Below are 57,473 nucleotides of genomic sequence, written 5' to 3' on the forward strand. Positions count from 1 at the left end.
CCAGGCGTCCGCATAGGCGTCATAGACCGCGACCTGATCGGCCGTGAGCCGGTGCTCGAGCGGCATATATTCAACGCCACGAAACGTTAGCGCCCGTGCGGTGTAGAGCCCGAGCGCCTTGAGATCCCGCGCCACAATTTCCATCGCCGCAATGCCACCATTGGCGATCGCGGCCATGAACGCGTCCCGGCTCTCGAATGCGCTGCCAGGCCCCCAAAGCCCCAGTCGCGTCGCATAGCAGAGATTGGCCGGATCGGTCGCGCCGGTCGCGGAAACATACAGTATACACGCGCGCGGCAATAGATTCTGTAGCCTGACGCCTGTCAGCCCCTGCTCGGACCCCTTCTGCGCACCGTGCCGGGTCTGAGTACCCGCAGCATTGGCAAGCTCATGCGCCTCGTCGAACGCGATCACGCCTTCAAAATCACACCCGAGCCAGTCGATGACCTGGTGAAGCCTGGACTGGGCGTCTTCGCGCTGCGAGCGCAACGTCGCATAGGTCGTAAACAGGATGCCGCTGCCCATCTTGATGGGAGTGCCGAACGCAAAGGCGTCGAGCGGCTGGATGTCGATCGGCAGGCCGCCGAGCGCCGCCCAGTCGCGGCGCGCATCCTCGATCAATGCACTGCTTTTGGAAACCCAGACTGCGCGGCGGTGCCCTCGGCACCAGCGGTCGAGGATGCACGCTGCGACCTGCTGCCCCTTGCCCACGCCCGTGCCGTCTCCCAACATGAACCCCATCCGGTAGCTGTGCCCAGTCGCGTTCGGCTCCAGCACGGTGCCGACGTCGTTCGGTAGGTGCTTTCCCGGGAGGTCGCGCTCAAACGCCTGACCGGCATAGATCACGGTCTCGAGCTGCGCATCGGACAGTGCGGCGACCGACCGGGGCGGCAGCATGGGACGGTATTGCGGTGCCGGCGGTACGATCGATGACATCGCCACCGACTCAACGAGCTGGTCCGGGTGCGGCGCTGCGTCGGGAATCCGCATACGGGCAAGGCGCCAGGGCACGTAAATGCCGATCTGCTCCGCCCCTGCGGGCGGAACGTCCAGAACCTCATAATCGAGCAGTCGCGGGACATTGTCGAGCGGTTGGACGGTGAGCGGGGCTGCGATCCGGTTGGGCTTGAGGGAATCGAAGAGGCCCGCACGCCAGTCAGCCAGGCGGCTTGGCAATGCCGCGCCGCCGCTGGGCGGAACACGGTCGTTACTCAGTCGCGGCGGAAGCGCGCGCACAAGGTCCAATGCCTGATCGAGCGAGGACACGGTGGCGCACTCTACCAGACCGGTCCAACCCTTGTCGAACACGCACAAGCGAACCGAGACCGATGTGCCATGTTTGACAAAGGGCTGGCCGGAGATCGTGATCTCGGCCCGCGGTGGCACGGCGCGTGAAACGCTTCGATAGCCGTTCGCGCCCGCTCCATCCGGCGCAAACGCCGAAGGCATGATGGCGACGCAGCGACCGCCCGGCGCAAGTCGCATCAGCGCCGATCGCAAATGTCTGGCTCCTGCATGGCGGTCGCGACCGCGCTGCGCGCTGCGCGAAAAAGGCGGATTGATCAGCACAACGCTTGGCCGGACAGCGGCGGGCAAAGCGTCGTCGATGAATTCGGCGTCGATGGAGAAAACCGTGCCGCCGAACCCGGCTTGCAAGATCGCGGCCCGGGATGGATCACGCTCGTTCAGGACAAGCGTGCAGCCTTGCCGCCGCCCGAATGCGGCCAACAGGCCAGTCCCGGCGGAGGGCTCAAGCACTACGTCGTCGGGACGCAACGCCGCGGCTTTGGCGGCGAGCCAGGCCAGCGGCAACGGCGTCGAAAATTGCTGGAGATCGAGCTGACGCTCGCTGCGATAGCTTTGCGTCGGCAGCGCGCGACCGACTGCCTCCAGTGCGCGCAGCACGCCATAATCGTTCGGTCCATCAACGACAGGCCATGCCGGGTCGAGTAGGGCCATGACCTGCGCCAGTTCGAGTGCGTCATACGCGTCGCGCATCGACCAGACGCCCGACGCATCGGAGCCGCCGAACATGTCAGTCATCAACGTACCAAGCGATCGACGCGAAATCGCAGCGCCACTCTTGATCCGGATCGCAAGCGTGCGTGCTACTGACGCGAGTTGGGCAGCCCGACCGGCCCGTCCATCCGCACCGGATTGGAAGGCAGCATCAAGGGAATGTGGATGGGACATTGCAGATCTCCGGAAGCAGCGACAAGGCCCGTTGGCCCACCACCTCGCCCCCCCTCCCTCCGTCGCCGCATGACGCAACGATTGCGCGAACGCGGAAGAGCTTGGCGCGACGGCATGCGAACGTGAAAGGGGCCGCGCATGCGCGGCCCCTCGCCGCAAAGGCGATGCTCAGGCCGCGTCTGCGATGGCTCCGCCGTGGAGCTCCGAACGAGGCGCTTCATTCCCGCTGGGTTCGCTGATCCGTTCGTCAGCAACCTGCATAGACGCCATGCAATCGCTGCGCTCCTGTTTCGGTTCAGGTCCAAAACGCATTGCAGCGGGAAGCCAGCTCAATGCGCGTTCCCTGATGTCGGCCTCGACGATGACCTCACCGCCAAATAGCTTTTCGGCGGCAGCGGCTAGATCGAACTTGCGGGAGGCCGCATAGCGGCTCCTGAGCTCTTGGCCGCCAATCGCTTCGAAGAGTTTCAGGATGGCAGGCTTGGTGATCCGGTCAAAGAAGCTGCGCGCCGTGGGACGCCACCAGGCTGCCACGTCGATCCCGAGCTTGACGCCGAGATGGTTCAGGAAGCCGCTACCGACACTGCCATCGGGAACCGCTTGCAGGGTACGCGCCACGGCCCAGCCGAGCCAAGCCGCGCGCTTCGGGTCATCCAGCGCGCAAAACGCGTCATAGCGCTGCTCGATTTCCGTGGGCTGTGTCCAGCTGCGGTCGAGGGTCTCGTCCAGCTTGGCCCATGCTTCGGCTGCAGGCATTCCGCTCTCAAACCCCGGCACCCGTGCACTGGGCGCATTGGCGCGAAGCTCGCTCGGCATGCTGTAATAGCCCGACAAACGCGTCGCATTGTCGACCATGATGAAGGTACCAAGGTCGAGGGCGAAGTGCGGATCGCTCGCGACATGTACCGCCAGCAATTCGGTCTTCATCGTCGCCAGCTCATCCAGCAGTCGCTGGCTATACCGGACCTCGGGCGCACTCTCCTCTGGATCGTCCTCGCCGACATCGGATTCCGCCCGTTCGCGGTCGGTTGGGTCTTCCTGCTGGATCGGCTCGGCGTAAAGTTGCTCATGGATCCGGGGCTGGCCATCCGAACCGATCACGACATAGGCGATCGCCGCGGCACGCTGCGCATCGCTGAGCGTCTCGCCCGCGTCCCCGATCGCATCAAGTTCCGCTTCCAGGGCCGCAATGCGCTCGGTTTGCTGCTCGCTATAGCCCTCGTCCGACCCGGCGACCTGTTCGAGCGCCGTCAGCTCGGTCTCGATCTCCTGCTTGCGAACCCGTGCTTCCGGCCGCAGCGGGATGGGTTCGCCACTTACCCGCACAAGTCCACTCGTCTCGATATAGGGGACATGCGGGCCGGGTACTGCGCGCACCTCTGCAAACCCTTCGCGGTCGCGCAGCGCTGCCGCTGCAGCAGCAAGTTTTTCCGCGGCAAGACGGTCGACGATCTCGCCATCGAGCCAGATCTCCGAAGCTGCATCGGAGAAAAGATCTCCATCCACGCGACCACCTGCGGCCTCATAGTCGTGACGGCCGACGAGCATCGCCTTTGGATCTGCGCCCTTATAGGCGCCCGCTGCAAGCCGGCGCCGGATCTCGCTGACATTGCTCGCGTAGTAGCTGTCATCCATCTGCTCGAACACGCTCGCCTGGCGCGCCGTGTCGGATGTGCTGGCATATGCAATCGCAACGTCGAGCGTGATCGCGCCTTCGCGCAGGGCCTCAAAGATCGGCTCGGCAAGGTTGGCAAGGCGCAGCCGACCGCGCACGAAGCGCTCGGTCAGACCGAATCGCTTGGCTACATCGGCAGGAGTCTTGTGCTCGATTTCAATGATGTCCTGGAAGGCGCGGCAGGCATCGGCAGGGTTCATCTCGAGATTGAAGAAATTTTCCGAGAAGCTGATCTCAAGGACATCCTTGGCATCCTTCAAGACCTTGATCGGAATCTCATAATCGGCAGGAAAGAGGCCGGCCGCGATATTCGCGAGGACGCAATCGAGGCGACGCCCGCCAGCGCAGATCCGGTAATGGCCTTTCTTTCGAGCGACCGGCAGCGCGACAAGATTTTGAATTATGCCATTGGCGGCGATATTCGCAGCGAGTTGCGCGTCGGCGACGGGATCGGAAGATTTACGAACGTTTGACGGCGACTTGGTGCAATTAGCTGCCTTGACGAATATGATGTCGGACATGGATGTTCACTCCAATGCGGACGGACTGACCTTCAGACCGCAAGCCGCAACCGACCAGCCTCCCCCTTCCCTTCCTCCCTCAGAACATCGTTCCAGTCCTTCAGGCCGGACCAAGGCCAGACCGTTTGGATCTCGATCGCCAACCCGGCATAGGCCGAGCGGGACAATCGCTCCGCAATGCGGCCACTGCGGTCGGCATCGGGGAGGAGAACGAGGCGGTGAACAAGCGCGGGAATCCTGATGTGAGGGAGGCGCTCGCCGCCCAGTGTTGCCCACACCGGAATTCCAAGGAGCTGCATCGCCGACAGCGCAGTTTCAACGCCCTCGGCCAACCCGAGGACGGAACCTGCCCGGGCAAGCTTTACCGCACCGGCACGCGGTCGCCCGAGCGCGAGCTTGGGCTTTGCAAGATCAGTTGCCAGCCCCCCTCCCGCCGGACCCAGAAACGTCCGCTGCACGGCAACCAGCTCGGCGCCATCATGAATGGCGGCAATCAATGCCGGACGAAAACGGGCCATGTTACCACGCCCCAGCGGCGTCGCGTGAAGATAGCGCAGCGCCCAGGGGCGCGCAGTGATTCCGCGGCCGGTCAGATAGTGTGCGCCGGGAGTATCGGCGAGCGGGCGGGCCAGATCCCAGAGCCGGCGCGCTTGCGCAGCGAATCCCGTTGAACGGCAGATCACTGTACCGCCGAACCGTTCTACCGGTATCGGCAAGTTTCGACGACGCAATGCCTTGATAACATCGACGGTTCTGCAGCCCGCGAAACATTTGAACAACAAGCTGGTCGTCCCGACGCGTACCGACAGGCTCGGCGTGCGGTCGTCATGCGCAGGACAGTGGCACATTGCGCCGCCAGGGCGCCAAAGGCCCCCAAGGGAACGCACAACTTCGGCGGCGGCATCGTGCAGTCGGTGGCTTGGATCGATGGTCGACATCGGCGTCTCCTCGCCTAACCACCCCCTCTCCACGTTTACCCGATCGATACGACCTGACTGGAATCATTGCCCGTCTGCCTTGACCGCAGACTATGCTAAGTTGGACCGACTGGACTGGAGAGGTGGCAGATAGCCGACAAGGCACGAGGCCGTTCCATGCACAGCAAATTCTACGACGAGATAAACCGGTTCCTTTCCATCAGGGACTGTGGGCAGTTGCAGGAGCGGCTTGAGGCCGCGACCTACGATCTCGGGTTCAAATGGTATGCGATGGGTCATCACGTCGATTTGCGCGGCCCGCCCGACGATGCGTTGCGCCTCAGCAACTACCCGTCTGGCTGGATCGACCAGTCGCTTTCCGAACGTTATTATGTCAACGATCCGATCCACCGTGCGAGCACTCGAACGGCGACCGGCTTTCGCTGGTCCGAGGTCGGTGCGCTTATCCGCCTCACCGAGCGTGATCATGACATACTGGAAGCTGCTCGGCGTTATGGACTGGGCGATGGCTTTACGGTACCCGTGCATGTGCCAGGCGAGTATCGCGGAACCTGCTCGTTCGGCACTCCGTCGCCTGACGATCTGGGCCGTGGCGCCCTGCCACTGGCAACCATGATCAGCAGCTACGCATTCGAAGCAGGGCGGCGCATCTTGCGGGCCGAGCAGCGTACGGCAGAGCCAGGCGTGAGCGTGCCGCTGCTCACGGATCGGCAGCGCGATGCTCTGGTGCTGGTAGCGCGCGGCAAGGCAGATCCCGAGATCGCGCAACTGCTCGGGATCTCGCCGGCAACTGCGCATGAGCATGTCGAAAATGTGCGCCGGGCCTATGGCAATGCACAACGTCCGTTCCTCATCGTGCGCGCGCTGTTCGACGGGCAGATCTCGTACAGTGAGGTGCTGCGCCGCTGAGCAACCCTCTGATCAGGGGGTGTCCTGCGCTGGCGATCTGCAGGAACTGAGCTGCCGTCACAAGACGGGAGCACGACATGATCCAGACACTCCATGGTAGCTGCGCACCAGGCACCTGCGCGGTTCGCGACAACATGCATCGAGCTCGCAAGCGCGTATTCGTCGATCTGCTGAAATGGGACGTGCCGGTCGTTGCAGGCGCGTTCGAGCGGGACGAGTTCGACACCGATGACGCGATTTATCTCGTCAGCGCCGCAGATGATTCAACCCATCTCGGCTCGTTTCGCTTCCTGCCAACCGATCGCCCCCATTTGCTCGGCAAACTCTTCCGCGATCTGTGCGATGGCCCCGTGCCGAGCGGACCGCACATCCTTGAAATTACGCGGGGATGCCTGTCGCCCGATCTGCGCGCCGCCGCGCGCCTGCGACTACGCAATGAACTGATCAGCGCAGCGGTCGATTATGCGCTTGAAAACGATGTATCGGCATTCACCTGCGTCGCCGATTCGAGCTGGCTGACCCAGATCCTCTCGCTGGGATGGGATTGCCAGTTGCTGGGGATGCCCAAGCTGGTCGGCGGCGTCGCGACCGGAGCATTGCGGATCCGCATCGAGCCCGGGACGATCGGACTTCTCCAACAAGCCGGTACCTACATCTCACCTGGGCTTCGCGGCTCGGCCACGCCGCCCCTGGCAGCATGAGGAGCCCTGACATGACGCTCCACCAACCTGCCCCATTGACGGATAATGTCGCTCAATGGACCGACACCCTGCTGCGTGACGGTTATTGTATCATCCCCGACGCAATCGAAACTGCTGCGGTCGATGCGCTTGCGGCGGATCTGGCTGCCGTATTCGACCTCACCCCGCCGGCGACCGGACCATTTTATGGCAATCGGACCAAGCGGTTCCACGGGCTGCTCGGTCGCTCAACCAAACTCGACGCCTTTGTGCGTGATCCGCTCATCCTGTCTATTGTCGAGACCATCCTCTCGCCCGGGTGCGAGGCCATTCAACTCAATCTGACACAAGCGATCGAGATTTTGCCAGGTGGTCGCGAGCAGCCGCCGCACCGCGATCAGGATATGTGGCCAGTACGCCAGCCCGGCCTCGAATACCTCGTCAATGTCATGTGGCCCTTTACCCATTACACGGCCGAGAATGGCGCGACGGTCGTCTGGCCGAAAAGCCATCGGCGTCAGGACGAGATCATCCTCGATCCGAGCGAGGCAATATTTGCAGAAATGCAACCCGGCGCAGCCTTGCTGTTCCTCGGCTCGACCCTGCATGCAGGTGGTGCCAATCGTACATCCCTATCCCGGCGTGGCATGATCATCAGCTATAGCCTCGGCTGGCTCAAACCTTATGAGCTGCCGTGGCTCGCCTATCCCCCCGAGATCGCGCGAACCTTTCCACGCGAACTGGCGCAGCTGGCTGTTTACCGCTCGCACCGTCCCAACCTTGGAACGTTCGAAGGGAGGTGTGCCTCCCATCTGCTCAGCTGGGACGGGGCACCGCAAGGGGCGATCGATGCGCTTCGACCCGAGCAGGAACTGCTGATCGAGCAATATTATGCGGGCGCATTTGATGGGGTACGAAATGGCAATCCCGCCTTCCGTCGTGCATGACCATGCACCGCTGCATGGCGAAGCGGCGCGCGACATTGCCCGTCTGACGATCAGAACCAGCGGCGCGCTTGGCGAGCTGCTCGGGCGCGAACTCTTTTCGGTGCCTGCACTCGACATGTTGCTTGATCTCTATGCGCGTGCCGATTGCCGGCCTATGTCCCTGACAGGTCTATGCGGCGCTACCTCCGCTCCGCCGCGTACGGCACTCAACATGATCAACCGGATGGTCGATCGCGGCATACTCGAACGCGCGCCCGATCCGGACGACGGCCGCCGCATTCTTGTGCGATTTTCACCTGAAGGCGTGCTCTTGGTACAAGATATTTGCCGGACAATCTTTGCCTTATGGCGACCGCCCAACACGGCAGTGTGACACTGCACTTGCGCCGCGCAGCGCACTCGGGCAGTCTTCCGCATCGAAGCGAGAAAGGCCGGCACCGCTTCGGACAATTATTGCCTGGCATCACGAGCGCTGAACCGCGAAGGTTCGCCGCAAGCATCGGTTCCCTTGTCGGCATCTTCGGGATGCTGTGCTCGTGTGCTTTTCGTCGATTGATACCGACTTGTCGGGTGTCGCGCCTGTACCCAGAGGCGCGTGAGGCAATGCGCGATCCGATCGGGCCCGACGCCGATGTCGCACAGAGCGACGACAATCGTCGCTGGCTTGCCGCCTTTTATCGCGAGCGAGCGCCGGCACTCAGTCGCTATCTGCGGTATCGGCTGCAGGGAGCCGATGGCGAAGACATCGTCCAGGACGCCTTCGCGCGGCTCGCGCGTCACCGTTCGCTGGCAGCAGTACAGAACCCAGACGCCTTTCTTCGGCGCATCGTTCGAAACCTGCTCATCGATCGCACGCGGCGCGCGGCAGTCAGGCCGCAACTGGTCGAACTCGATGCGCACGAACCCCAGGTTCGAGCCGATCAAGCGGATCATATAGAGCTAGTGCAGTTGCAGGCGGAATATCGCAGGATCGTGGAAAGTTTGCCGCCGCGCACGCGACAGGTATTCCTGCTCCATCGCGTCGAGGGCCGCAGCATGAAGGACATTGCAGCAAACCTCGACATCAGCTCAAGAACGGTCGAATGGCACGTCGCCCAAGCCATCCTCAAGATCGGCGAGGCCCTCGAGCGAACATGACCGGGCCAGCGGAGGACCAGATGCGCCCGTCGGGCCAGCTGATGGAGGAAGCAGCGACGTGGTTCGCGCGTATGCGCGGTCCGGAGGCAGAGGAGCATCGCGGAGCGTTCGAGGCCTGGCTCGCGCGTGGCGCACTTCATCGCAGCGCCTACAACCGGGCGGCGGAGATCTTTAGCCTGGGCAGATGCCTCGAGCGCGGAGCCGACGAAGACGCCGCCGGCCCGGGGCGCGCCTATTTTGGCTGGCGCGCAGGGCCGGTCTTCGCAGGCGCAGGCGCAACTGCCATTCTCTGCGTAGCGATCCTCGCCTGGCAGTCGGACCGTTTTGCGGTCCGGCCCGAGCAACAGCAGCGCGCCGGGTCGTCGCCCCAGTCGGATGGTTCCATGCCCCTCGCCCGCCTCGAGCTTGGCACGGGACCGGAGCAACGCCTGGAGAAGCTCATTGATGGATCTCGAGTGACGCTGGCACCGGATAGCCGGCTCAAAATCCGGTTCGACCGGAACCAGCGGCTATTGTGGCTCAGCCATGGCCGCGCTCGCTTCGACGTCGCCCATGAGCAAAGACCGTTCACAGTCGTCGCGAACGGCACGCGCATCACCGCTCTTGGAACCATGTTCGACGTGGCGATCACGCCTGAAGACCGAGTGACCGTGAAACTTGTGCGCGGTGCCGTGGATGTTGCTCCCCCAATGCGTGGAACTGCGAAGCCTGGGCCGACCCGGCTGCATCCCGGCCAGACGATGATCGTCACAAATGGAAGCCCAACCGCCATCCACTCAGAAAGCGGCCTGACCGCTCGCGGGTTTGCCGGTCCGCACGCAACGACGAACGCTCCTATCCGCGATTTTGATCGGGTTCGGCTTGCCGATGTGGCTGCCGAGAGCAATCGGATCGGACAGCTACCGATCCGGCTTGCCGACGCGCGCCTGGGGGACATCCGCGTCTCTGGACGGTTTCGCGTCGACGACAGCCAGCAGCTTGCAGATCGGCTCGCCGCCGTTCTCAATCTTCGGGTCGATCGCAGCGATCCATCGCACGTCACCCTGACGACGAAATAAATTTTCGTCTGCGCCCCGTAGTCCGACGATTTCCGCGTCTGGTCCTCTGCAGCGCTCACAATGGCGCGCATTTGAAAGGGGACGGGAATGGCAAATCGGAATGTGCGGCGTCTGTTGGCGAGCGCGGCTTACGCGCTCCTGCTCACTGGCACCGTGGCCGCCGCGCAGAGCGACCAGCGCCAAAGCTATACGATCGCATCGCAGAGTCTCGGCGATGCGCTCAAGGAACTCGCGCGACAGTCCGGAAAGGAAATCATCTTCGCAGCCGCAGCGGTCGAGGGTCGGCGCGCGCCTGCGCTACGAGGTCGCTTCAGCACCGCCGAAGCCTTCGAGCGCCTGCTTCGCGGCACGAACCTCGTTGCCCGCTTTGACGAAGACGGGATCCTGATCGAGGGGCGAGCGCAGGCGCCGGGCGAAATAGTCGAGCGCCCGGCAACCCCGGACGAAGTCGTCGTGACAGGCTCGCGCATCAAGGGGCCAACTCCGATTGCACCAACGATCGTGCTCAAGCAGCGCGACATCACAGATGCCGGATTCTCTAATCTCGGCGACCTGATCCGATCGATTCCGCAGAATTTTTCAGGCGGGCAGAACCCAACGGTCGCCGGCGGCGGCAACCAAGGCGGGACCAACCAGAATACGACCTCGTCCTCGACATTGAACCTGCGCGGCATCGGCCAGGATGCCACGCTGACGCTGCTGAACGGACATCGGCTGCCCTATGACGCGGTATCCCAAGGCGTCGATATCTCGGCGATCCCTCTTGCGGCGATTGACCGGATCGAGATCGTGACCGACGGCGCATCGGCAATCTATGGATCGGATGCCGTTGGCGGGGTTGCCAACATCATCCTCAAGCGGAGCTTCGATGGCGCTCAGACCTCCGCGCGCTACGGTCTGTCGACAGATGGCGGCAACGAACAGCGCCAATTCTCACTGGCCGCCGGTACCGACTGGCAGTCAGGCGGCTTCCTCGTCACCGGCGACTTCAGCCGGTCGACATCCATCCTGGCCGGGGATCGAGACTTCACGCGTACGCTCCACCCAACGGCGACGCTGGTGCCAAGCCTCGAGCAATATACAGCGATTCTGAGCGGCTATCAGGAACTTGGCAACGCCGTCCGCTTCGAGATTGACGCTACCTACATGCATCGTCAGTCCCGTCTGCAACTGGCTTCGTCCACAACCGCCAGCTATCTGACGAGCGGCGCCCTGGCGCGGCCGGAGGTCACCAGCTTCTCGGTTTCGCCGTCGCTGGCGTTCGATATCGCACGGGGGTGGGAAGGCTATGTCGAGGGCACCTATGGCGAAAGCCGCACCTCGGTGCAGACCGATGTTTATTCTGGCGGGGCGCTGCTTCAGACCGCGCTCGTCGATTACAACAATGTCCTGAAGGCCGGCGAGGCCGGGATCAATGGCACGCTTCTGTCGTTACCGGGCGGCGGGCTCAAGATTGCGTTGGGCGGAGGTTACCGATCCAACACCCTTGACTTGTTCACGCGCTCGGTCGCGTCCGGCACGCAGCGCGTGTCAGCCGATTTCACTCGCTCGCGTGACAGCCGCTATGGCTTTGCAGAACTGCGCGCACCGCTCATCGAACCCGGCAACGCGATCGGCCTGGTGCACCGGCTGACGTTCAGTGGCGCGATCCGATACGAGCATTATGACGGCTTTGGCGGGGTTGGAACGCCCAAGCTTGGCATTTTGTATTCGCCGGTGCCAACGCTCGACCTGAAAGCGAGCTGGGGCCGATCATTCAAGTCGCCGACGTTGTATCAGGAGTTCCAGTACAAGTTCGTCGCACTGCGCCTGGCCACGGCATATGGGACGTCAGCCTTCCCGGCTGGGTCAACCGTGCTGTACATTACGGGCGGCAATCCGGACGGGCTGCAGCCAGAACGCGCCGAGAATTTGAGCTTCACGCTTGCCTGGCGTCCAGCGTTCCTATCCGGCGCGCTGATCGAAGCGAGCTATTTCGACATCGATTACAAGGACAGGATCATTGCGCCGATCAGCTCGTCGCTCGGTCTGTTCGCCGATCCTAACTACGCGCATTTGATCACGCGGGCACCGACTGCCGATCAGATTACCGCCGCCTTGGCCGATGCCCCGGCGGGACTGTCAAACCAGGCTGGCGTGCCCTTCGACGCATCACGCGTTGTCGCGATTGTCGATGGCCGTCAGCGCAATTCATCGCGGCAAGCGATCAAGGGCGTCGATCTCAACCTGCGCTACGGTTTCGGCATCGGCTCGACTGGCACGCTGACCGTGCTCGGTAGCGCAAGCTATATCGAAAGCGAACAGGTGCTCGTGGCCGGCCAGCCGACGGTTCAACTGGCGGGCACGATCTTCCGAATTCCGCACTGGCGCGCGCGCGGCGGTTTTGGCTGGCAGGATGGAGGTCTCAATTTCACGTCCTATCTCAACCATGTCGGCGGCACCGAAGACCGGCGCATTACCCCATCTGTCGACGTCGGTTCATTCACGACGCTCGACGCTGCGATCACCTATCGTGTCAGCGCAGCAGGGTCGCCGTTTGACGGGCTCGAACTATCGCTTGCCGCGTCGAACCTACTCAACGCCGCCCCTGACCGCATCAGGCAGTCGCTCTCGATCGATCCAACCTATGACTCGACCAACTACTCGCCGGTGGGCCGTTTCTTCAGTCTGACGATCCGCAAGACATGGTGATGTGGTTGCAAAGGCGCCTTGTCGCCAGCGTCAGCCCGCTCCTGCTGGCGATTGCGCTCGCGGCAACGCCGGCTGCCGCGGCATGCGAGGATGTCGTGCCTGCGGAGCGGGCGGCCGTGCAGCTTCGAGACATCGCGCCGCTGGACCTCGTCCGTCTGCGCGACCTCGGCACTACGGCCGACATGATGATGAACGGCAGCCCGATCGGCGTCTCGCCCGACGGTAGCAAGCTCGCCATCCAGCTACGGCGTGCGGAGCCAGCGACCAACAGCTATTGCCATGCACTTGTGGTGATCGACCTCGTCAACCCCTCCACGCCCCGCATTATTGATCGTGGCGGAGATTATATCAGGTATCGCTTTCAGCGCGGGCCGATCGCCTATTATACCGCTGGCAACCCCCTGCTGATCGAGCCGATCTGGTCTCCGGACGGTCGTCATGTGGCTTTTCTCAAACGTATATCCGACCATGTCCAGGTCTGGGTTGCCGCGAGTGACGGATCGGGCAGCCGCCAATTGACAAGCGCGCCGGTTGATGTGGAGGCGTTCGATTGGGTCCCAAGCGGACAGGCGATCGCTTTCCAAACCCGACCCAAGCGCATCGAAGCCTTGCAGGCGCTTGATGCGGAAGGGTTGACCGGCTTCGTCTATGACCATCGCTGGTCGCCGCTTGCGCGCAACAAGCCCTCGCATCGCGAGCCGACCGAGGCGTTGATCGAAACCGTCAATATGGATGGCACGGTTCGGGCGGCGACCGCGGTCGAGCAGCGGTCTCTCACCCGCCTTCAGGAGCGCCCCGACGGCGCATTCTGGTTCTCGTCAAGTGCCGCTGGTCTTGCCTGGTCGTCCAAAGGCGAGCGCAGCCGCGCAAATGTCGATGGCACGCTCAAGGTGCGACTGCAGTCCGGCGACGTGATCCAGTGCGCCGCCGAAAGCTGCGATGGACGCTTCAGCGGCCTTGCGCTGAGTGACGATGGGAAGCGATTGCTGTTCCTGCGCCGGACGGGCTGGGGCAACAGCCAGGATGCGCTCTACATCTGGCAGCCAGGAAGAGGCGTGCCACGGCATCTACTAACCACGCGCGATCGCTTCCTCGGATGCCGCTGGGCAAAGCAGCGAATTGTCTGCGCACTCGAGCAACCCTCCCGCCCGCGCCGGATCGTGAGCATCGACCCGACCACCGGCTCGATCGGTGAGATCTTCGATCCCAACCCGGAGTTTCGGCACCTGCGGCTCGGACCGGTCGAACGCTTGGAATGGCGCAATGATCGAGGCGTGCCGGTCTATGCCGATCTGATACTGCCGCCCTCGCGCCAGCCTGGCGAGCGCTTGCCGCTGATCGTGGTCCAATATCGCACGCGCGAATTCCTTCGGGGTGGCACGGGAGACGAGTACCCAATCTTCGCCCTCGCTGCGCAAGGGTTCGCCGTGCTCAGCATCGAGCGACCGACACATCTGTCGCAGATGCAGCCGACCGAGTCTCAGGCCGAACGCGCGCAGCTCGATTATGGCGACTGGGCCGATCGCAAGAGCGTGATGTCCGCATTCGCGACCGGCATAGAATTGCTCGACCGTCGCGGCCTGATCGACCCCAAGCGCGTCGGCATCACCGGCCTGAGCGATGGTGCGGTTTCGGCCAAATACGCACTGCTCAACAGCGACCTGTTTGCAGTGGGTGCGCTCGGCGGTTGCTGCACCGAACCCAAGACCCATGCGCCCCTGCTCGGTCAGCAAGGCTGGGACCATCTGCGGACATATCTGTACCCGCGCTACATCGATGACGCCCCGGCCTTCTGGGGCTCATTCTCATTCGCCAGGAATGCAGCGCGCTTTCGCACGCCGCTGCTCGTCCAGGCCTCCGACGATGAATATCTCGCTGCGCTAGAGACCTTCACGTCGCTTCGCGAGGCGGGCGGCATCATTGACCTCATCGTCTTCCCCGATGAGCATCACATGAAATGGCAGCCCGCGCACCGTCTCGCCATGTACAACCGCAACATTGCGTGGTTCAGCTTTTGGTTGAAGGGTGATCCCGGTCCGTTTGCGCGGTGGGTCGACGTGGTAAGATGGACTGAGCTTCGGGACCGAGCGGCCAGAGCCCGGCCTAGTTGAGGCGGGCCCGGATCCAGGACTCCGCGTCGCTCAGCGTCAGAACGCGCACGTAGGAATCGCCCTGCGCGTCGATCGGGTTCTGGAAAAAGGCTTCGATCGCTGTGCGATCGATAAGCTTGCGACTGCTCAACTCACCCTCCAGCAACTGCTCCCTGATCGCCACCCGATAGCGGTCGACGATCTGTCGGTAGAAGGCACCGGGCCCTCCTTTCGTCCGCCGCCCGGTGATCGCTGCCGGGAGCAGATTCGCAAACGCATCTCGTGCAACCGCTCGGTCCCGCCCGCCCTCAATCCATTGCCAGGTCTGGATCGACAGGCAGAGCTCAAGGATTGGCTGCGCCAGCAGCGGTGTGACGAGCTCGATCGGGTCGGCGCGGGGGAAGCCCTCGCTGAAATTCTGCGGGCGCAAGAGTGCTGCAATGTGCGCAGCCCGACCGGGCAGAGCGCCAACGGGCGCGTCCAACCAGCTATGCTCTGCGGCCGCACTCCCTAGCGAGGCCGCGAGGTCGGGATGAATGAAACGCAGGTCGCTCGCCCAGCTGTAGGCGGCGGCACTTCTGGGCAGTTTGAGCAACGCGCGCGACATGGCCTGCCAGACGCTGCATCCGGTGAGTTCGCAGACATCCGCGACGGTCCGCCAGGCTTTCATCCGCTGCCCCCGGGATTTCAACCGGTCAGCAATCGACGTAGCGGACTGCGTAAAACAGAATATGTTGTCGCCACCATTCCCCGAGAAGACGGCATCGGCGGCGACTTCGCGGGCGAGTTGAAGGTTCACCGCGTCAAACGCCTGACGGCCCGGAGACCCTACCGGTCGCGGCAAATGAAGGGCGCTTGACCGACCGATTGTGACGTCGTCCAAGCTGTACGACCGCTCGACAAGTTTCAATCCGGTGTGATTGGCCACCATCGAAGCAAAGCCACGCTCGTCACCTTCAGGTCCCGAAGAAATGAGATTGAGACAGGTCGTATTCGTGCCGGCCAGCGCCGCCGCGACAATCGAGGAGTCGAGCCCGCCAGAAAGACAAAGCTGGATCTGTGAAAACGGACTGGCGAGCGCCCGAACGGTGCCAACCACTGCGGCCTGAAGCGCCTCGCGAAGATCGCATCGGCGCAATCCGTTCGGGCGCACATAGTGCCAGGGCGACCACTGCTGCCGCAGCGCGGCGTATTGCGCGCCGCCGACGCCCAGCACCCAGCCTTGCGGGATTTCGTATATATCGCAAAGTACGGTTGTGGCGGACCGAAGCGCTGGTCGCAGCAGAGACGCAGCCATGGCGTGCCAGTCGATCGTCGGAACGACCAGCCCCGCCGCAACGGCGAGGTCAAAGTCCGAGAACAGGAAGATTGCGTCAGCGGTTTCGCGAACATAGCAGGGCAACGCGCCGCTCGGGTCTCGATATATCTGCGTCGATCCCAGAGCGCATCGCGATATGGCAACATATTGTCCCCAAAAGCGATCGGTGAGCAACGTCGGCAGGTCTTCATGCTGCTCGAAGGCGGGACCCAGCGCGACAACCCGCTGGGGTCGATCGGATCGCGTGAACAACCGCCCAAGCACAAGTGCCCGGCCCGATGCGGTCTTCATTACCTGAGCGGTTTCGCTGGTCCACAACGTCAATCGCCCGCTCATCGGCACAGGTTTCAGGCCGAGCGCCGCCAGCGGAGCGAGTGCGACCGCGGCATGACCGCCTTTGCCGCGTTCGATCATCGCAAGGAAGCGAAGCGCCATCAGATGGCCAGGATTGGCCGGTAGCGCGCCACCCGTTCCCGCCTGTCCCCGATCACCATGTCGCCGAGCTGGATCCAAGCATGCGCCGTGAACGGATAGTCGCGCACGCCCATGATGAAATCCGGGCGATGGCCGCTGCGCACCAGCAGGTCGAACAGGCCGACGGCTTTCATCAGGCAGCGCTGATGTGGAGAGATGATCAGGTCCGACGCACGATGGGCTGCGGCAACCTGCTCGATCGCGCGAAAGCGCGTCCCGGGCTGGATGTGCATGAGCCGGCCGATGACTGTCCCCAGCCCACGGCGACGCAGTTCATGTTGTGCGCGAAGCTGCAACACAATTGCCAGACATGTGAGGCCCAGCGGGGCAGCACCTTCGCCGATAAGGTCGCGCACTGCAGTGACGGCAAGAGTTTCGGCTAGCGGGCGGGCTGGATCCAGGGTGACGCACAGCAAGCCTTCGTTGAGCAGCGGCTGAAGCTTGGCCTCGTCAGATCCCAATATGGAAGTTCCGTCGATGGCCCGTATCAGCGCACGTGTTGTCTCCGGGGAGGCGCCAAAATAGCGGTCACGCGCTACATCGAGAAAGATGGAGCGCTCGCCCAGCAAGCAGAAATGAACACCATCTGGACTGGCGAGATGCATGGGCGGGCGCTCCAGACAAAGGGGCGCACGGCAAGAGCCGCGCGCGCTCATTCAGTCGTCGGAAAGACCGGCCTCGAGCTTCTGCAGGCCGAACTCGTCCGGCTCACCGCCAACCGGGATGCCCTTGGTCTCTTCGCTGGCGATGCCCAGCTCGATCACGTCCTTTTCCATGGTACTTCTCCTTGCATGGTCTGACGGAATGTCAGCCCTGCAAGTATAACTGTCATGGAAGCCGCCCCGACGAGATATTCTGCGCAAATCCTGCGGAATATATGCGGGCTCGATCAGGAAATGCTGCATTTGAACCCGTAGATCCGCAGGTTCACTTCCTGACAAGCGCTCCGGCTATTGCAACGACATGGTCGATCCGACGCCGGTGATAGGCGATAATTCGCCGGCGAAGGTTTGTCCGGACATCAATATTACCGTTTCGGAGAAATGTGCGGAGCTCGCGATCCGGGTCATCGAACAGGCGGGCTTCTGCGAGTCGGGGGTAATGCAACCGCTGACTCATTCGATCGATCTGCACTGCGAATTCCGAGTTGCCGGTGGCCTCGCCGATTGCTCGGAACAGGATCGCCGCAAACGCGACATGGTCGCCAGCCGTCATACCGGGCCTTCGGTCGCGAAGGAGCCTCAGCGAACCCCGCAGAAGTGACGCGTCGGTGAGCCGCAATGTGCCAAGGAGATGCTGCGCATTCCAGACATAGAGGCCGGCCAGCACATCGATGTCGGGGCATACGACACGCATGCCGCCATCTGGATGTGCTTCGAAGAGCTGCTCGCCGACCATGCGCTGGATCGCCTCTCGCACCGGCGTCGTACTCGCGCGGTGCCGATCGGCGACGGCATGGAGATCGAGACGCATGCCGGCATGGAATACCCCATCGAGATATTCCTCCTTGAGCGCGCGATAGACGCGTTCCTGGGTACTGGCGTCTGGCAGCATGGCTAGCCCGCCGCTGCGCGCGGGAGACGCCATCTGGGGGTCAATGCCGCAGTCAACTGATCGAGCTGGTGCTGGGCGATCGTCTCGACGCAGAGACGCTCGAACTCGCGAAGATCACCCGCGAGCTGGCGCGGGAATGCCATCTTCTGGCTCGCGAACATCAGCGGGATCAGAATGTGACCCGTCGAAATGTCGAGCTGATAGGCGCAGCGTAGATGATCATCCAGCCGCACCTTGGGATTGCCCGACTCGACCTCGCGGAGCCAGCGCACGCCCATACCCAATGCCTGAGCCAGCTCCCGCTGTGTCATGCCCTCGCGCTTACGGGCTTCTTCGATCCGCCGCCCCGACCGCTCCTTCACAAAGGATAGCGGACCGTCGGCGTCGGGCGCGTCAGTGGTGAGCGACATCTACGCGTCTCCCTATCGGAGAGTCCGCCTGCCAAGGCCTGATATGTGGGTGGTAAGGTGTGTTACACACCTGGGTCAAATTGAACTTCGGCAATTATTTCGCGAATTTCAGCTGCATCTGTGTCGACGCCAATTGATCCATTTTGGACCAATGCCGTAATACTCTCACGCTGCTCATTGCTGCCGCGCATGCCCCTCTCGCAAATAGTCCGGGCAACCAATGCCGACCGTCGGTGGGGGCAACCAACGTGAATTTACCCGGCATTCGCCACGATCGGCAAAATGCGGGGTAAATGTTGAAATTCTGCCATTTACCCTGCATATCGATCAAAGCGCGATTTTGCAGGGTAATCATGTCGATTCAGCCATTTTCGGACGAGCAAGCCCGAATCATCGTCAATCTCGAGCAAGCCTATGAGGTGTGGATGGAGACACTCCGGACCCTCAACGACATGCCATATAATATGCGCATCAAGGAGGTGTCGGGACGCGAATATCTTTATGAAGTGACCGATCGCGTGGGAAGCATGAAAAGTAAAGGCGCGCTCGATCGCGAGAAGCGGGCCGAATTCGATGCATATAAGTCAGAAAAGGCCGCACTGAAGGATCGTCTGGCGCAAAGCAAGGACAAGCTCCGGGAGATAGGCAGCCTTTATCGCGCGCTACGCCTGCCGATGCTTCCCACTGATGCCGGCAAAATTCTGCGCGAGGCAGACCGTATGCGGTTCCTGGGGGAACAAGCGATGGTGGTCGGAACCAACGCCCTTATCGCTTACGCGCTGGAAGCCAACGCATTCATTCGAGACGCTCCGGACACGACGATGGATTTCGACATGGCGCTCACGGCGATCGACGCCGATGATGACCGGCCAACCTTGTGGAAGATCCTGAAGGAGGTCGATGCGACCTATACGGTCAACAGCGAGCGACCCTTTCAGGCACGCAATGCGAAGGCCTATGAAGTCGAAATCCTCGCGGCACCCAGCCGGTTGCAAGGTCAGACCGCGCGCGACAAGCCGCGGCCGGTGCCGCTGCCCGAACAGGAATGGTTATTGAACGGTCGACCGATCAGCCGGGTCGTCGGCGTGCAGGATGGTGAAGCAGCACGCCTCTTCGTTCCGGATCCGCGGTGGTTCGCCTTGCAAAAATTGTGGATGGCCGAAAAGCCCGAACGAAACCCGCAAAAGAGGCCAAAGGATGTAAAGCAGGGCATGGCCCTGCTCGACGCCGTCGCGCAGACAATGCCGCACTACCCTCTCGATCGGCGTTTCCAGACCGAGTTGCCTCCTGAGTTGAAGCCGCATTTCGAACGCTGGGCTGAACGTTCAGAGAGACGCTGATCAGCACTATCGGCTCGTCGTCAAGACCCCGACGCGCATCGCTCCGATTGATCGGCACGGCGCGCGGCACGCTCTGCGCGATCGACCGCATTCAACAGGTCGCCGGCTTCAGCCCGGAGTGATTGCTGAAGTGCGACAAGATAAATGCTCGCAATCGTCGGGACCTCGCCATCGACTAGAACGCGCTGGGCGATTGCAGCAGCGGTCTCATTCAGCCCCTTCGGCGCGCCGAGGTAATATTTGCTGCCGCCACTATACCCAAAGGATGGCAAGCCTCCCAACAACGCCTCGATTGCCTCTGGCGGAACCGTCTCAAGATGTGTCACGGCGAGCTGCAGCGTCGTGCCCCAGGCAAGGAGTTGGCGCGTAGAACGTATCAAGTGGCAATGCGCTTCGATCAGAAGATCCCGACCGGCAGGCGACAGCTGCAACTTGAACGTCCGTGACCGACGGCTCACCGACAGCACTCCATTCTGGCCGACAACGACACCCCAGCCCGCGCCCCTGGACCCACCGCCTTGAGGCAGAACGGCACATTAATGCCCTTCAAACTCATCCGCATCTCAAATGAAGGAAGTAAAGTCCTTCTGCGACGTTGCCATGACTTTCGCGCATGGCGCTGCCGGTGCGGTTGTTCAGTGCCCTGACGATTGTCGATCACCCTCGAACCCCGCATTCCACTTCTCATCTTCAGAAACGCGAGCACGAAGCTCGCAAGTCGGAAGATCCAATCAAACAACGCGCATTGACCTGCGCGACCAGGAGAAGTCGTCATGCCAATGCGGTCATGGTGCATAGTCACCCTTGTCCTTTTGCCCAGTGTTGGAGGCCTGACGCCAGCGCACGCGCAGCACTATCGCCCCGATGCCGAAGGTTTTCCCTGCGCCCGGCGCGACCCCCTCACCATTGTCGCGAACGAACAGGGCTTCGCCATCGAGACCATCCCGAGCACGCGGCCGGTTTCCACGCTCAAGCGCCCCATCGCCATCCGCATCGGATCCAGCCTGAAGATCGACCGCGCGGTCATCGAGCGCGCCGCAACGTTCAAGTCGGAGGCCCGCAATGCAGAGCGCCGGTAAGATCGCCCTCGCGGCGGCGCTGCTCGCTTCCACCTCGGCGTTTGCACAGGACATGGAAACGGACGGCGAACAGCCACTCGCCACGGCGGCGCGGGAAGCGCAGCAGGCTCTACGCCAGACCTTCACGAACCTGCGGTTCGAGGACTTCGGACCGGCGCCTGTGAAGGGGCCGCTATATCAGGCGAACGCTGGCGGGAGAATGCTCTATTTCGCCCCGGAGAGCGGACACCTGTTGTTCGCCGCAGTGTATGACCGCAACGGGGTCAACGTGACTGCGCTCGCGCAGGATGCAGGCGCTCGCAAGCGGCTTAAGTCGATCGACCCCGCATCCGCACTGGCGATCGGCCCTGTCGATGCCCCGCAGGTCATCGAGTTCACCGACCCCGAATGCCCCTATTGCCAAGCGCTGGACCGATATTGGTCGACCAAGGCCGCCGAAGGGAAACATGTCCGCCGCCTGATCTTCTTCGTGAGCGGAGTCCATGCGCAAGCCGCTGCAAAGGCCGAGCATATCCTGTGCGCCGAGGATCGCGCGGCTGCGTACGAGGCCATCTATTCCGGGAACACGCCAAGGACCCTGATCAAATGCGCCGATGGCGCGCGCGATGTCGCGGTCCATGGCGAAACGGTGCGAAGACTCGGGGTCTCCGGCACGCCGACCCTGTTCCTGGGCGAGAAGATGATCTCGGGCTTCCAGCAGGCCGAGATCGAGGCCTGGCTGGAAGAACAGAGCACGAAGATCAAGCCGTCGCCCTGACCCGGGCAAAGGCGAAATGGCTCGCTTCAATTCATTGTGGCGGGTCTCGCCCCGGGGGCTCAGCGCGTCGCGCTGGACGCGAGAACGGGATGCCGGCGGCGGCGCTCCCCCATGGAGCCGTCCAGCGTCGCAACCGGCCGGAAACGATCACCTTCGTGCCGGCAGGCATAGCTTTGGACCGCTCCCGACACATGGAGACCATCGATGTTCAAACTGAATTATACGCGCGCACTCAAGACTGCCGATACCGCCCTGCTCGTAGCGCTGGCGCTCGTTGCCGGGGCAGGCGCTGCCCATGCCTTTGCCGCGCCCCAGACCGGGGACCTGGGCTACGACATCTACAACATTGTCGTGAACCAAGGCGTCAAGGGGCCGCTCGGCTTTGTCGGCGGCGTGGCCGCCTTCCTGTTTGGCGTTTCGCGTCTGTTTTCGAACATCATGATCGGCATCCCGACGATCGTCGCCGCCGTCTGTCTGATCAAGGCGGACTCGATCCTGCAGACCTTCGGGATGGTGATCTGAGCGCAGGCCGCCGCGCTGGCGCGGCTGCCGCAACGAGCTGGGGGGCGAATGGTCGCCTCTCGGAAATCACGCTCGCGCGTGATGAAGCAAGGGAGAAGGGTGTGGACGAACGTCTTCCACAATTTCTGCACCGGCCGGTCCAGATCCTCTGGTTCGACGCGCAGGAATTCATCGTCGTGATGTCGACCATCTTCGTCGCCGTGATCGTCGGCGGACTGGTCGGGTGGACGCTCATCGGCGCTCTTCTCCTCTTCATTCCCTGGAAGCGCACCAAGCCGCGCGGGTTCATCCCGCATGCCGCCTGGCGCTGGGGTCTGCTGCGCTTTCGCCACTATCCGGGTCCGACCCAGACCCGCTTTTACGAGTAGCGGCACATGGCCCATCCCTTCAGGCACAAGCCCCGGTCGGACATGATCGGCGACACCCGGCCGAGCTGGCACCTCCACCGCTATCTGCTCGGCTCGGCAAATCTCTTCGACGAGAACCGGCTGCTCAAGTTCGCGATCGCAGGCTTGTTCGGCATCACGGCGGTGCTTGGAACGCTGCTTTATACCTCGAACCTCAACCAGCGGACAGTGATCGTCCCGTTCGGTGCGAGCGGTGATCTATATGTCACGGGCAACAAGCCTTCCGAAGCCTATCTGCGGGCGATTACGCGCAACATCGTCAGCCTGTCGGGTACCTACTCGTCCTATTCGGCCGACCAGCAGTTCCAGGAACTTCTGAGCCTGGCTCATCCCTCGGCGTATAACGGACTGCGCGACAGTTTGAGCGAACTTCTCGACGAACTCTCGCGCAACCCGACCTTGTCGATCGCGAGCTATGTTCGCAACGACCAGCCGGTCACCTTTACCGCCACCGAAATCGCGGTGCCGGTCGAAAAGGTGCGCGTGATCGGCGGTGTGATCCGCAAGTTCCCCGGCACGCTGCGCATCAAATATGTGATCGAAAATGGTCGGTTCTGGCTGACCGCACTCCAGGAGGAGAATTTCAATGCCGATCCTCGGTAGGCGCTCAAGCCTTGTCTTGAGCGGCGCGCTGCTGTGCGCCGCCGGCCCCGCCCTCGCCCAGTCGATCGCGGCCCTCCCCGATCAGACGAGCCGGATCCGCCTGTCCAACCGCGACGTCAATCACGTCATCTGCGTCGGCGGCGAGATCGAGGATGTCAAATTCTCGGCGGAGAAGGGGATCGCGGTCGAGCGGGGCGGCTCGGACGCGTGGATCAAGTTCCTCGTCACGGAACTCGACGAGGCAGGCATGAAGACCCGCAGCTTCGTCACGGCTCCTGCGGAATTCTATGTCGCGTGCAACAACGCGATCTACCCGCTCTATGCCGAACCCTCGGACATCCCGGCACAGACGGTAACCCTGGTCCCCGGAGGCGCGCAACGCGCGCGCAGCAACGAGGCGCTGCTGGGTCCGCTTGTCGAAGAAGAGCGTGCCGTGTCGATTGCGCTTGCACTGTTGCAGGACCGTGTGCCCGGCTCGTTCACCGAAGTGGCTCCGGGTCTTGCGCGGCTCGCCATTGCCGATCTGCCTGGCATCGAGGTGCGCGAACGCCGACGGCTAGCGATCGAGGGCGCTGGCCTCACCGCCAGCGAATACATCGTTACGAGCCCCGTTGCGGCGACCCTCGACGAACGCGCATTTCTCGACACCGCACTCGGCACCGAGATTTTTGCAGTCACGCTCGACCGGCTGACCCTCGCGCCAGGCGAGGCAGCTCGGCTGGTCGTGGTGCGTCGGAGCACAGGGCTGTGACGGACGATCGCGATCGCGCCAACCCTCGCTCAGGAGCGCGGCTGTCCCCCGCGACCAACGGGGGGCGCCCGCCCTCAGACGAGCGCCCGGCGTTGTTCGATATCGCGCTACAATGGGAACGCCTTACCTCCGATCAGAAGTTGCGGATGAAGCAGCTTGGCATCGCCGTAATGATCGGGATCGCCGGCATCGGGCTCTACACCGCCAGCACCGGCGAACCGGACGCGCCCCAAAAGGCAACCGAAGCAACCAAGCTCGACATGGGAGCGGGACTTCGCGGCGATAGCCTCGAGGTCAAGCTGCGCGGCGACCTCAAGAAGATCATCGATGGCCAGACCCTTCTTGGCGACCGGGTCACCGCGATCGAGGAAGGCAAGACCGGGACCGCGCCGGGACGCGGCACGATGACCGATGATCCTGAGCTGCCCCCGGCGCTGCCGGGTGAAGTCCCGACCTATCCGCCCTCCCCTCCTGACGCGTCTGCAGCCGACAGCCTTCCGCCGGTTCCGCCGATGCCGACCGTCCCAGAGGCGCCGCCGGCTCCACCGGTCGAGCGCCGGCTGGGCGCCATCGGTGCGGCGACCATTGCGGCGCCGGCAACGCCGGACGCCGAAGGCTCAAAAAAAAAGCTGCGCACGATCTATTTGCCGCCTGGTTTCATGAAAGCGCGTCTGCTCACCGGCATCGACGCGCTGGCGAGCAAGGATGCAACCAGCAATCCCGAGCCGATCATCGCGCGTGTACAGGCGCCCGCCGTGCTGCCGAATGAGGTCAAGGCGAACCTTTCGGGCTGTTTCGTGGTGGGCAACGCCACCGGCAGCCTCGCCAAGGAACGCGTCGAGGTCCAGCTCGTATCGATCTCGTGCATCGACTTTGAGGAACGCGCCGTTGTCGATCAGCCGATCAAGGGCTTCTTCGTCGACGCGGATGGCAAGAAAGGCCTGTCTGGCAAGGTCGTGACCCGTGCCGGGGCAACGCTCGCGCGCACCTTCATCGCCGGCACGATCGCGGGCATTGCGCAGACCGTCGAGACTAGCGTTGGCGACGTTTCGACTTCGGCGCTCGGTTCGGTGCGCTCGCTCGACCCGACAGACGCCGCCAAGGCGGGCGTCGCTGGCGGCTTCGCCAAGGCGTCCGACAAGCTCACCGAATTCTATCTCGATCTCGCCCGCCAGGCCGGCCCGGTGGTCGAGGTAGGCGCCGCCAAGGACGTCGTGGTGGTCATCCAGGAAGGGCTCGCGCTCGAAATCAAGCCGACCATCGGGAGCAAATTCTGATGCCTGCCGCCATCGCCTTCACCGGAGCAATGCTGATGCGTTCTTCCCGTCTTCGCCCGCGCTGCGTGCTCGCCTCGGCAGCGGGTGTCCTCCTGTCCGGCTGTGCCACACTGGGCTCGATGATGTCTCCCTATCCCGAGACGTTCAGCTGCAAGAATGACGACCATGGCCAGTGTATCCACCCCGAACGGGCGCATGCCGATGCGGTAGCGGGCGTTGTTTCCAAGTCCGAAGCGGAGGTGACGAACGACCGGAAGATCCTCAGGGATCAGGGCAACGCTTCGCGGGGCGGCAGACACCACAAGTCTGCGCCGGACGCGTTCGGCAGTTATCGCGCCAGCCTCTACCACGAGCTCAAGGGACTGCTCGAAGCGCCGGTCACGCCAATGCTCAAGCCAGCACGGACGGTGCGCACGCTCGTACTGCCATATGCCGATCGCCAGCGTCCCGATCGGCTCTATATGCCGCGTTATATCTACTCGATCCTAGACAAGCCCGTCTGGGTGGTCGGCGGCACCCTGGTCTCCGCACCGTCGCGCGCTGCACAGGCACCCGTGCTTGGCCAGATCCAGGAACCGTCCGCCGAAAGCGCCGAACTGCAGCCGAGCCCGCAACCGGAGCCGCACCCATGAGCGCGCGCGCCTCCAACCTGAGCTTTGCCCGGCTGCGCAGGAGCGTGCGTCGCGACAGCTTCTCGGATTTCCTGCCGCTGATCGCCTGGGACGCGGCGAGCGAAGCCTTTCTGTGCGTCGACGATTGCTGGGGCCATGGCTGGGAGATCGTTCCGAGCGCTTACCTGTTTGCCCATGTGCAGGGCGCTTTGCAGGGTCTGCTCAACGTGCACTTCCCCGACGGTACGGTGCTCCAGCTGCACACCTTCGCCGACCCGCTGATCGACGACACGCTCGACGCGTTCCTGGATCTCAAGACGCGCGACGACCCGCTGATCCAGGCTTCCGCGCGCCAGACCCGGGCCTATCTGAGTGCGGGCCGAGACGGTCTGAAAGCGCTCCACGACATCCCGGTGCGCAACTTCCGAACGTTCCTCTCGATCAAGACCCGCCGACCGCTCGACGCGGATCTGCGACGCCAGGTCGAGGAACAACTGGCCAAGCTTGGAATTCGACGGCTCGCGCCCGAGGAAATCGTTGCCTTCTATCGCCGGGTATTCAACGGAATCAGCAAAGCCGCGCCCGGCGTGTTTGCCGATGGCACCTCGCTCGACGCGCCGCCGATCGCCAAGCAGATCATCGATGCCGGGCCGGACCTTGCTTTCGAGGGCCCGGAAGTATTTCTCGGCGATCAGGTCGCGCGCTGCCTGACGCCCAAGGCACCGGCGCGACGGATTACGGCCGAACGCTCCAACCGGCTGCTCGGCGGGATGCGCGGGAGCGCCGAGGACAGCGACCAGATCGGCGGTCCGTTTCTCTATACGCTCAACATCCTGTTCGATCACTCGCAGTTCGAGATTCACAAGCGCGCGCAGATCCTCTCGGCGCAGAAGGCGGCCGGCTCGTTCGCCGTGGAGGTCGGCAAGCAGATCGAGGAGATTGGCTGGATCCTCGACGAGGCCGGCAACTCCAAATTCGTTCGGGTCATCCCGTGCCTCTGGGTGTTCGGCCGCGACCGGCATCACGCGCGCGAACTGGCCGCGCGTGCCAAGCGGTTATGGGAGAGCGAGCCCCTCCCCTTTTCGATGCAGGAGGAGAGCTATCTCAATCCGACGCTGCTGGTGATGAGCCTGCCCTTCGGCCTCTATGCCGACCGCACAACGCTGCGCATGCTCGAGCGCGATTTTCGCATGCCGGCCAAGGCAGCGGTGCTCATGTCGCCGATCCAGACCGATTTTCGCGGCGGCGGTCGACCGGCCCTGCTCTATGCGGGGCGCAAGGGCCAGCTGGTCACGCTCGACCTGTTCGATCCGCGCATCAACAACTATAATTTCATTGTCTCAGCCGAGAGCGGCGCGGGCAAGAGCTTCCTGCTCAACAATCTCTGCCAACAATATTATGCCTGCTCGGCGCTGATCCGCATTATCGATATCGGCGGGAGCTACCGCAAGCTCTGCACGCTCTGTTCGGGCCGCTATATCGATATCGGCGAGGAGCGGCTGGTCCTGAACCCCTTCGACATGGGTCTGGCGCTCGATGGCGACGACAAGCAGTCGGCGATCACCATGGCCGTCGCGATCGTCGCCGAGATGGCGAACGCCTCGACCCGCAAGGGCGTGACCACGTCCGAATGGAATTTGCTCAAGTCCGCAGTGCAATGGACGATCGACACCGGCCGTGCCGACTTCGGGGTCGATGCGGTGCGCGAGTGGCTCGGTACCTATCCCGCCAATACCAGCAGCGATCTCGATCGCGTCGACCATCTCCTCCCGACCGCGCGCGAGCTCGCCTTCAACCTGCGCGATTTCGGCTCGGACGGTGCCTATGGACATTTCTTCAACGGTCGCTCGACGTTCGACATTCGCAACGACGAATTCGTCGTCCTCGAACTCGAACGCCTCAAATCGATGCCCGACCTGTTCAACGTCATCGTCATGGTGGTGGTGAACGCTGTCACGCAGGAGCTGTATCTATCGGGGCGCGACCGTCCTCGCTTCGTGCTGTGCGACGAGGCGGCGCAATTCATGACGCGCACCGACGGGCAGGATCTCTCGCGGCTCGCCGAGGCGTTTGGCCAGGGGTATCGCCGCGCCCGCAAATATCGCGGCGCATTCGGTATCGTGCTGCAATCGATGAACGATCTCCAGCTGTTCGGTGGCACGGGTCAGGTCATTCTGGAAAATGCTGCGACGCGCTTCCTGCTGCAGGGATCGACCTATGACCGGGCGGTCGAGAACAAGATCCTCGATTATTCGGGCTTCGTCCTCGATCTGCTCAAGTCAGTCCGAAACTCCAAGCCCAACTACAGCGAAGTCTTCATCGACTCGCCGCTCGGGCTCGGAATCGCTCGGTTGGTGGTCGATCCTTTCTCCTACTGGATCAATACCTCCGCGCCCGAGGAGGTCGCCGCGTTCGACGCTCTGATCCAGCGAGGTCTCTCGCCGCTCGAAGCGATCTGCCGGCTCGCCGGCGTCGATCCTGCATCGATCCCCGAGATCGGTCGTCAACCCAGCATTGGAGTTGCCTGAGCCATGCGCCAGAAGTCCCATGTCCGTGCAGAGCAGGTTCCACTGCGATTTGATAGCGAAGCCGATCTCGAACTGCTGATCGAGCGCCGCGTGGCATTGCATCTGGAAGCCGGGGCATTCCGCTGGCGGTTCCGTCTCATCGCACTCGATACGGTGCTGCTGATCAGTCTCGTGCTCGCTACCGGTCTCGCCGTCGGCGAGTCGGCCTACACCGTTGTGCGCACTGCGATCCTGGTCGGGGCATCGTGTTTCGCAGCAGGCATGCTGCTGATCGGTCTCTCCTCCTCCGCCGCGAAACTGCTCGCGCGCCTGCGTCAGCGGAGAATGCCATGAACGGTCTTGTTGCGCCCGACCCGTCGCCCGGTGCGCTGCGGCTCGCGATCGGCGGCTATGTCCTCCTGTTCGTCGAATTCTACCTGGCGATGCTACGCCCCGACCTCGCGCTGGAGCTGCGCTGGGTCGTCTGGCCGGTGACTCTGGTCTCGGCCATTTCGTTCGTGGCTGCAGTCTGCGGACTGCCAACGCCCAAGGACTTTGGAGGGCGCGATGGGCACTGAGAGCGGCATGCGCTGGACCGTGATCGGCCAGGGGCTCACCATTGCCGCGCTGCTGGCCGGCGCGATGGTCATTGGACTGACGGGAGTCGCCGCCGCGCCTGCAGGCCCCGTGCAGCTCAAACAATCGACCATCGGTCGCGTCTGGCAGATCGCGGAGGTCGACGCCATGGCCGAGATCGCCGCCAAGGTAGCAAAGCTGCCAGGCGACATGCGCCAGCAATTTGGGCCGCGCCACAGATGGTCGGCGCTGCGCGCTGCAGCGCTCGATCCGGCCCCAGCTGATCGCGTGAGATCGGTCATCCCCTTCTACACGCTAGATTTCGACGTGAAACTGCCCGACGGACGCATGCTCTATCCAAAGGGCTACAGCTTCAATCCATTGACCTATGTGAAGCTTCCGCAGCGTCTGGTGATCGCACATCCGCGCGACCTAAGCTGGGCGCTCCGAACAGCACGACCGTCAGATTTTGTGATCGTCACGGCGGGCGATCCCATTGAACTTACCGAGCGCAGCGGGCGCGCTATCTATCTGCTCGAAGAGCGGATGAAGACAAGGCTTGGTCTCACCGTCGCCCCCGTGATCGTCGCCCAGTCTGGTCGCAAGCTCATCCTTTCAGAGTTTGGACCGTTCAGCCGAGCCAAGAAGATGAGACCCGTCAGATGATCAAGTCCGCACGCACCCTGCTGGCGTCGCTTGCGCTCGGTGTGGCTGCCCCGGTCATCGGGACCAGCCCCGCCCAAGCTTCTAAATGCCCGACCGGCACCATGTTCAATCCGATCACCAAGGTGCGCTGGAACTGCATCTTCCCGATCACCATCGGCGGGGTGAGGATCGGCAGCTACGACAAGCTGGACAAGGCGCTCGACGCGCAATCGGCCTCGGCACCGCTGTGTGCGTGCCGCAAGGGTCTGCAATTCTGGTTCGGCGTCAAAGTGTCCTTCTGGTCGCCGAACCGCATGATCGATGTCGTCACCGAACCGGGCTGCATGATGGCGCTCGGTGCCGACCTCATGGCCACCGGCGGCAAGCTGCAGGGCAGCCAGAGCTCGATCTCGGATGGAACGAACACCCGCAAGATGTTCGCCCAAATGCATTATTACATCTCGCCGGTCTGGAAGATGCTCGACATGTTCACCGACCTGCCCTGCATCGAGGATGACGGCTTCGATGTCGCGCTGGTCACCGAGGTCTTGCCCACCTGGCAGTCGGGTTCGCTCGGCGCAATCATTCAGCCCGAGGCGATCCTGTTCGGCAATCCCGCGGCTGGTCTTGCCTGCATGGCAGACAGCGCCGCTGCCGCGGCAGGCAAGGTCATCGATCCGCTCTTCTGGTGCATGGGAAGCTGGGGATCGACCTATCCGATCGCCGGAGACATTCATTTCGGGGACAGTGTCGAGGCCTGGGCGGGCCTGGCCGCGCGCGGCACCTTCATGATGGGACGCCTTGGCGCGCTCACCATCAGCTCGAGCGATGGCTGCTCGTTCCGCCCCAGTCCGATCTGGACCAAGTCGCGCTACAAGCTCCAGCTGATGGAGCCGGTCAAGGGCGGCAAATGCGTCAATATCGGCCGGCCCGGCGCGCTCTGGACGAGCGGCAAACATGCCCCCGGCAAGGACAATTCCTAGTTCATGCTCTTCGAAAAGGTGATCTGCTGCGCCGGGATTCCGGTGCCATGAGCGGATTACCTCCCCCACGTCGCGCGCACTGGGCCGGTTTCATCTGGTCTGCCCGCCAAGGCCTGGATGGCCGACGGCTGGTGCGTGTGGCGGGAGCGGCGCCACCAAGCCCCCTTGGCGCCGCTCCACCCCCGGCCAGCGCGGCCACCCTCCTCCGACGGGTCAGGTTCCCCTCCCAGACCTGTACCATAGCGGTGGCCGCGCTGGTTTCATTCTCGACGACCCTGGCACATCCCATTCAGGACCCAGAGCCGCAAAGCGTCGAGGCCCGCGCCCGTGCGGCGGCGGCGGCATCGCGCGCCCGCGCAGGCGAGAGCGAGGCGATTCAGCGCAACTATGTGACTCCGGGACTTTCCGGACAGCCGATCGCCACGATTGACGGCAAACGGAGCTTCAACGCCAACCTCGCGTGTCAGAAGACGAGCACACTTCTCGAGATCCTCGCGCAACCGGGCAGCGGCGGCGATCTCACCACTGTCCAGATCGCGCGCGACACCGATCTCGACGGCACGATCGACAGCCGCTCGACCCTGCCGATGCCGATCTCCGGCCTGTGCGCCAACGGCGTGATTTCGTGCGAGCCCGGCAGCTGGACCCAGTGCCGGCCCTTTCGGTGGGACGTGGACACGGCCCGCAATCTCAAGCTCAGCGCCGTGCCGTTGACCGAGCTTTCAGGCTGCTATTGCCTCAACAACAGCTGCGGGACGAACCTCGTATGGGGCAATCTCGCCGGTGTACTGCGCGATCTAGGGGGCGGCATGGTCGGTGCGCTGACCACCGCCGATCCGCGGATCGGCGTCGCGCAGGCAGTGATCGACGGGCCCGTGATCCGCTATGTCGGCGCCCAGTCCACAGCCTGTACGGCAAGCCCCGCCCTGCCCCAGAGCAATTATCGCGCGAACCCGGTCACCATCGCCGCCGACGCGCAGACGGCGGCGAACAACAGCCCGTTGTTCCAGGCTTTGTCCGGATCGCCTGCCGGTCTCGGCAAGGCGCAGCAGCTGCGCCATTGCACGATCGAACGACAAGTCAGGGTCGAGGGCGCAGACCTGGACGCGGTCATTCATCGCATATCGGGCGGCTACGCCGCCACGCGCACCGTCAACCAGATCGAATTCCTGATGGGCTCGCCGGGGGACAATTCGCTGCGTGGCGGCAATTGCAGCCTGATCGACTTCCGCATGAAATTGCGCGTCGAGGATCCCGACCGGATCGTCAAGGCGCGCCTTGCCGACTATTTCGCCGATGACTGGGCGCAAATCCGCATCGATGGTGCGCTGATCGCTTCGGGCCCAGCGTCATGGGGATCGGAAGGGCTGCCGCCAGGAGAGTGCGAACGCGGGCGCGCGTTCCATGCCACCCCCAATCTCGACCTCAAGCCCTGGCTGACTCAAGGCGACCACGAGCTTTGGCTACGCGTCGCTGTGGCCGATGGCGGTGAGGCACGCGCAAGGGTGCTGCTCGAGCTCGACGACGCCTGCAGCACCCGCGAGCAGCTGGTCGATCGCTGCGCCATGCTGGCGCGCGATGCCGATTGTCGCCTGCAGGACGAGTTTGTCGATGGGGTCCAGACCTTTCGCAACGGTATCAACACAGGCTTGCGCCCGCTGCCGCAATCCCGCCAATTTGGTGCGTCTGCCTGCGCGGTGGAGCTTCAGCGCGACTTCTTCCTGCGCGACCGGATCTATCGCTGCGAAGTCGACAGCAATGCGCTTCCCATGCCGGACCTCAGCCGTAGCGCCTATATCCTCGACCGCTCAACCGAGACGCTGCTCGCCGATCGCACGCGCACTGCGACGGGCGGCACAAGCGAGACCATGCGTCCCTTCTCGTTGCCCCACCGCGGCAGTGTCCCCGCCTGCGAGCCCATTTGCAAGACCCGCGCTCCCACGATCAACGCACAAGCCGCCCCACAGGGCGTGGTTGGAAACCAGCAAAATGATCCGGCTTCATTCGACACCTTCTACCATAGCTGCGGGGCGGAGAATGTCTGCCCGCTCGGCCCGGGGGAGCAGCTGGTCTCGGCCTGCGGCTGCCTCGATGATTTTCCGGAGGCGGTCGTGATGATGCAGACCGTCCGCCTCGCGGGTGCCGACCTCCTGTGCACGGCGACACCTCAATGAGCCCGCGCAGCTGGTTCCCTCCTTCCAGGGTCGCGCTGCTGCTGGCCGCATTGGTGACGTTCATTCTGGTCGTTCAGACAGCTTCGGCGCATGGCCGTGCCATTGCCGGCCCTCCCCCTGCCACGCGCACCGCCTCGGCTTTCCTCGCCGCCTCAACCACCAAAACGACAGTGCAAATATCCGAGCAACCGCCGAGCGAGACCGGTCCTTCCGGGCCGATCCGGCCCCCTCGCGAAGTCGAGCCGCCGCTATGGCCTGAAGATCGCGATGCGCCGTCGGCGCCGCCGTATCCCGAAGAGCCGGTGCAGCCACCCGCGCCACCGGACGGTCCGCCGTCGCTGCCGCCTGTCAGTCCGCCGCCTGCTATTCCCGCCCCCGGCGCTGGGCAGATGTGCGTGGCCGATCTCAACGGCAATGGCGATGCGGCGGATCCCGGGGAGGTCGCCGGCTGCGTTCGGGCCGCCCCAGCGGGCTGGCAATGCCCGCTGCAACAGATTGCCTGCGACATGCAGCCCGACGGAAACTATCTCTGCCCGCTCGGCACCCAGCACAGTTGTGCGATTGTCGCGGGCAGCGCCGTGCCGAGCTGTTCACCCAATCTCTGTGCCGACCCCGCCGGGACACCGGTCGAGGTGGTACCGCCGATCGATGATCCGGGTACTCCAGCCGATGGTGGTGCCGATGCGGCAGGCAATTGCCTCGGCCGGATCGAGATTTTCAGCGGTCGCGGCATGCGCTGTCGGCCGCCCGGACTCGGCAACACCTTCCAGAATTGTTGCAAGGACAAGGGCAAGATCATCAAGGACGGAATGGGGTCGGCGATGGGCTCGATCGGCACCAAGATCGCTGTCGTGAAGGGCGTGTTCAACGGGATGAGCGCGGCGTTCGCGGCCTTGCAGGCCGGTGCCACCGCCAGCCAGGCCGCGAGCGCAGGCGCCAATGCGCTGATCATCGGCTTCGACCCGACCTCGATCGCCATCAGCCTGGCTGTCAACTTCATGGTCGAGCTGCTGTTCAGTGGCTGCGACCAGCAGGACATGGAAACCGCGATGCTGCGGGGCTCGGGCATGTGCCACGAGGTCGGCAGCTATTGCACCGCCAGCTTTCTCGGCCTGTGCCTGCAAAAGGCCAGGGGTCATTGCTGCTTCAACACCAAGCTCGGCCGAATTCTTCAGGAGCAGGGCCGCCCCCAGCTCAAATCGTTCAACGGCATTGGCTGGGGCACGCCCAAACAGCCGATATGTCGCGGCTTCACGCCGGAAGAGTTTCAGGCGCTGGATTTCGCAAAAAATGGACCTGAGCGAATATTACGCCGAGATTGAGGCCAGAGCGCAATCGACCATCGAAATCGACATGAAGGACAAGATCGATGCGTATCTCGACGCAGTCGGTGAATAGCATGACGGCCTGCGTGCTGATCCTGCTGGCCAGCGCAGCGCTGGCCCAGAATTCCGCCAGTGAGCGGATCGAGCGCGAGGGTGGCCCCGCTATGCAACGGCTCGAGCAAGCGCTCAAACAGGCCAGGCCCGCCGAGACCGACGCAGCCACCCCACGTCTGCCGCCCGACCCGCCGCCCGACCTGCGTCGCCGAGCATTCCAAGGGCTGCAAAAGCATCGTCCGTCCGCCGACCTCGTCCGCCGCGCCAGCGAGGCCGCCGCAGCGGGTCAGGCGCAGCTGGCGGCGCAGCGCGAGGCGATGGGCAAGCGCTTGCGTCAGTCGCTCGGCCTCGAGCCGGGTGAGTTGGAGGAGATCGCGAAAGCGGTCGCCCCCGTCCCCACTGGCTGGGTACCGGTCCTGTTCGTCTCGTCCTCAATACCTGTGCCTGTGTTGCGCAGCTATGCAGCACAGCTCGAGCGCGTGCGCGGCGTGATGGCCTTTCGTGGGGTCCCGGGCGGGCTGCGCAAGCTCGGGCCGATGGCCAGGCTCACTGCACGGGTGCTGCGCATCGATCCCGGCTGCGAGGGACCAAGCTGTGTGATGCGCGACGTTCAGATCATCATCGATCCGCTGGTGTTCCGCCAGCATGGCGTCGCGCACGTGCCGGCGCTGGCAATGATCCCCGGCGACCCGACCCAGCCCTATTGCGAGCGCGAGGACGAAAGCCCCCGCGCGAACATCGTCATTTATGGCGACGCCGCACTTTCTGGACTGATCGACGAATATCGTCGCCTCGGTGGCACCAAGGAGGTCGAGAATGTTCAGGCTCGTCTGGCTGCTCCTTGAACTCGGTGCCGGGTTGCTGCGCGAGTTCGCTCGTCTGCCCCGCCGGGCCGCCGACGCTTTACGTGGCAACGACCCCGGCACAGCCACGGGTACCGACACGGGTGGCAGACGGCTCGTTCTGGCGACTGCGCTGGCCGGTTTCGCAGGACTCGCAGCGACCCTCACCTTGCCCGGTGTCACGCTGGTGATGAGCCCGTCGATCGACGCCTGGGCGGTTCGCCCGGCCCCAGGCGCCATCCGGAAGGGCGATCTGGTGCAGTTTTCGCTCGTCCACCCGGTGTCCGGCCCAAATCCGGTCAGCGTGACCAAATATGTCCTCTGCATGCCAGGGGAACGGCTGCGCATCTCACCGCCGTCCGACAGGTCAGCGGTCCGAGCAACGGCTGCCTTTTTCTGTAACGATAGCCTGATCGGCGTCAGCCTCGCGCGGGGCCGGGGCGGTGTGAAGCTCAGCGCGGCGCGGATCGCCGGAACGGTTCCGCCGGGGTTCGTCTATATCGGTTCATCGCATCCCGATGGATTTGACAGCCGGTATTTCGGCCTCGTGCGGATCGATCATTTGCGGCGCATGGAGCGGCTTTTCTGACCGAGCAGACGCTTGGCCCGGGACATGTGGAGAAGTGTGGACGCTCGATACGCCGCGGCGCCTTTCGTCACGTCTTCTCATCCCGTCAAGGCAAGCAAGGGCAGTTGCGGATCGCCAGATGTACAAGTTTAGAGATCGTTACGCCGATCAGTCGAACGTCAATTGTGATCGGATAGAGCGAGCGCAGCTGACAGCGGCCCGGCAGCGCAGCCTATCGGATAGCTCAGCGGATTGCGCGTCCCCCTGACAGGGCTCTTCACCAGCTCGAAATATGCCACCCAATGCAGTCGCGCAGGGCAACGCTGCGTAAGGCAGGTCGCCTTGCCTCTTTGCAACACCAAGACCGGGGTCAACCGTCCTTATATGGACGATGCGCTAGTGCACCTCTCTCGTCTCGGGGGAACATTCAAATGACAGACGCTTCCGCGGCACTTCCGCCGTCGGTCAGAACCCTCATCACGTTCGTGTTTCGCAGGCGGAATCGTGATCTGTCAGTCGCCGAGTTGGACAAGTGCTTGCCCCGATCGCGTGTCCCAGACCCGTCCGACAAGTTCGTCGGCGCCTGACAGCAAGAATTGGCCATTCTCGCAAAACGCGAGACCCGTGACTTTGTTGCCGTGCAGCAGGGTGTGAAGCACTCTTCCGGTCGCAACCTCGATCACAAGGATCCTGCCGCCCTCAAGCGCCAAGGCAGCGAGTCGGCCATCAGGGGCTAGAGCTGCACGATGCACATAGTCCGATCCTTTGAAGAACGGCCGCATCTGTTGATCGCCAGGCCCGAGCAAACAACTGGTACGTCCCGGTGCGAACATCTGTCCTGCTGCGGCCCTTATATTGTGCAGGAAGCAGTCCTCGCTGGCCACCGGACCGACCAGCTTTCCGGTGACGGCATCATAACGTTGGGCGATATCGCTCCCAGGCAAGCCCGGTGCGATCACGATGACCAGTGACCCCAGGAACACCGGCGCCGTGTCACTCTTCCCCATCGAGCCGATACGCTGGCCATTCACCGCATCCCACAGAATAACCTCGTTCGACTCCTGCAGCCGCCCGGCAAGTCTCTTGCCGTCCGGCGATAGGGTAATGTCTCGAATATCGTCGCCGGGGATCGAGACCCGTTGTTCGTCGGCGCGAAGAATGAGAACGCCGACATCATGACCGACCGCAATGGTTCCATCACCGGCATGCGCAACTCCATGAGTGATATCGTCCAAGCCTAGCGTCCGGGTCTCCCCGGTAACGACGTCGATGGTGAACGCGCGATAGGCACGGACCAGCACCACGGTCGGTGCAATGAACTGGACCGAGTCGACCCAGCCGCTCACGCTCGTCATGCGCAGTTGGACGCCACTGCGCGCGTCCCAGACGCGCAGCGTGCGATCACGCGACCCGGTGACAGCAAAACGTCCATCTGGAGAAAGTGCAACCGCAGTCAGTTCTCCTTCATGGCGTGCGATGGTCGGATGCCCGGCATCGGCTACGCTTGGTGCTTTCGTGACTTTCGGATCTGTAGTCGCTGACGCTCGCGACTGCCGCGCCATCCACGCGGTTGCAACATGCAGACGGAACAGCGAACGGAACCGGTCGAGCCGAACCTGCTGCGCACCGGACAATGCAGCGGTCGCTGCACGCACAGGCGTAAGTGCCTGACTTGACTGACCAGCGCGCAAGCGCAATCGCCCAAGACGTTCGCGCGCATCGATCATCGTGGGGTTGGCATCGCCGAAGCTGCGCTTGATGATCTCAATTGCATCGACGATCAGTGCATCGCCCTGAGCGACGTTCCCCTGCAATGCGTAGCCCTCGCCCAGCGAGATGCGTGTCTCGACCGCCAGAGGTGTTTCACCATAGTTCCTGCTGAGTTGCTTGAGCAGGTCGACGCGTAGCGCCTGAGCCTCTGCCAGCCGACCCAGCAGAGTCAATGCTCGCGCCTTAACCAGCATTGCTCGCCCTACATATCTGCCCGAAAATGACGCGGTCGAGCCATAGAGCTCATAGGAACGTTGGGCGGAGACGATAGCGGCTTCTAGCTGTTGGGTCTCCAGCTGCGCTTCGCTCAACACAGCGAAGATGTGGCTCAGTATTTTCGGCGGATATTTCTCGTTGCGGTACAACGCTGATTGCTGGGCTGCCAGCGGCGCAAGCATTGCTCTAGCCTCGGCGAACCGACGCTGGCGGAGCAAAAGCTCGCCAAAGGCGAGCGTCGTGCCCGGCAGCATATGGGGGTTCGAAAAGCCCAGAGCCCAACGATAGGCGGCCTCCGCCTCGTCATCCAGATCGAGCTCAACAAGACGGCGCGCGGCAGCAAGATAATCATAGCCGTCTGCACGTTCGCTATCCCAGCGGGCCATCTCCTGTCGCTGCAACAAAGCGACCAGTGTGCGCAAATCGTCTGCTTCGGCGGCTTCAACTTTTCCCATCGTCCGGCGCAGATCGGCGATCGCGCAACGATGCGCCCCGCCCGGGGGCTCGATACAGCGTTCACTCGGTCTAGCCCGCGACAGATCGACGATCCGCAGCGATCGATCTGCGCCGATCGCAACATGCTCTCCGTCAGATGAGGCCGCCAGCCATTGGCCATCCTCACCGAAGTCGAAAAGCGCTCGTGTAGAAGCGCTCGCAGGGTCGGCCAGCATCAAGGTCTGATCGCCGACCCATAGCAACAGGCGGCCGTCGGGCCCGGCAGTCATGCCTGTGATGTCCCGCTGGTCCGGCGTATACCCGACCAAACCGCGGCGCGTCCCCGTAGCTGGATCGCGCACTTCCCATGCGTGGCCCCGGTGAGATGCGACAGACCCGTCCGCACGGGCGAGCAACTGCGTCGGCACCCTCGCAATCGGATAGCTTTGCACGATGACATTGCGTGCAATGTCGAGCAAATAGAGCCTGCGATGATCGACGAGGAGCATGGTGTCGGCCTCCGCCTGGAGCGGGGCCGACGCGAAGATTGCCGGAAACAGCCGACGCGATAGCTGCTTTCCGTCGCGATCCAGTACGATCAGCGTATCCCCCGGACCATCGCGCGACTGGTCGAGCACAAGCAAGAGGTAACGGCCATAGAATCCGCCATCCTCGAATGTTCCCTCGCTTGCGCCCAATGACGTTCCGCGAGTAAGGTCGAACAGCTCGGAGCGCTGTTCTTTTTCATAGGAAACGACAAGCTGCTCCCCATCGGGCGAGAACAGAAATGTTGCATAGGGCTCGTGCGGCAAAGCATGGGTCAGCAGCGTCCGACCGGAACCAATCTCAAGCACCCGGATCATGCGGGCCGACCGGATCAGCACACGACGTCCATCAGCTGACAATTGTATGTCGTCGACCTTGAGCGACTCCCGGAGTAGAATACGCCGCCCTTCAGACGATTCCTGGGTCACAACCCCATTGGACCAGGCAACCGTCAGCACCTTCTTATCGCCGACAAAGGCGGCGGCTTTGGGATAGGGTAGCGTCGGCAGCTGCGCTGCGGCTCGCATCGGAAGGGTGGAGAGCAGGATCACGGCGAAAGCGCCTGACAAACGCCCTGCTTTTGCGAACTTCCACCTCATGCGAACCTTGCTTACCCGCGTCACATCTGGCCGATGCTGACATCAACTGCTGGTTTTACGCAACTGATCATCACAAAGCATCTGAAGGCAGATGCGATCTTCCAGTGACGCGCTCCCCTGAAACTCCGCCAGTCTGAGCTAGAGTCCTTCATGAACGAGGACGAGGATGAACCGCAGCAGGTTCAACGGGGAGCAGATTTTCGGGATCTTGCGGGAGCAGGAGGCCGGTCCCAAGACAGTTGACGTGTGCCGCAAGCACGGTGTGAGCAGTGCGACGTTCTACAAGTGGAAGGCGGCTTATGGTGGCATGGACGTGTCGCTGGCGCGCAGTGATGAAGTTCACCCTGCCGTGATGATCGGATGCTCGAGCCGAACCACATCGAGCAAACGCTCCACCTCGGCAATCTCGCGCGACGTGCCCGTAGGCGTCACCGACCAGTTGCAATGCACATGCGTCGCCGGGTCATGAACTCGAACCGGTCCGACCACGGTTCGCCACCGGCGAAGTGTTCCACCCGCCTTGCGCATCAAGGTTCTGACAAGGTGATCGTGAAGCTGGCTCGCGGTCATCACCTCGCTTTGCACCGCTCAGGGGACCGTCGCAAGCAATGCTGGCTCATGTAGATTCCGTAACGACCGGAGCGAGCCCCTCGCATGAGGAGCCTCCCAAAGGCTTCGCATGAGGCGATATCCGGGGTATCGACCCTTTGATGATCAGGCACTCCATCTCCTTGCTTACCACGGCGCTACTCCTCGGCGGGTGCCTGAACGCGGGTCAACCCACAGCGCGGCAAAGCGACGGTGGAACACTCAAGATCACGAGCTGGAATCTCGAGCATCTCGCGGAGCGCGATGGACTTGGCTGTCGTCCCCGCACAGCTGTCGACTATGTCGAGCTCAAACGACATGTTGAAGCACTCGACGCGGATGTGATCGCATTCCAGGAGGTCGAGAATGCGGAGGCCGCCCGGCGCGTGTTCGATCCTCAGCACTATGAAGTCGTTATGTCGACGCGCCCCGCGAGCGGCCGTGGTGGCCCCTGTTACGGAGCTCCTGGCCAATCGATCCGGCAGCAGGCGGTCGGATTTGCGATCCGCAAGGGTGTGCCATGGTCGCGCAACCCCGACCTGGCCGATCTGGCGCTCGGCAATCCCGATTTGCGCTGGGGCGTCGATATCACGATCGGGGGTCGTGCACCGGTTCGTCTGCTCGCCATTCATCTCAAGTCCGGGTGCAACTCCGGACAAAGCCCCTCCGATCGCAACTGCCCGGTGCTGTTCGACCAGCTGCCGGCGCTGGAGACCTGGATCGATGCGCGCGCCGCCGCGGGAGAAACCTTCGCTGTCCTTGGCGACTGGAACCGGCGGCTGGCGGCACGCGGTGACGCATTTTATGCAGAGATCGACGATGGCAATCCGGCGGGCGCAGACCTGACGCTTGCTTCAGGCGATCGGCGCGCGACCTGCAAGGCGCGCTATAACGAGTTCATCGACCATATCGTGCTGGGTGCGAAGGCAACCGCACGTGTTAAGCCGGGCTCGTTCGAGGAATATCGCTACGGCCTCCCTGAGGACCGGCATCCCTCGGATCACTGCCCGGTTTCTGTGACATTGCAGCACTAGAAACCCCCTTCCGATGGGGCGATTGCCCTACTGAAGATATTTCCCCACCATGCCGACAGTCCAGATCGACAGCAAATGACCCACGGCCCAAGTTCGCCCGGGCATAACATTCGCGTCGTTACGAGGCACGAGAACGCGCCTTTGGGTGGTTTACTGCCCCGCCCGTTGCCGAGCCGATCATTCTCCTCAAGATCGGCGCCATGGTTAGACACCGAGCCCCGATCATCAGATGCCAACGCCGCGGTTGCCGTCGCGCAAGCCGTGCGTTGCCCGGCTACGTCCTGGCTGGTGCGGCAGCGACGCTCACCAGCCTCGCCATACCGTCGACAACGGCACAAGAACGCAAAAGTCATGGACGCGAGGAAGCCAAGCAGGGCTATTGGTGGTACGTGCCTCGGCCAGCGCAGGATGCGCCTGTTGCGCCCGAGGCGCTAGTAAAGCCCGACATTCCGCCAATGGCGCAGCTCGCGGCCTGGACGCCACCACGGATTCGCAAGCTGATCGAGCAGCAGCGCGACTATGCCGCGACGGTGCTGACCGTCGAGGCGGTCGCGGATTTCTGGCGCCTTCAGGATTTTGCACGTCGCAAGGCGCGGGCCTTTGCCGGCGTCACCCAGCTCGCCATGCTCCAGAACCCCGAACTCAACTCCAAGTCGGCCAATCCGATGGTCGGCAATGCGCGCGCCGAACAGACGGCGCAGAAGGATGCAATCCGTCGTGCCTATTTGCGCTCTCAGGCGAGCGGATTCGCGCTGGTCATGTTTTCGCGCACGGCCTGCGGATATTGTCGCGTGCAATGGCCGATCATCCAGCGCTTTCAGGAGGAGATGGGCTGGCAGGTCACGCTGATGGATGTCGATCAGCGCCCCGAATTGGCGCGACGTTATGGCGTAGAGATCACACCGACCACCATGGTGATCCGACGCGACAGCGTTCAGCGCATGATCATCGCGAGCGGCGTGGAGACCTATCCCAACCTCGCACAAATGGCCTTCCAGGCGACAAGGTTGCTGAACGGCGATATCCGCCCGGAGCAATTCATGACCGGCCCCGGCGAAGAAGACGGCTTTTTCGACGCGCTCGCCAACGGCCCGGTATCCGCCACGGACCCGCGCGCGCTCGGCGGTGACCTTTTCTCTGCCAGCTCAGGCCATAACCAATGACAGGCTCAACGCGTCCGCCAAGCTTTGCGAGCGCTTGGACGTGCGTAAAGGAACGTGGCGCTCACGCCGTGTTAGCAATGGCGGCACTGGCGATCGTAACGCCACGTCCTGGCGCCGCGCAGGTGGTCAATCGTGATCGGGCCAGGGCGGCAGCTGTGCACCCGGTCGCCGACATCCGGTCGATGCGCCATTGGCTCGCCCGCGTGCCTGTGACACGGGACTTTCCGCCCGATCTCGCGGCAACGCTGAGGGCTCAGTCATCCCTCCATGTCGTCGAGATGACCACAGCGCCGGGGTGCCTGCCGTGCGCGGATCTCTGGTCGCGCCTCGGTCAGCTCGCTGCAAGATATGGCTGGCAGGCGCGGACGATCTCAGGCCAGGATGCTGCGCTGAGGTCGGGACGCCTCGGCCTGCCCTGGGTCGGGCATCCCGTCGCTTGGGTCAGGCCGCACGCCGATCCTGGCCGGGTGATCCCGATCGCGATCGGTACCGATCACGGCCCCAATCTGACCCGCAATCTCTATCTGGCGGCGAAGATGCTGAGCGGAGTCCGCCCGGCAGTCGCGGTGCGGGCCATGTCGAAATTTACGGGTATCGTCGGCGCGCCAGCGCCCGTTTTGAAGAGACGGTGAGCATGGCGGGCTCGACGTCAAGATCATCTCAAACGTGAAGGGTACACCATGCGCCGCCTCGCGTGTTTCAAGTCCTCGTTTTGCATCGGAATCGGCGTCGCTTCACTGCTGAGCGCAGGACCGGCAGGTGCACAGAGCTGGGCCGAAAGCTGGTTCGACAACGTCACCTATTCGAGTCCGGGCAGTTTCGAGGACCAGACACGCGGCTATTTGACGGCAGGCGGCATGGCTGGCCGGGTCGACGTCCATAACGACTATCTCATGTCGGTTAGCCTGCCCAAGGTGCGCGCCGGTTGTGGCGGCATCGACATGTTCCTGGGTGGCATGTCGTTCCTTGACCCCGAATATCTCGTCCAGAAGCTCGAGAGCATCCTTCAGGCCGCGCCGGCGGTGGCATTTCAATACCTGCTGGAGACGCTTGACGAGAAGATGGGGAACATCATCTCGAAGATGGAGGCCGCCACCAATTTCCTCAATTCGATCCAGGTCAATGATTGCCGGCTAGCCAACCGCCTGGTCCAGATTGCCAAAGGCGATGACACTATGTCGGGGATCATCGAGGAGATGACCGGCTACCGCTCGGTGAAACAGGGCTTCGCGAAGAGCTTTCAGCAGTCGCGCGAGAGGATCGAGGCCAACAGCAACAATCCCACCGAGGATCTGAAGGACGCGCTCGAAAACTGCCCGCCCGAGGTCACCGAGATCTTCCGCACCGGATCGCTGCTCGACAATGCCGCCGCCCGGATCGGTGCTGCCAACTGGACCGCGGTCATGCGCGCCCGGGTAGGAGACGTGTATATGCGGTGGAGTGCCACCGACAAGGTACCGATTTTCGCCGCAATCCCCGCCTGCGCCGGCCAGGACACCGAGAGCGCGCAGGACTTTCTGACCGGGCAAGCCAAGCGCCGCGCTCTTAACCTCCCGCCAAGTGCTGACGATTGCACGCAGGACGGGGCAGGACGCGGCGCGCTTGCATTGACCCGGGAGCGGATGGAGTCGATCGCCGCAAAGATCCGCACCCGCAGCGCGCTCAGCACAGAGGAGCGCCAGTTTGTCGCCAATGTGCGCACCCTGCCCGTCTATCGCCTGATCGAATGGGGCGTCCGCCAAGGCGTTGTCGACTCGGTGATCGCCGACAGCGACGAACTGGTCGCGCTGAGCATCGCCTATCAGATGCTGAACGACCTGACCCGCACGATCGACTTTGCCCTGAACAACGCCGAGCGCGGCGTCAGCGCGGCCGGCGCTGCCGACGGCGCCAGCAAGCAGGTCTGCCAGACACGCATACTTACCAAGGGAGTCGAGCAGCTTCGCGACCTGCGCGAAGAGGTGCAGCGTCAACGTGCGCAGATGCGCCAATCCTATCTCGCGGCGCTCGGGACGAGCAACCTCTCGGCAAACTATGCCGGGCTGCTGCGCGAGCGCGACCGGGACGCGCGCAGTGCCGTTGGCGCAACCGTCGCACGCAACCGGTGAGGACAGGATATGGGCTCGCCACGCTGGCCGATCGCCGTTCCCGCCCTGCTTGCGACCTCGCCTGCTGCCGCGTTCGAGGCAAGCTTCCACAGCTATGGCGGCTTCCAGGAAACCGTGGATGCGTTTCGCGCTGTCTCGCTGATCTTTTCGGATTCACGCTACGAGACACTAGTGATCCTGATGGCAACCGTGGGTATCGGTCTCGGCGCGCTGCTCGCCAGCGCGCGCGGGTCGGGCATGGGCCTCGTGGCATTCGGATTTCAAATCCTGGTCGGGGTCGGCCTGTTTATCGGCATGGTCGCCACGACCGGCACCGTGCACATCTATGACCGCGTAAAAAATGCCTATGCGGCGGTCGGCGACGTTCCCGTACTGCTGATCCTGGTGGCGGGCACCACGAACATGATCGAGCGCGCCATGGTCGAGACGATCGACGACAACAGCATCGACCCCAACACCAAATATGCTTTCAACGGCGGGGGACACGCATTCGATCTGTTCCTCAATGCGGTCGCCTCCCAGCGCATGCTGGCAGACTCGCATCTCGACGCGACACTGCGCGACTATGTCCGCCAATGCTACCCGGTTGCACGGGTTTCGCCCGCTTATGCGATCGACGATGACAAGCTTTTCCGGACCGCGATCGATCTCCCCACGGCCTTTGCTGCCATGGCGGGTCCTTCGACCTTTGCGACAGTCTATTCCTCAGCGAACAAAGGCGGGACCACGATGAGTTGCGAAGAGGCGTGGAACCATATCTCGACGCGGCTTTCCGACCCGGAGCTCTTCGTTACCCAGACCAAGCGGGCATGCCGGGCAACCGGTTTCCTCTTCGACTCGCCCCCGCAAAAGACGCGATGTACCGAGCAGCTCGGCGCGCTCGGCAATCTCATCTTCCAGCGGCCCATCTCGGCACATAGCCTGTTCACCCATGTGCTGCTCAGCCGGACCGTGGGCGATGTGCTGCTGGAGGACAGCCCGGCGGCAGCGGCGCGTGTCATGGCCAATCGTGCGATCCTCACCAACGGATATAGCGGGATGGCCGTCGCCAATGACTGGATTCCCAAGGTCCGCGCCACGGTGTTCGCGGTGATGCTGTTCATGGTTCCGGTCGCGCTGCTCTTCATTCTGACGCCCATCAACCTCCGCGTTGCGAGCTTCACGCTAGGGCTGTTCGTCTTCGTCGCGCTCTGGGGCGTGATCGATGCCGGCATCCATCAGTTCGCGCTGGGAAGCGCATCGGCGGCAATCCAGGAGCTCAGCACCCAAGCTTTTGGCGTCGAGACCTGGCTCGCGGCACCCGACGCGGCGAGCAAGGCGCTCGCCGTCTTCGGGAGCCTGCGTACTGCTGCAGCAGGCATTGCCGGAGCCTTTGTGTTCACCGTCTTCCGCTTCAGCGGCAATGTGTTTGGGGCGTTCACCGGAAGCGCACTCGGCGTTACCGGCCAGGCGACCGCAGCCGCTGCACCGATTGCGACCAGCGAGGGGCATGCCGCCGCGCTCGAGCGCCAGGCTTCGGCGATGGGCACGCGGAACCGGGTCGCCGCGGCGACAGGTTTCGGCGATTTCGGCGAGCGCAGCAGCTTCAGCGCGACCCGGAGCTTTGGCGAGGCTGGAACGCTGCTCGGTCGGCACCCGTCAGCCGGCGGAGATACCGCCCTTGCCCTTGGCACGCTCGACGCAGCACGTCAGATTGGCGGGTTATCCCCCGCGCTCAAGGGACGCGGCCTTGCCGACCCGCAGGTCGCACGCGCGCTCGAGGCCAATGCCGCAACCAGTGCGATTCACCAATTTGCGGAGAAGGACGCGCTGCGCACACTCGGCACAAGCTATTTCGGACAGGGCGAGGCGGGAGAGCGCGCATTTGCCGCCTTTGCCCAGAACCTCGTACAGTGGCGCGCATTCGGCGATCAGCGCGCCTATGACATGATGCTCCAGGGTGCGCAGCGCCATTTCGAGCGACGAGGATATTCGCCCAAGGACGCCGCGCTCAAAGCGAGCGGCGTGGTTAGCGAGGCGCAGAGCGACCCCCTGTTTGCCAAGCTTGTAGCCAATAGCTTCGACCAGGAACGGCTACTGCGAAACGACCTCACCCAAGCGCAGATCGCCGCAGGTGCGATGGAGGGCCGTCGCGACTCTGCCGGCGACCACGTCATGCAGACCGAACGCGCCAATGTCGCGACCGAGCAGGCTCTGCGCACCGGCAGCAACCAGGGCCAGCGTGACGCTGCGGACATGCTCGGCCTTCGCCCAGAGGATACCGCCCAGCATATTGCCCTCATCAATGCGCTGTCGGGAGAGGCCCGTTTCTCCGCAATTGCCCAGCTCGGGCAGGCGACAGGCCGGAATGAGGCGCAGGTCACCAAAGCTATCGAGACCTATAACGCCGCAACAAGTCTCGGCACCGCCGACGGCGCCACTGCTCAGGCGCGACGCGAAGGCCGCAGCGTCTATGCCCGCACCAAGGAAGCGGCTGGCTATGACTTTGCCGAGCGCTCAGGCAAGCTCGACGCCCAGCGCGAGGTCGGCACAAGCGGCACGCGTGCTGCAGCGCGGATCGGCGAGCAACGACGACAGGCCGACAATTTCGGCTTTGCCGAAGGTGCTGCTGCCGCCGGCACGTCCACCCGCGAAGCCGCACGTCTCGACAGCTTCATCAGAACGCTTAGCCAGACCGCCGGCAATCAGATCGACATGGCCAGCGGCGGCGCAGCGGGTATCACCGACCGCGCCCGCAACGAACGCACTACCCGCATGGTCGAGAATGAGCGTCTCAGTCGCATTCAGGGATTGCTGCGTGCGAATGGCGTCGCCATGTCCAAGCGCGACCTGGCGCTCGCCCAGAATGGCGACCTCAGCCTCAATGTCAGTCCGAAACAGGCTGAGCAACTGCATCGCGCAGGACTTATCAACGTCAGCCAGTTCGGCGCGATCGCGCAGGGCGGCCAGGCACATTTCAGCCTCGCCAACAACGATGTGCTGGTTTCGACCGCCACGTCGTTTCGGCAATCCGGCCGCTACGACAGCAGTACCCGGTTCGAAGCGGGGAAGCAGGCGGGCCCGGACTCAATCGAGCATTTCATGGGCGGTGGCGAAGCTGGCCAAAAGGCGCTCGCGGCATGGCTGCAGGGCGGATTTCGAATGGACCGTACCGGCGAATGGCGGATCGCACCGCAGGTCGCAGACACGCTTCAGCGCGATATCGGGGCGATCCTCGCCCAGACCGGCTGGCAGCGTTCGCTAACGCGTACCGCAGACAAGCAATCGATCATGTCCAGCAACTTCGGCGTGAGTGTGGGCGCAAGCATGTCCGCAGGCGGCGGCAGCGATGGCTCCGCCCGAGGTTCGGAGACCGCCCGCAATCGCAGCAGTCTGGGCCGTGCAGGGGGCCAAATCGGGTTTGAGAGCAGGGACAGCGGTATGGCCGGGTCATCGGCACGATCGTCGCTCGACATCGTCAACTACGACGTGCGCAGTGCCATTGCCGCAGCCGAGGGCGTGGCTGCGAAGTCGCGCGAGCCTGCCGCGGCATTCTCGCGTGAGCTCTCGCGTCAAATCCTCGGAGCCGACGGCCTGCGCGCCAAATATCTGCAGGATGCAGCGTCGGGCCGGGGTACATGGGATTTTACCGCACCCCTTACGTCGATGGAGCAGTCATCCGTGCTGGCAACCGGTCGGCATGCGACCGATCTCGACCATGGGCCGGGGGATGGGGAACCCAAACATCGCGCGCAAAAGGACTAAGACGGTCCATCCATGTGGCAGGCCAAGCCTACCCATTGGGCGCCGGATCGGGGGTTGGTTTGATCCATCGCCGGATGCGACATGCCCGGTTTGCGATAGGCTCCGATGTCGTGATCGAACCACGGTTCAGCCGGCGCGTAGTCCGCGAGCATGCGGCGAAGACAGCCAAATCCCAGAACCAGTCCGGCGGTAAGCGGCGGGAACGTCAGATTGGTAATGACGCCAACCGCGCTCGAATAGAAGCTGGGCACCACGGGTCCTGACGCAAGTCCTGCAGGCAGCCAGTAGAGGGGCATCGCGATCCACCACGCCTTGGCGTACCAAGGTCGCCAGAGACAGGTTGCCATTCTCAGATCGCTCAAGGCCCGTGCTGCAATTTCCGGATCGAGTTCGACCCGCAAACTCGAAGACGATTTCATTCCGCCCTCCCCTGACGATGAAGTCGTGTAAGCTCATGGGCGTGCGACGATTGAATTTAGCCATGCGGCATGCGTCGATATCGACCGTTCTTTCGATCGATCAGCTGGTTTCCGACGCCCAAGTTCACTCCCTCATCCAAGTCGCCCCTATTGACCCCCAAAATCTTCCCTCCCTGCCCGTCTATGACCAGATAAGCCCTGCGGCCTGCGTTTTTTCAGCGCACGCTGCTGGCCTGCGTCGTTTAGCTGTATCGGTCGCGACGCACGCCGGTCCAACCTTGATGCCGGTCAATCCATCAGCGAGTGGCACAAGCTACGTCCCCGGTTTTGCGAGGCGTTACGCACGTTGCGCCCATCCGCACCAGCGAGACCGGCGCGAGCAAGGGGCCGCACCGATTGCCAGATTGTTCCATCACCAGCGGCGACCGTCAGCTGGATCCCGCAATGTTTAAGGCCGCCTGCCCGTAATGGTGACACTGCCCGAACAGGACGAGCCATTAGGCCCGCGGTACGACCAGGAAGTAGAGCCGGTGATGGTGTTGCTGTCCGGAATACGGATATTCACCGTTTCAGTGGTCTGGCCCGGATCGTCCTCATAGGTCCCGCTCCAGCTCCCCGACAGGCCGGCCGGGTCGTCCTTGGATGCCATTGTCAGATTGAGAGTCTGGCCCGCATAGCTGGTTGTATAGAGCGTGTCGCTGACCTTGCTGACACCGACGTTCACAACATTGGTTTCGTTGGGGCAAAGGCCCGGCGCACTCTGGCTTGATGTAACTGAGCGGAGGGTAACCTGCCACGAACCCTCGAACTGACGGTTGACCGAAATCATTACCGTCGCGGTCCGCGAATACCCATCTTCGTTCCGCGCGCGGTAGCGGAAGCTATCCTGGCCGAAGAAGTTACCTGCTGGCGTATAGGAATAGCTTCCACTGGATTGCAGAATCAGCGTGCCATGCTGCGGCTGCTGGACAATCTCGAGACTTGTTTGTCCGCTCGCCTGGACCGCGGACTGAATACCCCGTCCCTGAATGGCGCTCGCCGAGCCGTCCTGGGCTGTCGGGAGCGTCAGCGACAGCTGGGCAGGCACCGCGACGGTCGGGTTCCCGCTACTCGCCACATTGATCGTGAAGTTGATGAGTTCGGTCCCCGGCTCTGGATCGACGGCGCTGAAGGTCGTGACAAGATCGCTTCCCGACGGGCGGTAGGACGCGGTCACCTTGCCGCCCGAACTGAGCGACAGCGAGACGGTCGATGGCGGCACGAGCTCGGTGGTCTTGCTTGAAGCGACGCTCACCAGGCGTGCAAGGGTATCCGGCACAAGCCCCACTTGTTCCCCAATCGCCAGGAGCCGTCCCGCGCTGTCCTTGACCTGACCGGCAACGCTTTCGGCAAGGCCCACCACGCGTTCCACCCGGACGGTTGTCGGCTGCTTGTTGCGAAAGGTGAGTGTCCCGGCCAGGGGGCTTACATAGATGAGCTTGTCCCGCATTGGACTATGGCCAGTCATGGAACTGGCGGCAGGTAGGAAACTGACGGCATCAATGGTCAGGCAGTGTTCGAGAATATTGTTGATGTTCGGCAGGACAAACTTCTTGAGAATCAGCACTGCGCCGACAAAGCCGCCGGCACCGACGGCCACCCCGACAAGTCCGCTTGCGGGGATCGATGCGACACCATCGGCTGTGACGGCGACCGCCGCGACGGTCCAGACAACCCCGAGCACGAACTTGCTGGCTGACGCGTCGCAGGCCGGCCCGTTGAACGACTGGGCGGCGAGCGGATTGGCATTGACCGTAATCGAAAGCGCCGCTTGACGAACCTCTTCAACAGACGCCGTCGCCAGTGCGGCGATGCCTGCGTCAAGGTCGTTCCGCGCCCTGGTCAATTGCGTCTTGACGGTTGAAGCGATCGTAGGGTCCGCTAGCAAGGATGATAGTTCGGCGCGCTGGGCAGCGAAATAGTTGCTGACCACCGTGCGTGGATCGCTGATCGTCGGCCCAGCGGCCATCTGGACATCGAAGCTGTAGATCTTGCCGTTGATCGTTGCCTGCAGCCGATTGGCACCCGGAGCAATGCCCTCAGGCGTCACAAAGGCGAGCCCCTTCCCGTCTGGCGACCGATACAGGGTGACGGGCTTGCCACCGAGTTCGCCAGTATAGCTCGTCGCGGCGAGCGTCAGATTGTCGGTCAGGACAACGCCCCATTCGAGGGGCTGAAGGGTCGTGCTCGAGACACCGAGTGAAAGGCGGGCGGTCGGCACGGTGACCGCAATCGAGACGGTGGCGGATCCGGCATTCCCCGCAGCGTCCCTCGCTGTTGCGGTACAGCGAATGGTTCCCGCCGCGGTCGACGCCTGGGTCGTCAACAGATTGCCGACCAGTGTTCCACCATCGCAAGACAGTGTGAACGTGGAAATCGCCCCGTCCTTGGCGTCGTTCGCCGCGACGCTCAACAACACGCTTTCACCCGCCTGAATCGTGCTTTGTGAGCCGCTGATCGTGACCACCGGCGGCGTCGTGTCGGCCGAGGGCGGCGCCGACACGGATCCGTCGCCACCTCCCGAACAACCCGCCGTTCCAACCAACAGACAAGCGATGAGCGCGCGTTTCATGGAAAGTTCCCCAGGGATGCAGGTCGGCGGCGAGCCGTCTGGCCCGCCGCCCTGGTCAGAAGTGGAAGCGAAGACCCGCGGTCAGCGCACTGCCCTTGATGGTTCCGGTCTCGAAGCCGGAATTTGCGTCATAGGCTACGTTCTTGCCGCTAGTGCTCCGGTAGCGATAATCGAGCGTCAGCGAGACACCCTCGGTCACCTTGGCAGCAACGCCTGCGCCCAGTTGCCAGCTGAAGCTGACGGCGCCCTCGCCGTCGCTCTCGAAGCCGGTCGCACCGATCCCGCCCCCGAAATAGGGTGTGATGCTGTCACCGATCGGGAGATCGACCCACAGGTTCGCAAGCGCGCTCAGCTGCCGGATTCGACCGCCATCAAATCGGATCGTGTTGCCCGATCCGGTACATGCGGAGGCCTCGAGATAATCGCAGATGTCCTGAATATCGGTCGGGTCCAGAACGACCGCCGCGCCGTTTACCGACTTGACCGTCAATGACGCGAGACGGTTACGAGCATAGCTCACCTCCACATCGGTCCGCACCGTTCCGAAGTCGTAGCCGATTGCCCCGCCAAACGTCGCTGCGGACTTGAGGTCGGCCGTGGTATCCGCCGAGTCCGTGGTACCCGTGCCGCCGAAAGTACCGGTCGTGTCATAATAGCGGATATCAGTGTCCTCGGCCATGTTCTGACCGGCCGAAAGCGCAACATAAAAGCCCGGCTCGTTCTGGGCGTGGGCGGGTGCCGCCCACAGGATCACCGGCAGGCCTGCTGCCGCCAGCCAAATCGAACGCATATCATCCCTTTCGAAGATTTCCCCGAGACAACACGTGTTAAGTGCTTGTCCGAAACCGAGACTATTGTAGTTTCCCGGGATAAGGCATCGGCCGATTGGGCGATCCGGATGGGTGAGATGGATATGGTTTCGGGGGGAAACTACGGTCACGAAGATAGCGCGTTGAAAGCAATCGTGGCGGCACGAGAAGTGCGCGCGAACACGGCCATGACCGTTCTCGGACTTGTGGTTCTCACGGGGACCTTCGCGTTCGTGGTGTTTACCTTCCGATCATTGGTGGCGCCTTGGCTGTTCTGGCCATGGGCGGCCGGCTACACCGCACTGCTGGCCGGACTCGGAATGGTGATGGCAATTGCGCGCAACGAGAAGCGCGATCCTGACGCGGCTGTTCGCCTTTGGCTGCCGCTGGCGAAGGCGTTGATGCTAGGGGTCAATCTGCTGACTGCGCTCAGCATATGGCTGCTGCTTCCGGCCGCCGGGCCGGAACTTCGGGCTTTGATGTACGTCCTGTACAGCTGGTTCCTCATCGTGCAGATCATGGCGACGAGTCAGACGGCCGACGGGACGCCGGTAGCCATCGTCGTTCTGCTCGGGTCCCTCATCCTCTTCGAACTGACTCGTGCCGGTCCTCATAACCTTGCCATCGGCGGATTCTTGTTTCTGTTCGGTAGCGCGCTGTTCGGGTTTCGGGGGCTGATCAAGCGGGCACTTGCACAATCGATCGAAGCCCAAGCGCTTGCCGAGCAGAGGGGCGCGGCGCTCAGCAAGGCGATGCATGAAGTCGCCGCCCAGCGCGACGCCATGACCGCATTCATCGCTTCGGCCACACACGATCTCCAGCAGCCGGTGCAGGCAGCGAGCCTGTTTTTCGATCAGGCAGTCGGATCCAAGCAGGCCGCAACGCGTGCGCGTGCGATCCTCGGCGCACGGCGTGCCTTTGCTGCGACCGAGGCATTGCTCCAGGCAATGCTCGAAAATCTGCGTGTTCGCAGCGGGGCGCAGGTTGTGCGTCCGGTACGGTTGATCCTTGGCGAGATCGTCGATGAGGTGCTCGCTGAACAGGCAGAAGCTGCGAACCGCGCAGACCTTCGCGTGCGGCCGGTCGCCTTGGGCCATGAGATTGTTGTCGATCCGATCATATTTCGCCGGGCGATGAGCAATCTGGTGGTCAATGCCATCCGTCATTCCGGTGGGTCGCGGCTGTTGATCGGCGCGCGGCGGCACGCTGGCGAAGTCGCCATTCATGTCATCGATGATGGCCGGGGCATCGACCCGAAATTTGCAGGCATGCTCTTTGAGGATTTTGCGCGCGGCGCGACCGTCGCCCAGGACGGCAGTTTCGGGCTCGGCCTGTCGACCGCGCGGCGATTGGTACGCGCGATGGGAGGCGATCTTGCATGCATCGCCAAGACCGCGCGAGGCGCCCATTTCGTTCTGACGCTGCCGAGCGCATCGATCGCCCAACTCCCCGCTCCGTTGGCAGCGAATGACGAAGAACAATGCATAGCTGTTTGATCTGTGACGATCATGCGTTGGTCCGCGATGCGCTATCGCTCGCAATCGGGTCTCGCTGGCCGGATACCGAAATACTGACCGCCACCGACTTCGATGAGGCGCTGCGGCTCGCCGCACGCTCCCCGGATGTCTGCCTCGTCGATCTTTCCATGCCCGGAGCCGCGCCCCGCGAAGGGATCGCGGCGCTTCGCGCGGCCGCGCCGCGGGCCAAAGTCGTCATCGTTACAGGTTCGACGGACGATGCGCTGCTGCTCGACCTGATCGCTGCAGGTGTCGATGCGTTCGTGCCCAAGACAGCGTCGAGCGGCGTTGTGCTCGCTGCGGTCGGACTTGCTCTGATGGGCGAGCGTTATCTTCCGCCGCGGCTCGCGGAACTGCTTAACCCAGCGAGCTCCCCCGGCCCGCAAGCCGATCAGGTCGAAGCAGACGATCGTCGCACTCCGACTGCCCGTCAGCGCGATGTTCTGCGCCTCATCGCTGATGGAAGGTCGAACAAGGAAATCGCTCGGTGCCTTGGGGTATCGCCTGCAACCGTCAAAAGTCATGTGACCCAGGCGATCGCAGCCGTTGGGGCGCTGAACCGAACTGACGCCGCGATGCGGGCACGAACCCGGGGACTGATCTAGCGCGTCAGCCGGCCCGGTTCCCGCCGGGTCGCCGTTTAGGATGTGCGACCACCGGAACGACGCTCGACTCCTGGACGATCGACCTCGCAAGCTGACGATGTGGCGAATCCGCCCCCCAATCTCGACCTGCTCGCCATAGCTAACTGGCGTCGCTGCCTCGGCCTCGGCCGGCATTCTGCGCTGTAGCGGACATGGCATATGGGGCGTTTGTGGCAGCACTCCATCTGGTATCCACGGCGCTACGCAGCCGATGGCACAACCCCAGGCGCACACGGCCTTCAGATGTGTTGCAGCAGCCTCAAACTGAGGAGGCGTATCGAACGATTTTTCGGGACGTACAGACGTTACTGAACGGGGTGTTGCTCTGGCACTGCTCAACAGGCGGCCCCCCTGGCCATGGCAACACGCGCGACATTCGGCCGACCCGAGCTTGACATGGCGTAACACTGTTCTAGTGTGCCGGAACACCGAATCGGAGGCGAGATGGGGTTCAGTATCGATCCGCACGCGACACGGCCGATCTACGTTCAGATCATGGACGAGGTGCGGCGGCTCATCGCGCTTGGCGATCTTCGGGCGGACGATCCGCTGCCATCGGTGCGCCAGCTCGCCGCCGATCTTCGGGTCAACCACAACACGATCGTCCAGGCTTATCGCGAGCTGGAGCGCGACGATGTTGTCTATGTTCGGCGGGGCCAGGGGACCTATGTCGCTGCGCAGCGCGAACCTGCGGTCGGTCGCGCGAAGCTGCTCGGCCAGGTGGCCGAACGTGCCGCGACCGACGCGCATCGCTACGGCTTCACCACACAAGAACTGATCGCGGCACTGGCGCAGACGCCCGATGCCAAGGGAGACGCGAATGCATAGCCCCGAAACCGGATCGGTCGCAGTCCGGACCGAGGGATTGATCAAGCGTTTTGGCCGCGAGGTCGCGCTCGACGGGGTGTCGCTGTCAGTGCCGGACGGCGGTGTCTATCTGCTCGCCGGAACTAACGGGGCGGGCAAGAGCACGCTCCTGCGTGTGTTGCTCAATGCCGAACATCCGGACGCCGGGCATGCGCGCGTGCTCGGCCTGGACGCCGCGCTTGCAGGTCCGGCGGTACGCGCACAGTGCGGCTATGTGCCGGAGACCGGCGAGGGCGCCTATCGATGGTTGCGCGCCGACCGGTTCCTGGCGCACGTCGCGCGCTTCTATCCCGGCTGGGACAGCGGCTATGCAGCCGAGATTGTCAAGCGGCTCGGCGTCCGGCTCGACCGGCCGCTCGGCACGCTGTCCAAGGGGCAGGCGCGTCGCGTCCAGATCGTGGCCGCGCTCGCTCATCGACCGCGCCTCCTGCTGCTCGACGAACTGACCGACGGTCTCGACCCGCTGGTGCGGTTTGAGGCGTTGTCGCTGCTTGCAGCCCATCTTGCCGATACCGGCGCAACGGCGATCCTATCGACCCATCTGGTCGGAGAAGTTGACACGCTGGTCGATCGTGTCGGCGTGCTGCGCGCTGGCCGCCTCATCGCGCAACAGCCTCTGGACGCGCTGGTGTCGCGGGTCCGGCGCTATCATGTCGATGCGCCGGATGGTTGGACGCCGTCCGACCCGCTCACCGCGGCGATCCTGCGCCGCGATCCGTCGATTGGCCGGGCCGTCCGGCTGGTTGCGGCAGGCACGGAGGACGAGATCATCGCCGCCGTCGTCGCTTCGGGCGCGGTCGTGCGCGACGTCACTGCCGTTGGACTCACTGATATCGTTCCGATCCTGCTCCAGTCGGAGAACAGCCATGTATTCGCCTGATCCCCGCGCCTTACCGTTTCGCTCGATTCTGGCCGAGCAGGTCCGCGTGACCGGTTTCGCGTTGCTGCGCGAAGGCGCACTGGCAGCCGCAGCGCTGACGCTGATCTGCACGATCTCTCTGTTCGCTGCGTGGCGCTATGACGAGCAGCTGTATCTCGAACCCGAGCTATTGTTACCGCCCTTGTTCGTCGCCGCCCTGCTGCCGTTCGCGGTGTGGAAGGGCGACCGTCCATTCGACCGCGCGCTGCTATGGACGCTGCCGGTCCGTCGTCAGGAGGCGGCGATTGCCAAGGTGCTGGCGGGCGCGGCCTGGATGATGCTCGCAATGCTCATCACCTTCGCTGCGCTCGCGCTTGTAGCACTGTCGAGCGGTGGCGGGGTGGGCGAACAGGAAGTGCGGATGGTCGAGGCGACCGCAGACGCCCTGACCCGTCACGACTGGCACACGCCGGGGTGGATGTGGCTGGTCCCGTTCGTCGCAGGCCTGATCGTCTATCTGATCGCAAGCGCTGCTGTATTAGGGTTTCGCTATCCCGTACGGTGGATCGCAGGGCTGGGCGTGGGGGCTGGCCTGTTCCTGTCCGCCGCCAACAATCTTGGCCCCCCGGGCGGGTTCGAACGCGCGATCGCGCAGCTATGGGGCTGGTGCGTCAATGGTCCGGTCGGCATCGACTTCCTGTTGAGTGGAGGGGAGGGTAGCCTTTCCTATTGGCGTCCAGGAACAGGCAAACGCTACGTCCAGATATGGACGGCACTGCCGGCGATCAGCGGCTGGGCTGTCGCCGCCGGAGCCTGGCTCGCCGCTTCGCTCGCCCTGTTCGGCCTGGCAGTCCGCCGCCACTGGGAGCGCTAGGCCCCAGCGCCTCCCGCATTTCACGAAAGGCTCATGTCCCGCTCATGCCGCTCACCCGGCACGCGCGATACCCCGTCGCGCACCCAGTTCACCCGAAAGGTCCTGCTCCATGCTCGTGTCCCGTCTTGCCCTCGCGTTGCTCGCCGGCACCGCCATCACCGCCGCTGTCGCCGCCCACGCTCAGACTGCACCGTCACCGGCCGCGAAGCCGCAGCAGGAACAAAAACCTGCCCCTGCCAAGCCCGAGGAGGTGGTCGTTACCGGCGGCCGTGAAGCGGTGACCGTTTCGACCGACCGAATGAGCTTCGATGTCGGCAAGGATCTTCAGACCCAGACCGGAACCGTCGCCGACGCGCTCCGCAATGTCCCCGGGGTCGAGGTCGATCTGGAAGGGCGCGTCAGCCTGCGCGGTGATCAGGGCGTCACCATCCTGATCGACGGACGCCCGTCGGCGATGATGCGCGGCGAGTCGCGCGGCAACGTGCTGCTGACCATGCCTGCGGGGCAGATCGAGCGGGTCGAAGTCATCACCAATCCCTCCGCCGCGTTTAGCCCGGAGGGATCGGCGGGGGTCATCAATCTCGTTACCCGGCGCACACGAAGCAACACTCGTTCTGTAACGGTGCGCGCCAATGTCGGTGGCGAAGGGCGCGGCGGCGTCAGCGCGAGCATCGCAAACTCCGCCGGGCCGCTGACGCTGACCGGTGAGCTTAACTATCGGCGTTTCACGACCGAAAGCGGCCTGGTCCAGGACCGGGTCCGCATCGACGGCAGCGGCAACACGCTGACCAGCCGGCAGGAAAGCCTGCAGGACAACACGCTGTCGGCACGCAGCGCGCGCTTCGGCATCGACTACGACCTCGACAAGAAGAACCGCCTGAGCGCCGAGTTCAACTGGCGCAACAACCGCGTCGAAAGCGATCGCGACGACAGCGTCGTCGGGGCTGCGGCGGGCGGCGGCTTTGACCGTGAATCGGATATGGCCATGCGGATGCGCGCGCTGGGCGGTCGGGCGTCGTGGCGCAAGACGATCGCTACCGGCCATGAGATGTCA

Annotated in this window: 51 protein-coding genes and 3 pseudogenes (1 of these 54 running past the window's edge); 39 read left to right on the forward strand and 15 right to left on the reverse strand. The window is 63.3% G+C overall.

Features of this window, described 5'->3' with window-relative positions; translation table 11 throughout:
* The 3 genes from KYX69_RS11870 to KYX69_RS11880 all read right to left on the reverse strand — a co-directional run.
* Positions 1-2,271: strawberry notch-like NTP hydrolase domain-containing protein (locus KYX69_RS11870; RefSeq protein WP_367280203.1), on the reverse strand; the 2,271-nt coding region annotated here is incomplete at its 3' end.
* Positions 2,272-2,361: 90 nt separating this feature from the next.
* On the reverse strand, positions 2,362-4,389 hold the full coding sequence (locus KYX69_RS11875) for a ParB/RepB/Spo0J family partition protein (protein WP_300497557.1): 2,028 nt from the start codon (positions 4,387-4,389) through the stop codon (positions 2,362-2,364).
* Positions 4,390-4,421: 32 nt separating this feature from the next.
* Positions 4,422-5,327: a toprim domain-containing protein gene (locus tag KYX69_RS11880; RefSeq protein ID WP_300497559.1), complete on the reverse strand. Its 906-nt coding sequence runs from the start codon at positions 5,325-5,327 to the stop codon at positions 4,422-4,424.
* Between the two features lie 156 nt (positions 5,328-5,483).
* Here KYX69_RS11880 and KYX69_RS11885 point away from each other — a divergent pair, with 156 nt between their 5' ends.
* The 8 genes from KYX69_RS11885 (at position 5,484) to KYX69_RS11920 (ending at position 14,860) form a co-directional block, all read left to right on the forward strand.
* The gene (locus tag KYX69_RS11885; RefSeq protein ID WP_300497562.1) at positions 5,484-6,236 is read left to right on the forward strand and encodes a LuxR family transcriptional regulator; all 753 of its coding nucleotides are present in this window, start codon (positions 5,484-5,486) and stop codon (positions 6,234-6,236) included.
* A gap of 77 nt (positions 6,237-6,313) precedes the next feature.
* Positions 6,314-6,937 (forward strand): acyl-homoserine-lactone synthase, encoded by a 624-nt coding sequence (locus KYX69_RS11890; protein WP_300497564.1) that lies wholly within the window; start codon positions 6,314-6,316, stop codon positions 6,935-6,937.
* Positions 6,938-6,948: 11 nt separating this feature from the next.
* The gene (locus KYX69_RS11895; protein ID WP_300497566.1) at positions 6,949-7,863 is read left to right on the forward strand and encodes a phytanoyl-CoA dioxygenase family protein; all 915 of its coding nucleotides are present in this window, start codon (positions 6,949-6,951) and stop codon (positions 7,861-7,863) included.
* Positions 7,835-8,236, forward strand: a complete 402-nt coding sequence (locus KYX69_RS11900; protein WP_300497569.1) for a MarR family winged helix-turn-helix transcriptional regulator — start codon at positions 7,835-7,837, stop codon at positions 8,234-8,236. Before KYX69_RS11895 ends, KYX69_RS11900 begins: the two co-directional genes overlap by 29 nt.
* Positions 8,237-8,466: 230 nt before the next feature.
* Positions 8,467-9,000, forward strand: a complete 534-nt coding sequence (locus tag KYX69_RS11905; RefSeq protein WP_300497571.1) for a sigma-70 family RNA polymerase sigma factor — start codon at positions 8,467-8,469, stop codon at positions 8,998-9,000.
* A complete protein-coding gene (locus KYX69_RS11910) occupies positions 8,997-10,058 on the forward strand; it encodes a FecR domain-containing protein (RefSeq protein WP_300497574.1) in 1,062 nt (353 codons plus the stop codon). Before KYX69_RS11905 ends, KYX69_RS11910 begins: the two co-directional genes overlap by 4 nt.
* 87 nt (positions 10,059-10,145) lie before the next feature.
* Entirely contained in the window at positions 10,146-12,749 is a 2,604-nt protein-coding gene (locus KYX69_RS11915; RefSeq protein ID WP_300497576.1) for a TonB-dependent receptor, read from the forward strand.
* 5 nt (positions 12,750-12,754) lie between these two features.
* Complete coding sequence (locus tag KYX69_RS11920; RefSeq protein ID WP_300497577.1) at positions 12,755-14,860, forward strand: Atxe2 family lasso peptide isopeptidase; 2,106 nt, start codon at positions 12,755-12,757, stop codon at positions 14,858-14,860.
* Here KYX69_RS11920 and KYX69_RS11925 read toward each other — a convergent pair.
* From KYX69_RS11925 to KYX69_RS11935, 3 genes are read right to left on the reverse strand one after another with little or no spacing between them, the layout of a single operon-like run.
* The gene (locus tag KYX69_RS11925) at positions 14,853-16,592 is read right to left on the reverse strand and encodes an asparagine synthase C-terminal domain-containing protein (RefSeq protein WP_300497578.1); all 1,740 of its coding nucleotides are present in this window, start codon (positions 16,590-16,592) and stop codon (positions 14,853-14,855) included. The two genes, KYX69_RS11920 and KYX69_RS11925, sit on opposite strands and share 8 nt — an antisense overlap.
* Positions 16,592-17,236, reverse strand: coding sequence for a lasso peptide biosynthesis B2 protein (locus KYX69_RS11930; protein ID WP_300497580.1), 645 nt, complete (start codon positions 17,234-17,236; stop codon positions 16,592-16,594). Before KYX69_RS11930 ends, KYX69_RS11925 begins: the two co-directional genes overlap by 1 nt.
* Before the next feature lie 51 nt (positions 17,237-17,287).
* Positions 17,288-17,407: a benenodin family lasso peptide gene (locus KYX69_RS11935; RefSeq protein WP_300497582.1), complete on the reverse strand. Its 120-nt coding sequence runs from the start codon at positions 17,405-17,407 to the stop codon at positions 17,288-17,290.
* Between the two features lie 187 nt (positions 17,408-17,594).
* On the opposite strand from KYX69_RS11935, the gene KYX69_RS11940 reads away from it, so the two are divergent.
* Positions 17,595-17,894 (forward strand): hypothetical protein, encoded by a 300-nt coding sequence (locus tag KYX69_RS11940; RefSeq protein ID WP_300497584.1) that lies wholly within the window; start codon positions 17,595-17,597, stop codon positions 17,892-17,894.
* Positions 17,895-18,038: 144 nt separating this feature from the next.
* Here KYX69_RS11940 and KYX69_RS23210 read toward each other — a convergent pair.
* The 3 genes and pseudogenes from KYX69_RS23210 to KYX69_RS11955 all read right to left on the reverse strand — a co-directional run.
* Positions 18,039-18,218, reverse strand: a pseudogene (locus KYX69_RS23210) (hypothetical protein); the annotation flags it as partial.
* Positions 18,188-18,595, reverse strand: a complete 408-nt coding sequence (locus KYX69_RS11950) for a helix-turn-helix domain-containing protein (protein WP_300497590.1) — start codon at positions 18,593-18,595, stop codon at positions 18,188-18,190. The gene KYX69_RS11950 and the pseudogene KYX69_RS23210, both read right to left, overlap by 31 nt.
* Before the next feature lie 62 nt (positions 18,596-18,657).
* Positions 18,658-18,786 carry a hypothetical protein gene (locus KYX69_RS11955; protein WP_300497594.1) on the reverse strand — a complete coding sequence of 43 codons (129 nt, stop codon included), beginning with the start codon at positions 18,784-18,786 and terminating at the stop codon, positions 18,658-18,660.
* Positions 18,787-18,948: 162 nt separating this feature from the next.
* Between KYX69_RS11955 and KYX69_RS11960 the strand changes: the two genes are divergently transcribed.
* Positions 18,949-19,935: a GSU2403 family nucleotidyltransferase fold protein gene (locus tag KYX69_RS11960; protein WP_300497597.1), complete on the forward strand. Its 987-nt coding sequence runs from the start codon at positions 18,949-18,951 to the stop codon at positions 19,933-19,935.
* 20 nt (positions 19,936-19,955) lie between these two features.
* Here the strand turns inward: KYX69_RS11960 and KYX69_RS11965 are convergent, their stop codons facing one another.
* A complete protein-coding gene (locus tag KYX69_RS11965) occupies positions 19,956-20,393 on the reverse strand; it encodes a hypothetical protein (RefSeq protein WP_300497600.1) in 438 nt (145 codons plus the stop codon).
* A gap of 321 nt (positions 20,394-20,714) precedes the next feature.
* Between KYX69_RS11965 and KYX69_RS11970 the strand changes: the two genes are divergently transcribed.
* From KYX69_RS11970 to KYX69_RS12050, 17 genes and pseudogenes are all read left to right on the forward strand, one after another.
* Positions 20,715-21,014: a hypothetical protein gene (locus KYX69_RS11970; RefSeq protein WP_300497602.1), complete on the forward strand. Its 300-nt coding sequence runs from the start codon at positions 20,715-20,717 to the stop codon at positions 21,012-21,014.
* 52 nt (positions 21,015-21,066) lie between these two features.
* Positions 21,067-21,771 carry a DsbC family protein gene (locus tag KYX69_RS11975; protein ID WP_300497887.1) on the forward strand — a complete coding sequence of 235 codons (705 nt, stop codon included), beginning with the start codon at positions 21,067-21,069 and terminating at the stop codon, positions 21,769-21,771.
* A gap of 204 nt (positions 21,772-21,975) precedes the next feature.
* The gene (locus KYX69_RS11980; protein ID WP_300497603.1) at positions 21,976-22,293 is read left to right on the forward strand and encodes a hypothetical protein; all 318 of its coding nucleotides are present in this window, start codon (positions 21,976-21,978) and stop codon (positions 22,291-22,293) included.
* Between the two features lie 101 nt (positions 22,294-22,394).
* Positions 22,395-22,661, forward strand: coding sequence for a type IV conjugative transfer system protein TraL (locus KYX69_RS11985; RefSeq protein ID WP_300497606.1), 267 nt, complete (start codon positions 22,395-22,397; stop codon positions 22,659-22,661).
* A gap of 42 nt (positions 22,662-22,703) precedes the next feature.
* Entirely contained in the window at positions 22,704-23,303 is a 600-nt protein-coding gene (locus tag KYX69_RS11990) for a TraE/TraK family type IV conjugative transfer system protein (protein ID WP_300497609.1), read from the forward strand.
* 16 nt (positions 23,304-23,319) lie between these two features.
* On the forward strand, positions 23,320-24,054 hold the full coding sequence (locus tag KYX69_RS11995; RefSeq protein WP_300497612.1) for a type-F conjugative transfer system secretin TraK: 735 nt from the start codon (positions 23,320-23,322) through the stop codon (positions 24,052-24,054).
* 92 nt (positions 24,055-24,146) lie between these two features.
* Entirely contained in the window at positions 24,147-25,331 is a 1,185-nt protein-coding gene (locus KYX69_RS12000; protein ID WP_367280204.1) for a TraB/VirB10 family protein, read from the forward strand.
* A gap of 35 nt (positions 25,332-25,366) precedes the next feature.
* On the forward strand, positions 25,367-25,963 hold the full coding sequence (locus KYX69_RS12005) for a TraV family lipoprotein (protein WP_300497889.1): 597 nt from the start codon (positions 25,367-25,369) through the stop codon (positions 25,961-25,963).
* On the forward strand, positions 25,960-28,470 hold the full coding sequence (locus KYX69_RS12010) for a TraC family protein (protein WP_300497614.1): 2,511 nt from the start codon (positions 25,960-25,962) through the stop codon (positions 28,468-28,470). Before KYX69_RS12005 ends, KYX69_RS12010 begins: the two co-directional genes overlap by 4 nt.
* A gap of 3 nt (positions 28,471-28,473) precedes the next feature.
* Positions 28,474-28,803, forward strand: coding sequence for a hypothetical protein (locus KYX69_RS12015; protein ID WP_300497617.1), 330 nt, complete (start codon positions 28,474-28,476; stop codon positions 28,801-28,803).
* Complete coding sequence (locus KYX69_RS12020) at positions 28,800-29,027, forward strand: hypothetical protein (protein WP_300497619.1); 228 nt, start codon at positions 28,800-28,802, stop codon at positions 29,025-29,027. Before KYX69_RS12015 ends, KYX69_RS12020 begins: the two co-directional genes overlap by 4 nt.
* 64 nt (positions 29,028-29,091) lie before the next feature.
* Entirely contained in the window at positions 29,092-29,691 is a 600-nt protein-coding gene (locus KYX69_RS12025; protein WP_300497892.1) for a conjugal transfer protein TraW, read from the forward strand.
* Positions 29,688-30,653 carry a TraU family protein gene (locus KYX69_RS12030; RefSeq protein ID WP_300497621.1) on the forward strand — a complete coding sequence of 322 codons (966 nt, stop codon included), beginning with the start codon at positions 29,688-29,690 and terminating at the stop codon, positions 30,651-30,653. The genes KYX69_RS12025 and KYX69_RS12030 overlap by 4 nt, the downstream gene beginning before the upstream one ends.
* A 254-nt stretch (positions 30,654-30,907) precedes the next feature.
* Positions 30,908-32,827 carry a hypothetical protein gene (locus KYX69_RS12035; RefSeq protein WP_300497895.1) on the forward strand — a complete coding sequence of 640 codons (1,920 nt, stop codon included), beginning with the start codon at positions 30,908-30,910 and terminating at the stop codon, positions 32,825-32,827.
* 389 nt (positions 32,828-33,216) lie between these two features.
* Positions 33,217-34,225: pseudogene (gene traN, locus KYX69_RS12040) on the forward strand (conjugal transfer protein TraN).
* Positions 34,197-35,051 carry a type-F conjugative transfer system pilin assembly protein TrbC gene (locus KYX69_RS12045; protein WP_300497622.1) on the forward strand — a complete coding sequence of 285 codons (855 nt, stop codon included), beginning with the start codon at positions 34,197-34,199 and terminating at the stop codon, positions 35,049-35,051. The pseudogene traN and the gene KYX69_RS12045 overlap by 29 nt, the downstream one beginning before the upstream one ends.
* Complete coding sequence (locus KYX69_RS12050; protein WP_300497624.1) at positions 35,023-35,637, forward strand: peptidase; 615 nt, start codon at positions 35,023-35,025, stop codon at positions 35,635-35,637. The genes KYX69_RS12045 and KYX69_RS12050 overlap by 29 nt, the downstream gene beginning before the upstream one ends.
* 491 nt (positions 35,638-36,128) lie before the next feature.
* Here the strand turns inward: KYX69_RS12050 and KYX69_RS12055 are convergent, their stop codons facing one another.
* Complete coding sequence (locus tag KYX69_RS12055) at positions 36,129-39,134, reverse strand: hypothetical protein (RefSeq protein WP_300497626.1); 3,006 nt, start codon at positions 39,132-39,134, stop codon at positions 36,129-36,131.
* Positions 39,135-39,348: 214 nt separating this feature from the next.
* Here KYX69_RS12055 and KYX69_RS12060 point away from each other — a divergent pair.
* Positions 39,349-39,510 (forward strand): annotated as a pseudogene (locus KYX69_RS12060) (transposase); the annotation flags it as partial.
* An 11-nt stretch (positions 39,511-39,521) separates the two neighbouring features.
* On the opposite strand, the gene KYX69_RS12065 reads toward KYX69_RS12060, so the two are convergent.
* Complete coding sequence (locus KYX69_RS12065) at positions 39,522-39,752, reverse strand: hypothetical protein (RefSeq protein ID WP_300497629.1); 231 nt, start codon at positions 39,750-39,752, stop codon at positions 39,522-39,524.
* A 140-nt stretch (positions 39,753-39,892) separates the two neighbouring features.
* Here KYX69_RS12065 and KYX69_RS12070 point away from each other — a divergent pair, with 140 nt between their 5' ends.
* The 5 genes from KYX69_RS12070 (at position 39,893) to KYX69_RS12090 (ending at position 47,819) form a co-directional block, all read left to right on the forward strand.
* Entirely contained in the window at positions 39,893-40,804 is a 912-nt protein-coding gene (locus KYX69_RS12070; protein WP_300497631.1) for an endonuclease/exonuclease/phosphatase family protein, read from the forward strand.
* Between the two features lie 317 nt (positions 40,805-41,121).
* Positions 41,122-41,967 (forward strand): conjugal transfer protein TraF, encoded by an 846-nt coding sequence (locus KYX69_RS12075; protein WP_300497898.1) that lies wholly within the window; start codon positions 41,122-41,124, stop codon positions 41,965-41,967.
* Positions 41,968-42,044: 77 nt separating this feature from the next.
* The gene (locus tag KYX69_RS12080) at positions 42,045-42,599 is read left to right on the forward strand and encodes a hypothetical protein (protein ID WP_300497633.1); all 555 of its coding nucleotides are present in this window, start codon (positions 42,045-42,047) and stop codon (positions 42,597-42,599) included.
* A gap of 48 nt (positions 42,600-42,647) precedes the next feature.
* Complete coding sequence (locus tag KYX69_RS12085) at positions 42,648-44,075, forward strand: conjugal transfer protein TraH (protein ID WP_300497634.1); 1,428 nt, start codon at positions 42,648-42,650, stop codon at positions 44,073-44,075.
* A gap of 9 nt (positions 44,076-44,084) precedes the next feature.
* A complete protein-coding gene (locus tag KYX69_RS12090) occupies positions 44,085-47,819 on the forward strand; it encodes a conjugal transfer protein TraG N-terminal domain-containing protein (protein WP_300497636.1) in 3,735 nt (1,244 codons plus the stop codon).
* Here the strand turns inward: KYX69_RS12090 and KYX69_RS12095 are convergent.
* The 3 genes from KYX69_RS12095 to KYX69_RS12105 form a co-directional block, all read right to left on the reverse strand.
* A complete protein-coding gene (locus KYX69_RS12095; protein WP_300497637.1) occupies positions 47,816-48,238 on the reverse strand; it encodes a hypothetical protein in 423 nt (140 codons plus the stop codon). The two genes, KYX69_RS12090 and KYX69_RS12095, sit on opposite strands and share 4 nt — an antisense overlap.
* A gap of 448 nt (positions 48,239-48,686) precedes the next feature.
* Positions 48,687-50,849, reverse strand: a complete 2,163-nt coding sequence (locus tag KYX69_RS12100) for an Ig-like domain-containing protein (RefSeq protein WP_300497638.1) — start codon at positions 50,847-50,849, stop codon at positions 48,687-48,689.
* Between the two features lie 55 nt (positions 50,850-50,904).
* Positions 50,905-51,639, reverse strand: a complete 735-nt coding sequence (locus tag KYX69_RS12105; RefSeq protein WP_300497640.1) for an outer membrane beta-barrel protein — start codon at positions 51,637-51,639, stop codon at positions 50,905-50,907.
* A gap of 45 nt (positions 51,640-51,684) precedes the next feature.
* Between KYX69_RS12105 and KYX69_RS12110 the strand changes: the two genes are divergently transcribed.
* The 6 genes from KYX69_RS12110 to KYX69_RS12135 form a co-directional block, all read left to right on the forward strand.
* Positions 51,685-53,154 (forward strand): HAMP domain-containing sensor histidine kinase, encoded by a 1,470-nt coding sequence (locus KYX69_RS12110; RefSeq protein WP_300497642.1) that lies wholly within the window; start codon positions 51,685-51,687, stop codon positions 53,152-53,154.
* Entirely contained in the window at positions 53,139-53,780 is a 642-nt protein-coding gene (locus KYX69_RS23215) for a response regulator transcription factor (RefSeq protein WP_367280205.1), read from the forward strand. The genes KYX69_RS12110 and KYX69_RS23215 overlap by 16 nt, the downstream gene beginning before the upstream one ends.
* Before the next feature lie 483 nt (positions 53,781-54,263).
* Positions 54,264-54,647, forward strand: coding sequence for a GntR family transcriptional regulator (locus KYX69_RS12120; protein ID WP_300497646.1), 384 nt, complete (start codon positions 54,264-54,266; stop codon positions 54,645-54,647).
* Complete coding sequence (locus tag KYX69_RS12125) at positions 54,640-55,566, forward strand: ABC transporter ATP-binding protein (RefSeq protein ID WP_300497648.1); 927 nt, start codon at positions 54,640-54,642, stop codon at positions 55,564-55,566. The genes KYX69_RS12120 and KYX69_RS12125 overlap by 8 nt, the downstream gene beginning before the upstream one ends.
* A complete protein-coding gene (locus KYX69_RS12130; RefSeq protein WP_300497650.1) occupies positions 55,553-56,419 on the forward strand; it encodes a hypothetical protein in 867 nt (288 codons plus the stop codon). Before KYX69_RS12125 ends, KYX69_RS12130 begins: the two co-directional genes overlap by 14 nt.
* A gap of 109 nt (positions 56,420-56,528) precedes the next feature.
* Positions 56,529-57,473, forward strand: partial view of an outer membrane beta-barrel family protein gene (locus KYX69_RS12135; RefSeq protein ID WP_300497651.1) — the start only. The gene runs 1,236 nt beyond the window's last position; only the first 945 of its 2,181 coding nucleotides appear in the window; it begins with the start codon at positions 56,529-56,531; the stop codon falls past the right edge of the window.

Origin of the sequence: Sphingomonas sp., from assembly GCF_030145815.1 — a bacterium.
Taxonomy (GTDB): Bacteria; Pseudomonadota; Alphaproteobacteria; order Sphingomonadales; family Sphingomonadaceae; genus Sphingomonas.

What these genes read in the sequence shown, in the direction of transcription:
- KYX69_RS12080 (WP_300497633.1), top strand. Translation starts at nt 42,045, where the DNA reads ATGGCGGCACTGGCGATCGTAACGCCACGTCCTGGCGCCGCGCAGGTG.
- KYX69_RS12005 (WP_300497889.1), top strand. Translation starts at nt 25,367, where the DNA reads ATGCGTTCTTCCCGTCTTCGCCCGCGCTGCGTGCTCGCCTCGGCAGCG.
- KYX69_RS11960 (WP_300497597.1), top strand. Translation starts at nt 18,949, where the DNA reads ATGTCGATTCAGCCATTTTCGGACGAGCAAGCCCGAATCATCGTCAAT.
- KYX69_RS11980 (WP_300497603.1), top strand. Translation starts at nt 21,976, where the DNA reads ATGTTCAAACTGAATTATACGCGCGCACTCAAGACTGCCGATACCGCC.
- KYX69_RS11875 (WP_300497557.1), bottom strand. Translation starts at nt 4,389, where the DNA reads ATGTCCGACATCATATTCGTCAAGGCAGCTAATTGCACCAAGTCGCCG.
- KYX69_RS11910 (WP_300497574.1), top strand. Translation starts at nt 8,997, where the DNA reads ATGACCGGGCCAGCGGAGGACCAGATGCGCCCGTCGGGCCAGCTGATG.
- KYX69_RS12020 (WP_300497619.1), top strand. Translation starts at nt 28,800, where the DNA reads ATGAACGGTCTTGTTGCGCCCGACCCGTCGCCCGGTGCGCTGCGGCTC.
- KYX69_RS11940 (WP_300497584.1), top strand. Translation starts at nt 17,595, where the DNA reads ATGGTCGATCCGACGCCGGTGATAGGCGATAATTCGCCGGCGAAGGTT.
- KYX69_RS12065 (WP_300497629.1), bottom strand. Translation starts at nt 39,752, where the DNA reads ATGACCGCGAGCCAGCTTCACGATCACCTTGTCAGAACCTTGATGCGC.
- KYX69_RS11975 (WP_300497887.1), top strand. Translation starts at nt 21,067, where the DNA reads ATGGAAACGGACGGCGAACAGCCACTCGCCACGGCGGCGCGGGAAGCG.
- KYX69_RS11930 (WP_300497580.1), bottom strand. Translation starts at nt 17,236, where the DNA reads ATGCATCTCGCCAGTCCAGATGGTGTTCATTTCTGCTTGCTGGGCGAG.
- KYX69_RS12030 (WP_300497621.1), top strand. Translation starts at nt 29,688, where the DNA reads ATGATCAAGTCCGCACGCACCCTGCTGGCGTCGCTTGCGCTCGGTGTG.
- KYX69_RS12125 (WP_300497648.1), top strand. Translation starts at nt 54,640, where the DNA reads ATGCATAGCCCCGAAACCGGATCGGTCGCAGTCCGGACCGAGGGATTG.
- KYX69_RS12050 (WP_300497624.1), top strand. Translation starts at nt 35,023, where the DNA reads ATGTTCAGGCTCGTCTGGCTGCTCCTTGAACTCGGTGCCGGGTTGCTG.
- KYX69_RS11895 (WP_300497566.1), top strand. Translation starts at nt 6,949, where the DNA reads ATGACGCTCCACCAACCTGCCCCATTGACGGATAATGTCGCTCAATGG.
- KYX69_RS12025 (WP_300497892.1), top strand. Translation starts at nt 29,092, where the DNA reads ATGGTCATTGGACTGACGGGAGTCGCCGCCGCGCCTGCAGGCCCCGTG.
- KYX69_RS11885 (WP_300497562.1), top strand. Translation starts at nt 5,484, where the DNA reads ATGCACAGCAAATTCTACGACGAGATAAACCGGTTCCTTTCCATCAGG.
- KYX69_RS12090 (WP_300497636.1), top strand. Translation starts at nt 44,085, where the DNA reads ATGGGCTCGCCACGCTGGCCGATCGCCGTTCCCGCCCTGCTTGCGACC.
- KYX69_RS11990 (WP_300497609.1), top strand. Translation starts at nt 22,704, where the DNA reads ATGATCGGCGACACCCGGCCGAGCTGGCACCTCCACCGCTATCTGCTC.
- KYX69_RS11900 (WP_300497569.1), top strand. Translation starts at nt 7,835, where the DNA reads ATGGCAATCCCGCCTTCCGTCGTGCATGACCATGCACCGCTGCATGGC.
- KYX69_RS11955 (WP_300497594.1), bottom strand. Translation starts at nt 18,786, where the DNA reads ATGCGCGGCAGCAATGAGCAGCGTGAGAGTATTACGGCATTGGTCCAA.
- KYX69_RS12010 (WP_300497614.1), top strand. Translation starts at nt 25,960, where the DNA reads ATGAGCGCGCGCGCCTCCAACCTGAGCTTTGCCCGGCTGCGCAGGAGC.
- KYX69_RS11905 (WP_300497571.1), top strand. Translation starts at nt 8,467, where the DNA reads ATGCGCGATCCGATCGGGCCCGACGCCGATGTCGCACAGAGCGACGAC.
- KYX69_RS23215 (WP_367280205.1), top strand. Translation starts at nt 53,139, where the DNA reads ATGCATAGCTGTTTGATCTGTGACGATCATGCGTTGGTCCGCGATGCG.
- KYX69_RS11950 (WP_300497590.1), bottom strand. Translation starts at nt 18,595, where the DNA reads ATGTCGCTCACCACTGACGCGCCCGACGCCGACGGTCCGCTATCCTTT.
- KYX69_RS12045 (WP_300497622.1), top strand. Translation starts at nt 34,197, where the DNA reads ATGCGTATCTCGACGCAGTCGGTGAATAGCATGACGGCCTGCGTGCTG.
- KYX69_RS11935 (WP_300497582.1), bottom strand. Translation starts at nt 17,407, where the DNA reads ATGGAAAAGGACGTGATCGAGCTGGGCATCGCCAGCGAAGAGACCAAG.
- KYX69_RS12130 (WP_300497650.1), top strand. Translation starts at nt 55,553, where the DNA reads ATGTATTCGCCTGATCCCCGCGCCTTACCGTTTCGCTCGATTCTGGCC.
- KYX69_RS12095 (WP_300497637.1), bottom strand. Translation starts at nt 48,238, where the DNA reads ATGAAATCGTCTTCGAGTTTGCGGGTCGAACTCGATCCGGAAATTGCA.
- KYX69_RS12100 (WP_300497638.1), bottom strand. Translation starts at nt 50,849, where the DNA reads ATGAAACGCGCGCTCATCGCTTGTCTGTTGGTTGGAACGGCGGGTTGT.
- KYX69_RS12105 (WP_300497640.1), bottom strand. Translation starts at nt 51,639, where the DNA reads ATGCGTTCGATTTGGCTGGCGGCAGCAGGCCTGCCGGTGATCCTGTGG.
- KYX69_RS11970 (WP_300497602.1), top strand. Translation starts at nt 20,715, where the DNA reads ATGCGGTCATGGTGCATAGTCACCCTTGTCCTTTTGCCCAGTGTTGGA.
- KYX69_RS12085 (WP_300497634.1), top strand. Translation starts at nt 42,648, where the DNA reads ATGCGCCGCCTCGCGTGTTTCAAGTCCTCGTTTTGCATCGGAATCGGC.
- KYX69_RS12015 (WP_300497617.1), top strand. Translation starts at nt 28,474, where the DNA reads ATGCGCCAGAAGTCCCATGTCCGTGCAGAGCAGGTTCCACTGCGATTT.
- KYX69_RS12120 (WP_300497646.1), top strand. Translation starts at nt 54,264, where the DNA reads ATGGGGTTCAGTATCGATCCGCACGCGACACGGCCGATCTACGTTCAG.
- KYX69_RS11880 (WP_300497559.1), bottom strand. Translation starts at nt 5,327, where the DNA reads ATGTCGACCATCGATCCAAGCCACCGACTGCACGATGCCGCCGCCGAA.
- KYX69_RS11890 (WP_300497564.1), top strand. Translation starts at nt 6,314, where the DNA reads ATGATCCAGACACTCCATGGTAGCTGCGCACCAGGCACCTGCGCGGTT.
- KYX69_RS12070 (WP_300497631.1), top strand. Translation starts at nt 39,893, where the DNA reads ATGATCAGGCACTCCATCTCCTTGCTTACCACGGCGCTACTCCTCGGC.
- KYX69_RS11925 (WP_300497578.1), bottom strand. Translation starts at nt 16,592, where the DNA reads ATGGCGCTTCGCTTCCTTGCGATGATCGAACGCGGCAAAGGCGGTCAT.
- KYX69_RS11915 (WP_300497576.1), top strand. Translation starts at nt 10,146, where the DNA reads ATGGCAAATCGGAATGTGCGGCGTCTGTTGGCGAGCGCGGCTTACGCG.